Origin of the sequence: Psychrobacter sp. UBA3068 (assembly GCF_002366815.1) — a bacterium.
Taxonomy (GTDB): Bacteria; Pseudomonadota; Gammaproteobacteria; order Pseudomonadales; family Moraxellaceae; genus Psychrobacter; species Psychrobacter namhaensis.
Map to the genome: position 1 here is coordinate 1 of NZ_DFBY01000012.1, position 57,671 is coordinate 57,671.

Here is a 57,671-nt window from a genome sequence, read left to right on the forward strand (position 1 = left end):
TGACAACTACCTTGAAAAACTCCGCTACGTTGGAAATTATATTTGGATGGAGTTAGCTGGACGGTTCATGTAAGAGGGCTTTTCTATATTGATATCTGGACTTAGAAGCTGTAAGTATTACTATATAATCTAATATTATATATTTATAGTACAACGTAATTTTATGTGGTGTGTCTTCTTTTCTTAATACTTTCCATTCTTAATGTTTATTTGTCCGTATCCCTTGATATTTTTTAAGGTTAAGATTTTTTTTCCACGATTTTTCCACAATGTATATATGATTTCTCTATGAGTTTTGGTAGGATTGTCTAATTCCAGCTTACGTTTTTTACATCTAGTAATGCCATAATTTATCAAGGAGGCTGTAGTGTCTACAGAGTTAGCAGGCAAAAAAGAGCCAATCAACCAATTAGAGGTGATTAGTCAAGTAGAACCGATCAATCAATCGTTAATTCCAAAATCTGTACTAGAATATGCTGAAAGTAAGTGGTTGAGAATGTGTATTGATGCATATTTGAAAGGCACAAAAAAACATATAGACAGTTTAGATAATCTTTATAAAGGAATAGCTGAATTAAGTGTTGAAGACGCCAGGTCTTTACTGCTTTTTGAATTGAGGTTAAGCGGTAACTTCGATAAGATTTTGCAGTATGATGATGATGACCTTAAAAACTTACTTGCTTTCCAGATAAAAAGCTATACAGATCCGATTCATAGATTTCACTTATTAATTGATACTAAAATAAAAAATGTTTTGCCTAACGCATATATAGCGTGGTTCAAAAATGACCTAAGATCTTCGCTTTATCTTGCAGGTTTAATGCAGAGAACACTTGAAGAAAATAGGATAGTAAAAAAAGGTAGTGAAGAGTTTCTAACATATATCAATGACTATATACGTTTTAATGCATATGGTTATATATCTGAAATTCAATACAATATTCCTTCGATGGAGCATAGCTTTACTGAAAACCCAATGAGCTACCAAAGTGGTAATGGGGCCATTGACGTAATGCTTGGTTTAAAAGATTTATACTTAAACAATATAACGCCTACTAAAGAGATTAAATGGATAGACCTTACTAATGATGAACAAATTCAATATCTTTACGAAAGGTTGATTAAGCAGGGGAGTCTCATTCTTAATAAGAGCTTTTTCCCTAATAGTACAGAGGAAATGTATTATTTGATTCTGGCAAGTTTTGATAGTTTATCAAACTCTACTGGTAGTTCAGGTATAAGAGAAGGAAAACATAAAGACAGTTCAGCAAGACAGCTTGTATTGTCTCTCGTAGAAAAATCTTGGAAGGCAGCGGATAAACGTGCTAATAAATCTGAATCAGGTAAGCATAATAATATTAAAGTATATAAAAAGAATGAAAGTAAGTTGGAAAGCCTAGTGTCAAAAGGCTCTACAACTACAAGTAAGTTAATAAATGAGCTGATTATAGAGGAATACAATAAAACATTTAAGTAGACAACAGAGGCTATCTTGATTCACAACTAAAGTAGTAACTCCCTCTAGTTAGTGAATATAGTCTTGCAAATCATCTACTGTGAGCCCTTGGTTTAGCAATGCTTTGATCAAGGCTTGCTTATCAGCGTTTCGCAATGAATCAGGACGTTTGCTTTCTAATGAGTGCTCAATTTGCTGCCGTGCTGTCTGAAAGTCAACGACCTCGCCTGTGTCTCTGAGCAGGTCTAAAAAGTCTGCCCAGACTTGCATGATCTTACGGCGTTCTTCTAAGTGTTGCGCGTGGTTATAAACTGCGCGAATGCTGCTTTTTTTATCATGTGCCATTTGCTTTTCGATGGCGTCGCCCATATAGCCAAGCTCGTTTAAGTTAGTGGATGCGATGTGACGGAATCCGTGCCCAGTTTGCTTGCCAGCGTAGCCAAGGATGTCTAACGCATTATTAATGAATTCTTCACTATAAGGCTGGTGCATACCAGTGTGATAGAAAACGTATTCGTATTGACCTGTGATGGGTCTCATCTCTTCTAACACTGCTAGCATTTGGTCTGACAAAGGAACAACATGCTTACGTGCAATCTTAAGGTTATCAATATCGACACGCCATAGACGGTTAGGGAAGTCGATATGCTCCCACTTCATCATACGTAGCTCGATAGTACGACAGAATGAGTAGGCTAAAAATTTCATGCCTAATCGAGTTTGGTCATGACCATGATAGCTTTCAATATCTTGTAATAGTTTAGGTAGCTCACTAAGCTCAACGTGTTTCATGTGCTTAGTTTTTGCTTTTGGATATAGCTCTTTTAACCCTTCTGTATGATTTACCTTAATGAGGCGTTCTCTCTTAGCTCTTCTAAGAATATTGCCAACGAGATCAATAGTACGTCTGGTGACTTCTCGTGGCGGTGTTCCTTTTTTAGCCCTACTTTCAATGTTATCTGCCATTGATTTACAATCTTCAAATGTCATATCTTTCAAGGCTATGCCTTTAAAGCTTGGTAGCACGTCTTTGTGCATGCGATTATAGTCTTGCTGATAGGTGCGAGGTTTCACGTTGCGCTCACGCTCCTCTAGCCATTCAAGCGCATAATCATTGAACATCTTAGCTTGCTCGTTCACAAGCCTGTCTTGACGCTTTTTATTTTTTGGATTGATTCCATTGGCTACCAAAGCCTTGATATCAGAGTTAGCTACTCTCGCTTCTGCTAAACCCATCTGTGGGTATGTACCTAAAGTAGTTTTCTGCTGCTTACCATCGAAGCGATAAGCACTTACCCACGTTCGCGTGCCTGAGCTACGCACCAGTAATTGTAAACCTTGTTGGTCACTATATTTGTCAGGACGAGAAGGGGTGCATTTATCAGTGGGTTTGAGCTTACGAATCTTACTATCACTTAACATGTTGGTCTATTTCCTATACCTACGAGCTATATGTTTAAAGCGTTAAGACGATTATGTTGGTCTAAGGCATATAATTCTAGATAGAATGTTGGTCTAATTTAGGTGTATATGAATAATAGACCAACGAATAGACCAACACAAGCCACGGGATAGGTGGGTTATGTTGGGTTGAATTGGGAAAATAGCAGGCATAAAAAAAACGCTAGACGCGTTATTTATAAAGGGTTTAATTGGTATATGGGTGGAATTGGGGCAAGGTGGGAAAACTAGGAATTTATAAGATTGGCGGTGAAGGAGGGATTCGAACCCTCGATACGCTATGAACGTATACACACTTTCCAGGCGTGCGGTTTCAGCCACTCACCCACTTCACCGTTTTTTGAACGCCTAAGTATAGCGGATACCATTTAAAATGTCACGACCTAAGCCTTATCTTTCTTTATTTGTAGGCGCCTGCTAGGATAGCGTATACGTAATAACAAGCATAGATGGTTGAAAGTTGCATGATAAGTCTTGGCAGGCTCAAACACAATTTGAAAAAAAGCACAATAATGGCTGTAATGACGGTTGTAGTAAGCATAAACTCAGCGCATGCTGATGACTTTACCCAGTGTAGCCAATCTTTTTATGGTGGTATTTATCCTGAATTCATCAATACCAAGTTAAGTAATAAAACACAGTCGCTATGCATGGATGGTTTTGCGGTGATGTATTCAGGCGTGTCCCGTACACCGCTGTGGTCGGCTGAGTATCTGGATCGTACACGTCTACAACAAGCCAAGCAAATAGACCGTGAAGACAGCTTTCATGAAGAAAGTCGTCTGCCAAAATCAGTGCGCGCCTCGTTGTCTGACTATTCAGGATCTGGTTATGATCGCGGGCATTTAGCGCCCAACGCTGATATGGCAACACGCAGCCAGCAATACGATAGCTTTAGTCTGGCCAATATAGCCCCGCAATCACCACGTAATAATCGTTATATTTGGCGCAATATTGAATCGGCGACCCGTTACTTGACGCAGCAATATGGTGAGGTTTACACGGTAACAGGCGTGGCCTTTACGGACAAAAAAACCAAGCAGCTTGCTGACCGGGTGCTCGTGCCCAGTCATTTTTTCAAAGCAGTCTATATTCCAGCGATCAATCAAGCAGGGGTTTATTATGCGCCCAATGATGAATCAGAACGCATAGAGATCCTCAGTGTGGATGAATTAGCGACCAAGATTGGCATCGATGTCTTACCCGTCTTGGACAGTAAAACCAAAGCGCATGCATTTGATCTGCCGTTAAAAGCAGGTGAGGCCTCAGATATTCCCGAGACGTCAACAGAAGCGCCTGATTGGCTGCTGTTTGTTTGGGCGATTTTTGAGTGGCTATTGGCACAATTACAGGCATAAAGCCTTTTATGTGAGTAAAATCGCCCAATTTAGGAAAGCGAACAAGTTGCTGTTAATAAAAAGGATAATCAGATGATTGAGCCATTTGCTAATAACCACCAAAGCATGCAGATTGGTGAGCTCGTAATCGAAAATCAAGTAGATAAAATCATCATATATGGTGATATCGAACTGACTTTAGACGCCGCTGGCTATCAGCAAGCCCAGCAGTTACATGAGCTGACCGCTAAAATTGTGCAGGCTTTTGAGACCCCTGACATTTATAGTAATAGTGCGGAAAAGTCAAAAGAAAATGATGACCAGTCGGGTAGAAATATCGACAACCCTTTCCTGTAACTCTTTGATATGGTTTTGTTTTTATGGCAAGAATAAAGCATAAAAAAATTACTAGGCAAACCATAAAAATTGCTTATAATGAGTCAAGACATCGCTTATGTCGCGCAAGTCTTTGAAAAAACGTATAAGTAAGGGCGGTTAATGAGCTGTTAAACAGGGTAAAGCCGCGATACTTGTAGTAAAGATTCTAGCAAAGGATAAGCATAGAACACCAGAAACATAACGTTTCGCATAATCATTGTACGAAGGGAGTCAATCTATGAAGTTATTTACAAAAACCACGTTAGCAGTTGCAGGTATCAGTTTAGCCAGCATGGCATTCGCCGCTGACCCATTAGCCAATACCACTTGGCAGACATATGATGAAGGCAAGCCAAAAGGTACCGTAAAGATTACTGAGTCAAACGGTGTACTAACAGGTACTCTTATTGCTACTAACTCAGCCAAAGGTAAAAAGCACATTGGCACAACTATTATTAGAGGTCTAAAAGCTGATGGTGGTGGGAAGTACAGTGGTGGTACGATCACTGATCCTGAGAAGGGCAAAGACTATCGTATGACAGCAAATTTAAGCGGAAATACCTTAAAGCTAAGAGGTTACATTGGTCCATTCTCACGCAGTCAAGAGTGGAAAAAGAAATAAGCTAATTTTTCATTTTTAAAGTCTAGTATAAATCTGATCAAAAAATCCCGCATTACCGAAAGGTATTGCGGGATTTTTAGTGCGTGTCGGTTAATCGACCTTCAACACCTTTATCTTACAAACTCTGGATAAGCTTCCATACCACATTCAGCTATATCTGCCCCTTCATACTCATCTTCTTCAGAGATACGTAGACCGATGACAGCCTTGATGATGGCCCAAACGATTAAGCTGGCAACGAATACCCAAACAAAAATAGTAGCGGCCCCAGCAATCTGACCCAAGAGCGTCGCTGCTGGATTGGTAATCGGTACGATAAGTAGACCAAATAGGCCAACCACACCATGAACGGAGATCGCCCCCACAGGGTCGTCTATCTTTATTTTATCTAGTGCTAGAATAGAGAGCACAACAATCACACCAGCGATGAGACCAAAAAGGGTCGCTTGCAACGCAGATGGGGTGGAAGGCTCTGCAGTGATTGCGACCAACCCTGCAAGTGCACCATTTAAGAGCATCGTCAAATCAGCTTTACCAAAGATGAGGCGTGCTACTAATAAAGCACCAACGGCACCACCAGCAGCTGCTGCATTGGTATTCAAAAAGACCATCGCAACTGAGTTGGCGCTAGCAATGTCGCCAAGCTTTAGCACAGAACCACCGTTAAAGCCAAACCAGCCCATCCACAATATAAGAGTACCAAGCGCTGCTAATGGTAGGTTAGCACCTTGAATTGCGCGTATCTCACCATTAGGCCCATACTTACCTTTACGTGCACCTAATAGTAAGACGCCTGCCAAGGCCGCGGCTGCCCCTGCCATATGGACGATACCCGAACCTGCAAAATCAGAAAAACCCATGTCGCCGAGGTTAAATAGACCAAAGACGTCTTTGCCACCCCACGTCCAGCTGCCTTCTAATGGATAAATCACGCCAGTCATCACCACGGCGAATAATAAAAACGACCACAGCTTCATGCGTTCAGCCACAGCCCCTGATACGATAGACATACAGGTCGCGACAAACACCACTTGGAAGAAAAAATCAGACGCAGCAGAGTAAACAGAATCACCGCCAAAACCATTTTCAGCTGATGCGGTTAGCGCATCTTCTACTAATGTCGCATTGCCTGCAATGCCACTCAAAAATAGCTCACCACCATACATAATGGCGTAGCCGCATATCATGTACATGATAGAAGCGGTCGCAAAGAGCGCGATGTTTTTGGTTAGAATCTCAACCGTATTTTTTGAACGAACAAGACCGGCTTCTAACATGGTAAAGCCCGCTGCCATCCACATGACTAGCGCCCCACATATCAAAAAGTAAAAGGTGTCAAGTGCGTACTGGAGCTCAAAGATTTGATTTTGCATATTAATTCCCCCTTGAATTGATGCAATACAGCTATCGGTGTGTGCTATAAGTCTGTGTCTATAGGTTGGCCTTAGGCTTTAGATCGCGTCAGGGCCTGTCTCGCCGGTACGTATACGAATGACTTGCTCAAGCGCAGTAACGAAAATTTTACCGTCACCAATTTTGCCTGTGCTAGCGATACGAGTAATGGCTTCAATAGCAGGTTCAACCATCTCGTCGATGACCGCCACTTCGACTTTTACTTTAGGCAAGAAGTCCACCACGTACTCTGCGCCGCGATAGAGTTCTGTGTGACCTTTTTGGCGACCGAAACCTTTGACTTCAGTAACTGTGACACCTTTAACACCGATGTCAGAAAGCGCTTCACGTACATCATCGAGCTTAAACGGTTTTAAGATCGCAGTGATTAGCTTCATAAAAAATTCCTTATTTGTGTGATGCCGCAGGTTGATAGAGGCACTGTATGCATCGTATCGCTGCCATGCTTACCATAAGTCATTCAAGAACTGTGCCAATTTACTCAAGGGGGAGAGGTAGGATTGGATTTATTTGCTCAAAAATAACCACAGCAGTGGCAAGTGATACCGTCTATGTGGTCATGACATCAGTTGCCATAATAAGCACAGACAATGTCAATCAACCGTTGGCGTTGAATCAACGAAAACTTTATTATAACCAACTTTTTAGGTACTTGGGGAGGCGATCCATCTATTTCATGTGACGATTTGCTAACTTGGTTTGAGGAGTTGATAGGATGGATAGAGGTAAACGTACTGCTGAGAGGGAAAGGGTGAAACAAAGACAAGCCGCAGAGCACGATATTGACGTTCATGCTCTGCGTGCAAATAAGCAAATAAAAAGGCGTGAAGGTATAAGTAGCTTAACGCTAAGCTTTAGGGAACAGGAGGTAGGGGATTTTGGTGCTGCCTAGCAGTTTTTTAGTGTCACTGCCTTTTACAAGTTCGCGCAGACGAGAGTGACCAAAGGCGCCCGTCATCAATAAGCCTATATTATTCTCGTTTTGATAGTAAGTTAAGGCAGCTGTGACGTCACGGCTGTCTAGTAGTGCTTTTTTAGACTTAATGCCCGCTTGCTTGAGCCGCGCATAGGCTTCACGCAGCGCATCGCAGTTTTCAGAGTTCTCTTTACCCACCATGACCACGTGCACGGTCAACGCTCGCACGAGTGACGTTTTGCACAGCCAGTTGAGTAGCTTATGGCAGGTTGGGCTGTTATCAAAAGCAAATAAGGCAGTGGTAGGGGGCAAAAATGGTGCATGCGTCACCAAAATGGGGCAGTGGCTCACTCTGATGAGTTGGCTTAAGGGAGACTTGCAGGTGACATTGTGGCCTATGACGATCAATTGTGCTTTGTCATCGACATAATCAATACTTTCGTTAAGTTTCTCGTGCCGATGCAACGTATAAGTCTTAAGTTTGTGATGTTGCTGTTCACAGTAGGAAGTGGCTTGATGTAGCAACAACTTACCTTGGGCTTTTAGCTCGCAGTTACTTAAATGCTCTTTGGTCGTGAACTGCTCGAGCAGCGTGTGCTCATCATCGATATTAAGACAGCCTGAATAGTTCACTGCTGCTTTTTGCTGCAAGCTTGGCACAGAGTGCAACAGGCCAACAGGGGATTGCAGGCGCGTAGAGGCCCACATGCTCGCCTCTAACACAGCTTGCACATGATCAGGGCAGTCTAAGCACGCAATCACACTATCTGGTTTCAAGTTACTCATAAGACGACCACAACGTTAATAATAATAAAAATCAGCCAATCAGTAGAGGACTAGGACGTAATGAACCAACCCAGCCTTTTTAATCAACGTGATCCTCTATTAAACTTTAGTTTTATAAAACACTGACGAATGTCAGCATGATAAAGCGGACGCAGACTGGCTTAATCCAATAAGCCAATATCGCGGCGATCGTGGATAGAGAAGCGATCAATCAATGTTCGGCTTGCATTGTTGAGTCCCACCACTTTGACATCAATGCCTTCACGTTGCAAGCGCATGACCAGCTTGTCCAAAGTGTCAACGGCGCTGACGTCCCAAAAATGCGCTTGGCTGACATCAATTTGAATGCTGTCTAAGGCTTCTTTGGTATCAAAGCTACTTAAGAACTGCGTGGTAGACGCAAAGAAAACCTGTCCCTGAACGTAGTAATAGCGTGTGTTACTGCTGTCATCATACTCGCTAAACACGGTTAAAAACTGACCAATCTTATTGGCAAATGCCAGCGCAGAGAGCAACACGCCGACACCGACGCCATAGGCTAAGTTGTGTGTAAAGACCGTGGTCAAAACAGTGGCTAGCATAACAATGTTAAATGACACGGGGTGCGTTTTAAACTCGCGAATAGATTGCCAATTAAAGGTGCCGATCGATACCATAATCATCACAGCGACCAACGCGGCCATTGGAATTTGGCTGACCCACTCACTTAAAAACACCACCATAATGAGGAGTACCACCCCTGCTATCAAAGTAGACAGACGCGTACGTCCGCCAGACTTGACGTTGATCATTGATTGACCAATCATTGCACAACCCGCCATACCGCCAAAAAATCCTGATACCACGTTCGCCATACCCTGACCACGACACTCGCGGTTTTTATCACTTGGCGTATCGGTCAATTCATCAACGATCGTGGCTGTCATCATAGATTCTAACAAGCCAACGATGGCAAGCGCGATAGAATAAGGCGCGATGATCAGCAATGTAGTTACATTCAATGGAATGTCAGGCAACAAAAACATGGGTAAAGAATCGGGCAAATCCCCCATACTGCCAACGTTACGAATATCAAGATTCATATACATCGCGACCGCCGTCAATCCAACAATACAGATAAGCGGTGACGGAATCACGCGACCGATTTTAGGAATAAGCGGGAACAAGTAGATAATAGCCAAACCCGCTGCCGTCATGATATAAACGGTCATACCAACGCGTTCGGTCATTGGGTTCAGCTCGGGTAGCTGGGCTGCAAATATCAATATTGCCAGCGCATTGACGAAGCCAATGACCACTGAGCGGGAAACAAAGCGCATCAAGTTACCGAGCTTTAGAATTCCCATGACGATCTGGATTGCACCGCATAATAAAGTAGCGGCTAGCAGATACTGTAAGCCATGCTCGGCGACCAAATCCACCATCACCAGCGCCATCGCCCCAGTCGCAGCCGAAATCATCGCTGGACGGCCACCGACAAAACTAATCACCACGGCGATACAAAATGAGGCATACAAGCCGACCTTTGGGTCAACGCCTGCGATGATAGAAAAAGCAATGGCTTCTGGAATCAGGGCCAATGCGACGACCAAACCTGATAAAACATCACCGCGAACATTGGAAAACCACTCGTCACGCAAGGTATCAATAAAAGATGTCATAAGTAAACTGTATAGGGTTAGAGGCAAAAAAAGTAATCATTGCGCAGTAATAAAATGATCGCGTCGCTATAAAAATAGCTATTCATCTTGGTTTGCGGCAACACGCACGGCGTCATGTTGGGGCATTGAATTATTAACGGTCAGTCATAAATATATCTACTGATTTATTTACTGGTATCACTAATACGTTCACCCATAATAAATCTAGGAGATTATCTAAAAAAATAGTGTTTACAACAGGTTGCTTAAAGTAAGGTATTCGAAAATAGCACCGACAACAACGGATAGCGTCAGCAATAATTTGCTGCGGTAGAGGGTGATAAGTAATCTGTGAAATAAAAGCGGCAGTCTGACACAGCACGATCACAACATCTATCGTCGCTAAAGAGATGTGACAATAGCGCGTTAAATGTGGCAACATGCTAAACTGAAACGCTTGGGGTGATACTCACTCATATACAGATTAGGGCAGCTATTATAACACTAGCCGCCTCATATAAAAACAGGCGCATAATAGCACAAAGTCATAAAAAACCAGTACCGAAATTTGAGTGATACCGTTATGATACTTTTTATCTTAACGGTATCACTCAGCTTCTTAATAGTAGGTTTGTTTGACGCCATTTTGCTCGACCAATAGAAGGAATAGATATGACCACCAATACTGCAACTGACGGCTTACTTCATAAAGGCAGTGGTCTACAAGTCGTGGTCGGTTTGGGACAATCTGGGCTATCAGTAGCGCGCTATTTGGCTCATCAAGGCTATCAGGTAGCAGTCACTGATGCTCAGGCGACTCCCAGATTAGCTGATCAATTGCCAGCCGAGATTGATATTCGCCAATTTGGCGCAATCGACGCCGCGCTGTTGCAGCAAGCGGCACGTATTATTATCAGCCCTGGCATCTCCCTTGATACCGAAGCTGTAGCTGCCGCCCGTCAAGCGAATATTCCCGTCGTCAGCGATATTCAGCTGTTTTGTGACGCCTGTACAGTACCGATAGTGGCGATTACGGGGTCTAATGCCAAAAGCACCGTTACCACGTTAGTGGGACAAATGGCGGCGGATGCTGGTGTCAATGTCGGCGTTGGCGGCAATATTGGCGTACCAGCACTCACTTTATTTGATAATACCGATATGGAATTGGCCGTGCTTGAGCTGTCTAGCTTTCAGTTAGAAACAGTGACTAACTTGAGCGCACAGGTTGCAACGGTTCTGAATATGTCGCCCGATCATTTAGATCGCCATGGTGACATGCTCGGTTATCACCAAGCCAAACACCGTATCTTTCAAGGGGCCAAGTCGGTGGTCATTAATCGTGAAGATGCACTGACAAGGCCGTTGGTTGCCGACAATTTACCCAGAATCAGTACGGGTATTCATGCGCCAGATAAAGGTCAGTATGGTCTTATCACCGATCCTGAAGGCCAGATTTATCTTGCTCACGGTACAGAAAGGCTACTATCGGCAGACAAACTGTTGATTAAAGGTCGTCATAATCTGCTCAATGCGCAAGCAGCACTAGCGCTTGGTGAGCTTGCAGGCTTACCACTTGATAGTATGCTAGATACTTTACAGCAGTTCACAGGTCTTGCGCACCGCTGCCAGTATGTGGCAACTGCTGCTGACATTGATTACTTTAATGACTCAAAAGGCACCAACATCGGCTCGACCATGGCTGCCATCGAAGGGCTGGGCGCGGTCTATGCACCAAAAGATGGGAAGCTGTTGTTGATTTTGGGTGGACAGGGTAAAGGCCAGCAATTTGGCGAGCTGACCCCTTTTATCAACCAATATGTGAGCCAAGTGCTGTTTATCGGTGAGGACGCCCAGCAGATTGAGCAGCATTTACGGGCAGCCAACATAAGCGATGACGTCGCCTTACATCAGTGTCAGACGTTAGAAAACGCTTTTGCGACTATTCAACAAGTGACAGCAAGCAGCCTATCACAAGTGCAGGCTGTGCTCCTGTCACCCGCTTGTGCCAGCTTTGACCAATACAGTGGCTATGCTGATCGCGGTGACCATTTCAGTCAGCTGGTTGATCAATTAAGTCTGCCCAGTCAAGCAGTCTAATGATCGATTAAATGCGTTGGTGTGGCAGGCAGGTCAGTAGTCCTTGGGTGAGAGGAATATAGGCGGGCATTTTATTTATAAATGATTGTTTTGCTTATAAATTACTGCTACTGTCCATAATAACTGGTCAAACAAGCCGGCTGCTATGCTCTTTACTTGATTGTCTGTTCAGTCGTCATATGTATATGGGTAGCTGAGCATTTGATAATACTTACTTTATATTTTTTAAACGGTGGCGTTTAATAGACGCCGTGTTTTTCGTTCGTTAGTGTATATAAAATTATGGCGCTCTCTTCTTTTTTTCGTTCCTCGTCGCAGCCCAAGCAAGCCTCTGGTTCAGACGGTATACTGTCTATGCCGTCAGCTCGCGCAATTTTACTATCGAGTGTCGGCTGTATGCTGGTACTCAGTTTATTGATGGTGGCTTCTGCGTCTATTCCTTTTGCCCTCAGCCGCGGTATGACAGAGCTATACTTTTTCAATAACCAGCTGCTGTACATGATGATTGGTCTTATTATCGCCGCCATCCCTTATTATGGTGTGTCGTTGCGAACGTTATATAAGACCGAAACCCAGTTTATTTTATTGGGTATTACCGGCATATTGCTCGTAGCAACGCTGTTTAGTACGCCTATTAATGGTTCTAAGCGTTGGTTGAACTTAGGACTGTTTAATTTTCAGGTAGCAGAACTGGCCAAATTAGTCATGATTGTCTTCGTGTCTGATTTTGTGGTGCGCCGCTCTTTTGAGGTGCGTAATGGCTTAGATGGTTTCTTACGAATTATGCTGGTGGTGGCGCTAATAACCATCCTACTGTTATCGCAACCAGATTTTGGCTCTTTTGTCGTTATTTTGGGTACCATTTTTGCGATTTTTTACATCGCTGGTGCCCCTTACAAGCATTTCTTAGCCTTAGGTGCAGCCGCTATTGGTGGGGCTGTCTTAATGGTGACGACGGCGCAGTACCGATTGGTGCGTGTGATGTCATTTATGGATCCGTTTGACGATGTGCAAGATACGGATTATCAACTAGCCCGCAGCTTGATCGCCTTTGGTCGCGGACAGTTTACGGGTGTGGGCTACGGTGAGAGCGTGCAAAAACTGTCGCATCTACCAGAAGCTCATACCGACTTTTTATTGGCGATTACGGGTGAAGAGCTGGGTTTTGTTGGCGTGACGATGGTGTTGGTGCTCGAAGCGCTGATTATCGGTAGTGCGATGCGTATCAGTTACAATGCGCTAAAGCGTCGGCAGATGCGTATGAGCTACACCGCCTTTGGTATTGGTGTGGTGTTTATCGCGCAGACGATTATTAACGCCGCGATGAATATGGGCGCGATTCCAACGAAAGGTTTGACCATGCCGTTCTTTAGCTACGGCGGTTCTTCAATGTTGATCAGTCTAGTCATGGTAGCGCTATTGCTAAAAATCTACAAAGAAAGTCCTGAGATCGAAAAAAGCCAGTGCCGATATTATTAATAGATTTTAGGTTCTTAACAGATTTATTGATAACGTCTGCCCTCATTTAAACAAAAAGCGTCGCTACTGGTGGCGCTTTTTGCTTTTTGATGAGATTCAATGAGGCGCGTTCAGTTGTTGCTTACCTTGTAGTGGTGTGTTGTCCCATTGAGCAATCGCTTGCTTGAGCATATTGGTGGGGGTATCTTGATCGACGGCGGGTTGTTGTAAGAGTTGTAAAGCAGTAGCGATGAGCTGGCTTGGATCCCGCGTGTCAATCGGCTGAGCGAGATTCTGTTTAGAAAGCTTTTGTCCATCAGGATGACATATTAGTGGCAAATGATACCAATGATCGATAGTTGGCAGATGAGCCGCCCGCATGATACTGATTTGCGCTGTGGTCATGGGTAGGATATCCAAACCGCGCATGACGTGGGTGACTTGCTGCAGACCATCATCGAGGCTGGCCGCCAAAATATAGTTGATCATACCATCTTGGCGGCGCGCTACCATGTCACCTAACGTTTGCTGAGGGTTATCCCATTGTATTCCTTGGATACCGTCGTTAAAGCCAATCCTATAGTCTGGCAGCTGTATGCGTAGTTTATGCTCTTGTCTACTAAGGTCAGCTTTGATACAGCAGCGCGGATAACGCTTCCTATTAGGTGCGCCTTGGCTGGTATCATTGACAAGCTTGTTTTGTTCTTCTTGCGCCCAATACTGCTCCAAATCTTTGCGTGAGCACTGGCAACCATAAGTCAGTGGGCGTAGGGCTGACGACAAGTAATCATTGTAGATATCAATACGCTCAGATTGATAAATGATATCACCGTCCCAGTGTAAGCCCAGTGTCTCTAAGTCGATCAGAATCTGCTCAGTAAACTGTCGATCACAGCGTTCTGTATCGGTATCTTCGATACGCAGCAGCCACTGTCCATTCAGTGACTTTATATGGCAAAAACTGGCAAGGGCAGTGGTTAGTGAACCAAGGTGCAACTCCCCAGTGGGTGAGGGGGCAAAGCGGCCAATAGGCTGTGGTGCGAGGGCTTGATTGGGCATAAGGATCTGGCTAGTTTTTAAAGTAGCGGATTATCAGTAAAATTGATGGATAGAATAATAAAGATACGTGTAAAAAGATATTGATGAAATAAGCTTATTTTGTGAATCTTCGCAGTCTCAAAAGGTATGATTGGTTGGGTCATCTTTACTTGCTGTACTGTGAGTTTGTGACATGGGATGGGTCATTAGCCAAAAAACGCCTCAACCAAAACGCGACGAGCGACCAATCGTGTGGCCGCTCGTGCTGGTATTTATATTCTGGTACTTACGTCAATGACAGCTCGTTTACGCCCCTTGGTTTTGACGCTCTTTAATCTCAGACAACGTTTTACAGTCAATACATTGAGTGGCTGTGGGACGCGCTTCTAAACGGCGCAGACCAATCTCTACACCGCAGGTTTCACAAAAACCATAGTCATCGTTTTCGATTTCCACCATAGATTTATCGATTTTGCGAATAAGTTTACGTTCACGGTCACGTGTACGCAAAGCCAACGCAAATTCTTCTTCTTGAGTGGCACGATCGTTGATGTCCGGCATAGCGCTTGACTCATCTTGGATGTAGTTCTTAGTGCGATCCGCTTCGCCAATCAACTGGCTTTTCCAGTCTAATAAAATAGCCTTGAAATGCTCTAGCTGTGCATCAGACATGTACTCTTCGTCTGGGGCTGGCACATAAGGCGTAAACTTAACTTCACTTGGATTTGGGGTCAGGGTGCTCATATGGGTATCCTACTTTTTCAAATTAATTCAATAAAACGACGTATCAAAAGATAAGACGTTATTAATGTACAAACGCTATCATTTATTCCTTTATCAAACGTTTTACCACGTGGTGATACAAGTAACACAGCTGATCTAATAGTACGTTATTTTGGTATGCTCACATCGACATGCAATAGTCAGGTATATTGTTATAGATATTTTTAATGAAATGGCATTGTCTAAAGACTACGACCAATCACTGACTATGAAGATTTAGTTTGGGGTCGACGTAGCCATCCTAGCTATTATCATTCGGCCTATATCAAATATTAGACAGTCCTCGTTGCATTTTACAAGTTGTATCATTGTTTCTAATAATAATGAAGTTATTTTTTACGTTGAAGTCAGATTTTCTATTAACAGCCCTTGTATATCCGCTTAAGTAATAGCCCTTAAAAGCACAAGCTATAAGGGCTGGCACTATTATTTATGCCATTAAATCTGGCCATCAAGTATCCAGTCTTTCAACCCAGCTTGCAACCTTTCCATTGTTGGCTAATTGCAACCAGCGATAACCAGGTCGTCCGCCTTTATCATGGGCAAAATCATCCTCATAGGGCATAAACTGATAGCAGGTAGACGGTGTGCTATAAACGGTGACACCTTGACGCTGGCGGACCTGCTCTTGGTGAGTATGTCCACTGATAATCACTTGTAGATGCTCAAACGGGGCCATATGCTGCCAAAAACTTTCGGTGTTTTTTGCCATATGGGTGTCAATCCAATTCGAATTTACGGGAATGAGGTGATGGTGTAAGGCAATTAGCGCAGGTTTATGACAGGTACTAAGCCTACTACATAACCAGTCAATATCAGTGGAGGTGACTTCGCCCGCCACTTCGCCAGTGACAGAGGAGTCCAGTAATAGTAGCTGCCAGTGCTCCGCCTCAATGACATGCCGGCTAAGCAGACGTGAATCCGCAGGTCGGGCAACCAGCTCACGTTGAAAGAAAGGCAGATCTTTCCCGTTCTCATCAGTCACGTCGTGATTGCCAGCAATACAAACAAAAGGAATGTGGGTCGCCTGCAAGACTTGAAAGATATAATCATAAATAGTGGACTCTACCTGATTGACTAAATCACCAGTCACGATGATCAAATCGCAGCGCATATCTTCACTCAGTGCTTGCTGTAGTACTTTCTCAAAGCTACGCTGACAACTGGCCACCTCGTCACAATGGCTGTGACTATCAGTACTGGCCGCGACAGGCGTGGATAAATGTAAATCACTGAGCTGTAAAACATTTATTTGATCATCTGGCGTGCTGATTTTATTGACAGGATAGCTTAGCATTGGGTCAGTCCCTCATCGAAACAAAACAATTGATGTTGCTAGAATGAATAGGCATAAACGGGCTATTAGCAGTTTTTTCATCGCTTATTACTGCTATGAGTGTGAAGATGAACTCACACCATGATGATAATAGCTAATCAGCACCAACCGTATTAGGGCAAGTTTACCTCATTAAGCAAATGAAAGCTCTAGTAATATTAATGAAATAAAGTTGGATAAGACAGTTAAGGAAAACAGTTAAACAGCATGGGCCATGACACGATCAATGGCGAGTGGACCAAAACTTTGCTGCGATAATTTTTGAAAAAATCAGCGCCATAAAAAATAAAATCGCTAATATCAACACGATAGACAGCCCAGTCTGGATATCCAGCCAGATACTGCCCCACACCCCCAAGGTCACGCCAAGTTGGGCGATAAGTAACGACACAATGACCATTTGTTTTGGCGATTTTGACCATAACCGAGCCGTTAGCGCTGGCAACACCAATAAACCACTGATTAATAAACTCCCAACAGCTTGCAGGGCAATCGCACAAAATCCTGCCAACAGTCCCATAAAAAACAGGCGCTGGCGTGTGGGGTTAACACCCTGTATGCGTGCCAACGCTTCATGAGTGGCAAGTTTGATTTGCGCAGGCCATATATAAATGAGTAGACACAAGCCAACCAGTACGCTACTAGCGATTAAGGGCAAGTCGGCCCAGTCAAGCTCCAGCAAGTTACCAAATAAAAATCCCAAGACATTGGCTTGTTGGTCGGTCAGCTGGGTTAAGGTTAATAACCCTAAACACAACAATGAGACGGCAACGACTGCCAATACTGCATCAGCTGGCAGGCGCTCATCATCAATGAATACCAGTCCCAACACGACCACCGCGCTGACTAACGCAATACCAATACCCATCGGCAATTGCCACAGTACAGCCAATGCAACACCCAGTAAGGTGCCATGTGCTAATGCATCGGCAAAAAATGCCATGCGCCGCCACAGAACCAAACATCCTAAGGGAGCAGACAATAGCGCTAAAATGCTGCCAGCGATCCAAGCGGGGGCAATGATGGCTAACCAAGCAGTCATAATAAATATCCGTAAAGTTGCTGATAAAGGCTAAAAGCGATATTTGTATTTAATACATTTAGCGTTAGAGGTTTGAGGTACATTATTACCCTTAAAGCTCGCTTGGGGCGTGATGCTCGCAGGCATGAGGCTGATGCACATATGGCTGCTCATAATGGTGACCAAATAGCTTCTGGAACTCCGTGCTAATCGCAAGCTCACTTGGCCGCCCTTCACAACAAATATGCTTATTAAGGCAGATCACGCGGCGACTGCCGCGCATTACCCAATGTAAGTCATGCGACACCACCAGCATGGCACAGCGCAAAAAGTCTGGCAGCTCATCAATGAATTGATACAACCAAACTTCAGTATCAGGATCAAGACCTTGCATTGGCTCATCTAAAATTAACAAATTGGGTTTGTCTAATAACGCGCGGGCCATCAATACCCGCTGGGTCTCACCACCGGATAGATGTAGCATTTGCCGCGACAGCAAGTGGGTCAAGGACAGATTATCAAATATAAACTGCCGCTGTTTGGCTGTTAAACGTTTCTTATTTGCTTGACCCAATAAATCGCTTACGCGTAACGGCAATATCGGTGGTATGGCAAAGCGCTGCGGTACATAGCCAAGTTGTAACGGCTCATGCGCTTTGATACTACCTTTAGTTGGTTCAATCAGACCTAAAATAAGTTTGACCAATGTCGATTTACCAGCGCCATTGGGCCCAATAAGACTGACAGTCTCATTCACAGCAATATCGATATCAATATGTGAGAGTAAGCGCTGCTGTCCAATGTGATAGCTTATATTATGTAAACTTAACAGTGGCGTTTTACCATCGGTACTGGCGACTGATGGTTGGTTTGAGGGTGATTTAGAAGCATTCATAAGGTCACAGCGGCTTAAAGGAATAATAAGAAATAGGGAGCATCAATCGTCATACCGTTTGGTCTGACTGACATGTCTGACACAAACCGCTCAGTTCAATGACACTACGCGCCACCACAAAACCAACATCTTGCTCTGCAAAGCTCATCATCTCTTGCACGGGCACACTGCTACATTCTTGTACCTGCTGACACTGCTCACAGATTAAAAAAGCTGCCGTATGCTGTGCTCGTGGATGACAGCAGGGCACGTACGCGTTGATAGATGTCAGCTGATGAATCAAACCTTCTGCCAGCAAAAACTCCAAACTGCGATACACCGTTGGCGGTGCGACGTTTTTTGCATCATTTTTTGACGCTTTTATGTCCTCATCTTTAGCGGACAAGCGGGCTTGTTGCAACTGAGTGATCAAATCATACGCACCCACAGGCTTAGTCGCTTGCAGTACAAGCGCATATATTTGTTGGCGTAGTGGGGTAAAACGGACGCCGCGCGCCCGACACTGCTCCTTTGCCGCTGCGACTCGATCCGTCACCTCTTGCGTTGAAAAGTGCTGAACATTATGCAGATGCTCACAGGTAGATGAAGTGATAGACATGGCGCAAGCTCCTAGGATTGACATAATAACGCCAGACAGTATAAGCGAAGGGCAAAAAAATAAGCGATAAAATAACACAGGGCGGCATTAATGTTATAGTATAACATATTAACAATAAAAATAATCTCACTGTTATTCTATCAATCCATGCTCAATCGTCTTTGCGCCAGTGCATCACACTGACTTGTACTGTCATACCTGTTTAATAGGAATATCATCACATGACTGCTCACCATACTCTCAATAGTTTCGCTGTCCCGCCGCATTCATACCCTGAAAAACCCAGCCAACCGACGTTTTTTGATCATGTAAGAACCAGGCTTAAGCGTTCAAAATACTTGATGACAGGTGTAGTGCTAACGCTTAGCGCTTTTGGCTCTCTACAGGTACAGGCCGCAACGGTCAGTGTGAGCAACCATCCGATGTTTTTACTCAGTCAAGCGGTGACTGAGGGCACGCCTTCTGCCAATCAAATTTTACAAGCTGGTAATGTGGGCCATCATGGTAGTATCAGTCCCAGTGATATGAAAGCCATTAAAGACAGCAAATTTGTGGTCTGGTTTGGTCCGTCACTAGAAAGCAGCTTGACTGGCAGCTTAGAGAGTGCGCCCAACGCCATTGCTCTATTTGACTTCAATGCTTTTAATCGCCACCCGCTGCGTGATGTGACAGGCGCGCCAATTAAAGGTACCCTCGATCCGCATATTTGGCTGGATCCTGAAAACGCCAAAGCCATCACTCGGGCATTGGCGGTCATTCATAGCCACGCCAATCCAGAATACAAAGCGACTTATCAGGCCAATGCCAAAAAGTTTGCTCAACGTATGGACCAAGCAGTAGCAAAGGTACAGAAGACCACCCAGAAAAAACGCCCTTACTGGGCCTATCATGATGCGTACCAATATATTGAAAATGCAGCACAAATACAGCTGGCAGGCAGTGTAAGTACAGATCACCACTTGTCTCCCAAAGCCAGCCAGTTACGCTGGCTGAATGAACATCGTCCCACCAAACAGATGTGTTTGGTCAGCCAAAGCCCACCTGCAAAAGGGCTACTGGCTAAACTCCAACCTGTAAAAACCACCATACAAGCTGAAGATATGAGCACTAGCAAAGATTTTGTTAGTGGTTGGCAGACGATGGCGCAGCAAATCTCTCAATGTATATTGTAGATAAGCTGTTTAAAAGTCATGGGCTCAAAGCCCCTGGGCCACCGTGACACCGTTAGACTTTAAACCTTGTGTGATTGCCCAATAGGCAGGCTAATCATACATAGTTTAGCTAGATGACTGATAAAAGGCATATTTTGCTTGCTTAACCGTCTCATGCTCCCTATAATAAAGAGCGTTTTATTTTGGTTAACAGGTAATACCTATAGAAATGAGCCATTCACGGATAAAAGTGTCGTAAGCATGCTAGATTATCCCAAAGTTGTAAGGCTGTAGGAATACCGATGACCAAGCCTGCCAAACGCACGCAAAAAGATAAAATTGGTGTCTATATTAAGCGCCAAGCGTGGATACTGTTCATCCTTATTATCCTTGTTTGGATCATAGATAAGGTTTGGCTACGTAGTGAGCTTGTTGTAGCAAAGAGTGCCGCGATCGGTGCGCTACTCAGTTTTACTACTCAAGCAGTATTTGCTTTTTTTATCTTTTGGTATACCGGATATCGCGCACGCCAACATATTGTTAGCCAGCTTTATCGGGGTCAGATGGCCAAATGGCTGTTGACTGTGTTTGGTTTTGCACTAATTTTTATTACCGTACAACCCCTATCTGCGCTTGCGCTGTTTATCGGTTTTATGGTAATGCAAATTAGTCACAGTTGGATGTTGTGGCATATACGCTAGCGCTAATAAATTATCGCTATATAGATCATTTATTAATAGTACTGGCAAGCCACCCTGCCGTCCAGCTTCTCTATGACTAGTTCGATAAAGTCAAAGCGTAAAAAACTGTCTTGGGACAGTGCCAGTAATGGCAAAGACCGCAGTATGAGTGTCTTAAATAAGTGTGGCACGCAAGCATACGCTGCTAGGGTAGGGCGGGTTTGGCTACCAACACTGTTTATTATGATGAAATTCTCATAATTTAATTGTAGACGCAAAGCCACGTTATTCATTATTACGATTGGCTAACTTATTCATACAGTGGATAAAAGAAACATAATTGACTTTACACGAATACAACGCTGCATTAATATAGGCAGCTAAATATTTTGCTTATAAGCGCTACACCAAGCGCCGGTCGTAAAAACACGACCAGTAGGCAACACACATATAATAATTTTGCGTACATATGCAAGGGCTATTACTGAGTTATCATAAGCCCTTTTTTGATAGCTAAAATTTATCTTAAGCTGTTAGATGTAGCATTAGTAATAGAACTATGGGTTGGATGTTGTTGGTTACATGAGTGCTTTAGTATGATTTATTTTCCTGCTTGTTAGCAAGATAAATAGACGCGGCTAAACCTCATCAGATGACAACCATATTTTTGGTAGTTGATTAAATCGTTGATTAATAAGAAGCTTACATTATGGCATCCGAGCAAACATCATCAGAATATATCTCTCACCACTTAACGAATTGGACGTATGGCTATCTACCTGGCGAAGGTTGGAAAGTTGCCTATACTGCTGAAGAAGCAGGGCTAATGGGCTTTAAAGCTATCCATCTTGATTCTATGCTATGGTCAATCGGACTGGGTATCTTATTTTGTGCCATCTTTTGGATGGTTGCCAAAAAAGTCACCTCAGGCGTGCCAAGCAAAACTCAGGCTGCGGTTGAGATGATCGTTGAGTTTGTTGATAACAACGTTCGTGATTCATACAGTGGTACATCAAAATTGATTGCGCCTTTGGCGTTGACCATTTTTGTTTGGATCTTCTTGATGAACTTGATGGATTTGATACCTGTCGATTTCATTCCAGGTATCGCTGGGCAAGTTGGCGCCGCTATGGGCCATGATCCACATCATGTTTTCTTTAAGATTGTTCCAACGACTGATCCTAACATCACGCTTGGCATGTCGTTCTCTGTCTTTGCACTGATTATCTTTTATAGCATTAAAGAAAAAGGGTTGGGCGGCTTTATCGGTGAGTTAACATTGCATCCATTTAGTGCCAAAAACCCAATCGTACAAGCGATTTTGATCCCCATCAACTTCATCCTAGAAGCAGTTACTTTGATAGCCAAACCTGTATCACTTGGTTTGCGTTTGTTCGGTAACATGTATGCTGGGGAATTGATTTTCATACTGATTGCTCTAATGCCGTTTTGGATTCAATGGGCGTTATCGGTACCGTGGGCTATCTTCCACATCTTAGTTATTACACTTCAAGCGTTCGTATTCATGATGCTGACGATAGTTTATATGTCGCTTGCATCATCAACTGAACATTAATTAGACATTCAATAGGTAAATGAGGATACATCAATGGATCCAGTATTAGGTGGTTACACAGTTATCGCAGTAGCACTACTTATCGGTCTTGGCGCACTTGGCACAGGTATTGGTTTTGCTATTCTAGGTGGCAAGTTCTTAGAAGGTGTTGCACGTCAGCCAGAACTTGGCTCACAATTGCAAACTCGTATGTTCATCGTAGCAGGTCTTCTTGATGCTATTCCGATGATCGGTGTTGGTATTGCTATGCTATTGTTGTTCGCTAACCCTCTAGCAGGTTAATCCGAAAGCTCAGTTGTAAATGTTTGGTATTCGGAGATTTTCTATCAAATATAGTCAGAATTCGACTGCCAAACATGATCAATGAAACTGATTTTTCATTAACAAAGAGGTGATCACGTGAATATCAATTTTACCCTCGTCGGTCAAGCCATTGCTTTTGCAATATTTGTGATTTTTTGCATGAAATTCGTGTGGCCACCACTTATCGGTGCCATCAATGAGCGTCAGCGTAAAATTGCTGAAGGCTTGAATGCCGCAGAAAAAGCAAAAGCAGATCTGGCAACCGCGGAGCAAGATGTCCAGCAGGAGCTTGATCTTGCAAAGACCAAAGCTGCTGCCCTAATCGAGCAAGCGAACAAGAGTGCCAACCAGCTTGTCGAAGATGCAAAATTGCAAGCCCAAGCGGAAAGCGAGCGCATTCGTCAACAAGCTCAAGCTTCTATCGACCAAGAAATCAATCAAGCTCGTGAGTCATTACGTGCTCAAGTTGCTGAACTGGCTGTCCTTGGTGCAGAGAAGATTTTGCAAGACAAAGTCGATGTGCAAAAACATGCCAGTATGTTAGATCAACTGGCGGCGAAGCTGTAATTGTGAGGATATAATGGCTGACTTATCAACCTTAGCACGACCGTACGCTAAAGCCGCGTTTGACTATGCCAACGAAAATGGGGTAGTAAATGAGTGGGAAAACTTCTTATTTATTGCCAGTACCGTTGTCAATGACAAGTCGTTCAGTACTTGGCTAGACAATCCAGCTGTTTCTGCTGAGCATAAGTCAGCTGCTTTGGTCGATCTTTATGATGCGCAAGTAGCTAGCGCTAATGACTCTGCTTTTAAGCAGTTATTAGATGAGGCTCGAGGGGTCCGCCCTGACAGTGACGCCAGCTATCCAAAAGTATCAGTAGCACTTAGTAACTTCGTTAAACAGTTATCAGAACAAGAGCGTCTGGCGCTGCTTCCTGAAGTTTATGAGCATTATCGCCGTCACAAGGCAGTAAGCTTAAAGCAGCTTGACGCATATGTGACCTCTGCTTATCCATTGACCGACGCTCAGCGTGAAACGCTGCAAACGCGTCTTGCCGCATCGCTAAATGCGAGTGTGGTGATTCACGAATCGGTCGATCCAAGTCTATTGGCAGGCGCTACGATCAAAGTCGGTGACAAAGTCATTGATGATTCGATGCGCGGCAAGTTACAACAGTTAAAAACACAGCTAACTGCCTAATGCCATTCATCAACGCAGCCATGTAATGTCTGCGTGATAGTAAGAGCATTTAAGTCAGTGGGCGGGTTATCATAAATTAAAGGAAACAAGGCAATGCAACAATTGAATCCAGCGGAAATCAGTAACCTGATTAAGCAGCGTATTCAAGACCTTGATGCGGGTGCAACTGCAAAGAATGAAGGCACGATTGTCAAAGTATCTGACGGTATCGTGCAGATTCATGGTCTTGAAGATGCCATGTACGGCGAAATGATTGAGTTTGAAGGCGAAATCTACGGAATGGCGCTCAACTTAGAGCGTGATTCTGTCGGCGCGGTAGTACTTGGTGATTACCTAAAGCTGCAAGAAGGTCAAAAAGCCTATTGTACTGGTCGTATTCTTGAAGTACCAGTAGGTCCTGAGCTGCTAGGCCGTGTTGTTGACGCTTTGGGTAATCCTATTGATGGCAAAGGTCCTATCGATGCCAAGATGACTGATAAAGTCGAAAAAATTGCCCCAGGCGTAATCGACCGTCAGTCAGTAGATCAGCCAGTAATGACTGGTTATAAAGCCGTTGATACCATGATCCCAATCGGTCGTGGCCAGCGTGAGCTTATCATTGGTGACCGTCAAACGGGTAAGACTGCGATGGCTATCGATGCGATCATCGCGCAGAAGACATCTGGTATTAAGTGTGTGTACGTCGCAATTGGTCAAAAACGCTCTACTATCGCTAACGTGGTACGTAAGCTTGAACAAACTGGTGCGTTAGAATACACCACTGTTGTGGTTGCTTCAGCATCAGAGCCTGCTGCACTACAGTACATCGCACCGTACTCAGGTTGTACGATGGGCGAATACTTCCGTGATCGCGGTGAAGATGCACTGATTGTATTTGATGATTTATCAAAACAAGCAGTTGCGTATCGCCAAATTTCACTACTATTACGTCGTCCACCAGGTCGTGAAGCTTATCCTGGTGACGTATTCTATTTACACTCACGCTTACTTGAGCGTGCATCACGTGTGAACGCTGACTACGTAGAAAAATTCACCAATGGCGAAGTGAAGGGTAAAACAGGTTCTTTGACCGCTCTACCTATCATTGAAACGCAAGCGGGTGACGTATCTGCATTCGTACCAACCAACGTGATCTCAATTACCGATGGTCAGATTTTCTTAGAATCAAGCCTATTTAACTCAGGTATCCGTCCAGCAGTAAACGCTGGTATCTCGGTATCTCGTGTGGGCGGTGCAGCTCAGACTAAGATCATCAAAAAGCTATCTGGTGGTATCCGTACGGCTTTAGCTCAGTATCGTGAGTTGGCTGCGTTTGCTCAGTTCGCCTCAGATCTTGATGATGCCACTCGTGAACAGCTTGATCATGGTGAGCGTGTTACTGAACTCATGAAGCAAAAACAGTATCAGCCGATGTCAATCTCTGAACAAGCCGCGGTTATCTATGCGTCGAATGAAGGGTTTTTAGCGGACGTGCCTGTTGAAAAAATCGGTTCTTTCGAAGAAGCTTACTTACGTTATATGCATGATGAGCAAAGTGAATTGATGCGTGAGATTGATGACACTGCGAACTACAACGATGATATCGCAGGTCGTTTAAAGTCAGCTTTAGAGACCTTTAAACAAAATCACAGTTATTAATTTAACGGGTTAAGCCGAGTTGGTTATTACTGTCGTGTACAAAGTGGCGCGTTGTCTGTTTAGATACTTGCGCCACTGTTCTAACCATTACCGGTATTAGATCGCGTAATGCACAAGATATAAAATGTTACTCTGTAAGAGTGATGTTGTGTATCAAATGATTGTCGCATGCGCCAATGCTTTTTAACCCTCTTATATTGGAATCATTATGGCAAGCTTAAAAGAGATACGTGCCAAAGTCACCAGTATTAAAAGCACCCAAAAAATTACTCGTGCTATGCAAATGGTAGCGGCAAGTAAAATGCGCCGTGCCCAAGAGCGTATGGAAGTGGGTCGCCCGTATGCTGATAGTATGCGCCGGGTTATTTCACATTTGGTGCATGCTTCATCAGACTACAAACATCCGTATATGGTATCGCGTCCAGTCAATAAGGTTGGCTACATTGTCATTACCTCTGATCGCGGTCTGGCGGGTGGTTTGAATATTAACCTATTCAAAGCTTTATCTAAGAGTATCCAAGATTATCAAGATCAGTCTATCCAAGCTGAGTTTGCGGTCATTGGCGCTAAAGGTGTGAGTTTCTTTAAAAACTTTGGTGGCAAAGTCACCTCAGCGGTGACGGATTATGGCGACAAGCCAACGTTTGAGCAATTAAACGCACCTGTCCAAGCCATGCTTGAGGATTATAGTAACGGTAATTTAGACCGTATCTATGTGGTGTATAATCAGTTTGTGAATGCCATGACCCAAAAGCCAATAGTCAATCAGTTAGTGCCTCTGCCAGAGGACTCATTTGATGATGAAGACAGCGGCTTACAGACAGAACTTAGCTGGGATTACATCTACGAGCCTGACATCAAGACATTGATTGATGAATTGCTTGGTCGCTACATTGAGTCGATTGTTTATCAAGCGGTAATGGAAAACATTGCCTCTGAGCAGTCTTCACGTATGGTTGCGATGAAAGCGGCAACAGATAATGCTGGTGACCTTATTAACGATTTACAGTTGGTTTATAACAAGCTGCGTCAAGCGGCGATTACCCGAGAAATCTCGGAAATCGTTGGCGGTGCTGCTGCTGTTTCATAATTGACTACACCTATATATAGAAGTTCAAGGAGAACGCAATGAGTAGCGGTCGTATTGTACAGATTATTGGCGCGGTTCTTGACGTTGAGTTTAACCGTAACGAAGTTCCTCAGATTTTTGATGCCTTGCAAGTAGATGGCACCGAAACTACCCTAGAAGTACAGCAACAGCTAGGTGATGGTATCGTGCGTACTATTGCGATGGGTTCAACCGAAGGCCTAAAGCGTAACTTAGCGGTTACCAATACGGGTGCAGCTATTTCTGTACCTGTCGGTACGGGTACCCTTGGTCGTATTATGGATGTTCTTGGTCGTCCTATTGATGAAGAAGGTCCTGTTGTCGCTGACGAAAAGTGGTCTATCCACCGTGAAGCGCCAACCTACGCAGATCAGTCAAACAGTACTGAGCTACTAGAGACTGGTATTAAAGTTATCGATCTACTTTGCCCGTTTGCTAAAGGTGGTAAAGTTGGTCTGTTCGGTGGTGCGGGTGTTGGTAAGACCGTCAACATGATGGAATTGATCAACAACATCGCGCTAAAGCATGAAGGTTTGTCAGTGTTTGCTGGTGTTGGTGAGCGTACGCGTGAAGGTAATGATTTCTATCACGAAATGCAAGAAGCTGGCGTTGTAAACACCGAAGACTTTAGTAAATCTAAAGTAGCAATGGTATATGGCCAGATGAATGAGCCACCAGGTAACCGTCTACGTGTTGCCCTGTCTGGTTTGACCATGGCTGAATACTTCCGTGATACCAAAGATCCTGCTACTGGCAAAGGTCGTGACGTATTGTTGTTCGTTGATAATATTTATCGTTATACGCTAGCAGGTACTGAAGTATCAGCACTGCTTGGCCGTATGCCATCAGCGGTTGGTTATCAGCCAACACTAGCTGAAGAGATGGGTATGCTACAAGAGCGTATTACGTCAACTCAGTCAGGCTCTATTACCTCAGTACAAGCGGTATATGTACCTGCCGATGATTTGACCGATCCATCACCAGCGACCACGTTTGCCCACTTGGATGCGACAGTGGTACTAAACCGTGATATCGCCTCACAAGGTATTTATCCTGCGGTTGATCCCCTAGACTCGACCTCTCGTCAGCTAGATCCACAAGTGATTGGCGAAGAGCACTATAATGTGGCTCGTGGGGTACAGGAAGTTCTACAGCGTTATAAAGAGCTTAAAGACATCATCGCCATCCTAGGTATGGATGAGTTATCAGAAGAAGATAAACTAGTTGTTTATCGTGCGCGTAAGATTCAGCGCTTCTTGTCTCAGCCATTCCACGTCGCTGAAGTCTTTACTGGTGCACCTGGTAAATATGTGCCGCTACGCGATACTATTGCTAGCTTTAAAGCAATCATTGCGGGTGAATACGATGACCTACCAGAGCAAGCTTTCTACATGGCTGGTAGCATCGATGAAGTAGTCGCCAAAGCAGAGAAAATGAAATCTACTGCAGCCTAAGTTGTGTTAGCATTTGCTAAAAGGCAAATAGGTCATAATAAATCTATTTGCCACTAAGTAACGCATCGCAGTTTTGATTGTGTTTTGATCGTAAGGAGTTAAGTATGGCAACGTTACAATGTCGCGTCGTAAGTGCTCGTGAAGAGTTGTATTCAGGCGAAATTAGCATGTTAATAGCTACTGGTACCGAAGGCGAGATTGGTGTATTGCCAGGTCATACACCGCTTATTACTTTGTTAAAGCCGGGTGCAATGCGAGTGCAGACACCAAATGGTGAAGAAGAAGTGATTTATGTATCAGGTGGTGTGTTAGAAGTACAACCGAAGATGGTAACAGTATTGGCTGATACAGCCGTGCGTGCCCATAACCTTGACGAAAGCAAAATCGTTGAAGCACGCAAAAAAGCAGAGCAAATGCTGGTTAACCAATCTGATACGTTACAAACCAATGCGGCTCTGGCATCGCTTGCAGAATCAGTAGGACAGTTACAGACGATTCGTAAGTACAAAAACCGCGCTTAATCTTATGGTTTAAAAGGCTAATGGTTTAATCTAGTCTGATAACCAATCATAAAAAAACAGTCCATGATGGGCTGTTTTTTTTGTGCCTATGATTAATCCCATGGATTTTACGACTTATTCAATCAAGCATTTTGCTGCCGTTTACCTAAAGAAGATAAATGTTCCCAAAATATCTGTGTGATGGCATAGGAGCCAACTATTATTAAGAAATTTCTAAAAATGATACTGGCGACAACGACAATATATGGTTATATTAGAGACGATAGATAATAAGTACTAAGTGAGAGTTAACAACACTGTGGTTGTGTGACTCGCTACGCGTGGCTGCCTGCATGGGCTAAATACTAAAGCGTGAATAAAAACCACCTTACTCAAGGGTACGTCCTTAGAATGGATGATTTTTGGACGTAAACTAAAGTTTTAATCGGTGTAGTTTATAGGTTTTGTTAACGACTATAAGCTATAGTACAGGAAGCCGTAGGTTTAATAGTATACTGTGCTACCAAGTTTGTAACAGCTATACGAACATCAATTGTGCCACTGTATGGTGCTATTAATTTTACCGCTCTTACTTTTACTGCTTTTAAATTAGATGTATTAGAGGATATAACAATGACAACGACTGAAGAAGACAACACCCCCCGAATTTTGATTGTTGAGGATGATGAGCGTCTGGCCATGTTGACTCAAGATTACTTGGTCAAAAACGGCTTAGAAGTAGCCATTGAAACTGATGGCAACCGTGCGATTCGCCGTATCGTGAATGAACAGCCAGATATGGTCGTGCTTGATGTCATGCTTCCTGGTAGCGATGGTCTGACGGTGTGCCGTGAAGTTCGCCCCCATTATCAAAACCCTATTTTGATGTTGACGGCTCGTACTGAAGACATGGATCAAGTACTAGGTCTTGAGATGGGTGCTGATGACTATGTTGCAAAGCCAGCTCAGCCACGCGTATTGCTTGCTCGTATTCGTGCTTTACTCCGTCGCTCAGAAAATGCGCCGTCAGAAGATGTCCCACAGCGCTTAGAGTTTGGTGAATTGGTCATCGATAATGGTGGTCGTTCAGTCAACCTAGGTGATGAGTTGGTTGATTTCACGAGTGCAGAGTATGACCTACTGTGGTTGCTCGCTTCTAATGCTGGCCGAATTTTGTCACGTGAAGATATTTTTGAGCGCCTACGTGGTATCGAGTATGATGGGCAGGATCGCTCAATTGATGTACGTATCTCACGCATTCGTCCAAAAATTGGTGATGATCCAGAAAACCCAAAGCGCATTAAAACCGTTCGTAGTAAGGGTTATTTGTTTGTGAAGGAAGGCAATTAAGTCTGTTTTTCTCAGACAGTAACTTATTGATTATGACCGTAAAATAAAAAAACCAGCTTACCTGCTGGTTTTTTTGTGGCTAAATTTTAATTTTTAAACTTAAATACAGCATTATGTGTTTTAATTAAGCAATTATTGTGGGTGCTGTACAAAAACAGATGTATCAATGCCGTTTTAGGCGATGATCATACGTCCGTTAAAGTACAGCAGTCAGAATGGCTCTTTATTCAATAGTGCGCGATATCATTTATAATGCAGCGTTTAGTGGCTGAATGATATCAGCAGTTTTTATTTATTAAGTTGGTCACGGCACGTATGTCATTAGTTTCTTCTTTAAAACACAGTATCTTCGTTCGTATTTATGCTGGACTACTTATAGTCTGTTTATGTGTGGCATTATTTGCTCAGCTGTTGATGGATACAATCAATAAAGAACGCGTGCAGTCCTACCGTGAAAACATGGCCATGGGTGCTTTTCATCTGGTCAGTGAAGGTATTTCACATCAGGATAATGAAGAGCAGCGTGAGTATTGGCTGTCCGATGCCAGTAGCTTATTTGGCTCACAATTTCGTGTTGTACCTATTAGTGAGATAGATTTTAACGCCAGTGAACTGCGACGTTTTGAAAATGACAAAACGGTCGTTCGTTACGTCACTCAACCTATTTATGCTGATGTCTATTATCGTCTCCCAGACGATCAAAGCGTTTTAACCGCAAGGATATCACAAGTAACTGAGCAGCAAGTGCGGGCAATCGCTGTGTTCTTGTTGGATGATTTGTCTTATTACATGACGTTGTCTGACAAACGGGCACGCTTGGCTCAGCTCGAAAAAAAGTTCTCCTTTCCATTAGAATTTAAAGCCGTCAACGCGCTTGATTTGGATACCGATCAGCTGGCGCGCTTACGCCGTGATGAAGTCGTCATCTCGTTACAGGACACCAATAGCAGCAAAAGTAATTCAGCTATCAAGGTAATAGTGCCGTCTGAGATTAACGACATGGCAATTTTGATCGGTCCTGTGCCACTGTTTAATTGGTATCCCCTTAATTTGATTATTAGTATGATTCTTATCAGCATGTTTTTAATCAGCTTGGGTGTGTATGCGCTTATTTTCCCTCTCGAACGCAAACTACAATTGATACAAGTCGGGGTTAATGAGGTCAGTAAAGGCAACCTTGATATTCAAGTTCAGGTACTGGGACAGGATGAGATTGCTCGTCTGTCAGCGACCTTTAACGCCATGACCTCGCATATCAAGCGTTTGATTGAATCACAGCGAGAGTTGACGCGTGCCGTGTCCCATGAGCTGCGTACCCCTGTTGCGCGTATTCGCTTTGCCGTAGATATGCTGGCTGATACGGATGATGAGGACTCACGCTTTATGCAGCGTGACTATATCGATGAAGACATTGAATCGCTGAATGGTTTGATTGATGAGATTTTGACCTATGCCAAGCTTGAAGAGGGGTCACCAAAACTGGATTTAGAACCAGTGAATCTAAGAGAGCTACTTGAGCAGATTGAACGTGAAACCAATGCTCTAGGCAAACCTATCAAAATTGTGACTAAATTACCCAGTGCTAAAGTCACGGCAGTCGCAGATCGACGTTATTTACACCGTGTGATTCAGAACCTCGCAGGTAATGCGTTACGTTATGCAGAAACGACGATTATCATTAGTGCGGGCGTCAAAAAAGGCAATGCCTTTGTGAGTGTAGAAGATGATGGTCATGGTATTCCTGAAGCAGATCGCGAAAAGGTGTTTATTCCGTTTTCACGGTTAGATGACAGTCGTACACGCGCATCAGGTGGCTATGGTCTGGGCTTGTCTATTGTGTCGCGCATTGCCTTTTGGTTTAATGGCAGTATGAAGGTAAACGAAAGCCAAGAGCTTGGTGGTGCCCGATTTGTCATGACTTGGCCCATCAAACCACTGACACAAATTCTGGCGGCTGATGAATTGACGCAAGAAAAAAGCGAGCGTGACTTTGAAGTGAAATAGTGAAGTGAAACAGTATCGTCGTATCGTCGTATCGTCGTATTGGCTCATTGATCTTCTTTAGTTAAAATAGGGTTAACGTAATCAATGGGTTATGGGGTAGGCTGACTACATAGGTCGACTGATTATCGGTAAACTGATGGTTTTGAAAAGTAGCTTGCAAGTATAGGAGAGCAAAGCGTGCCATATTTATTTGGTGGTTTGATAGTTCTGAATGCGCTAACGTTGGGTTATTACCTATTCTTGCAGCAGCCATCGACTACACAAACGTTAAAAGCGGCAAAAGACGACATAACGCAGCCCTTAGCGTTTACCAATAGTGCCAAATATATTCCGCCTGTCATTGGAACGAAAGACTAGGCTGTACGGCTTCAAACCACCGTGAAAAATATGTAAGGACTTCTTTAGATGTCCACTCCTGCGTTTTTAGGCATCTTTACCCGATGTCAGGTCATGAGAGATAGGGGTTTTCTCGGTATCAGCGGCCACCGTCTTATCCCCAGCAACCTTGGAGAGTAGGGGAATACGCACGCACACTTGTAGGCCACCATCAGGATGGTTGATGGCTTCCACGGTCCCATGATGCAGACGCGCGATACGCCCTACAATGGCAAGACCTAGCCCGCTACCTTGGGTGGTACGCGCTGTCTCTCCACGCTCAAAGGGCTGCATAATCCTCTCTAGTTGATCTTCTGCCACGCCATCACCGCAGTCACGCACACATATCACTAACTGCTCTTGCGCTTCTTTATTGACAGCACTCTCGCTGACCACATCGCTGTCTGTTTCTGGTGTAGTTTCTGTGAAAGTTGGCACGACCGTCGCTGACAGATAAATTGGTGGTTTACCGTAGCGCTTCGCATTGTTTACCAAATTGATAATGAGACGTTTGATAGACATGGGACGGACGGGGACCACTTTGTGACACTCTGATTGGTAAACAAATTCCATCGGCGAAAACTGCACCATAATTTCATTAAATATGGTATCCAAATTGGTTAGGCTGACCGGTTCATCGGAGCCATCTTTCATAAATGAGATAAATTGCTCCAAAATAGCGTCCATATCTTCAATATCGTAAATCAACCCTTCTCGAAAAAAGTCATCTGGCAGCATCTCGGCGGTCAAGCGCATGCGCGTCAATGGGGTACGCAGGTCATGTGAGATACCAGCCAGCATGATCGTTCGTTCTTTTTGCGCCTGATTTAAAGTGGTAAATAAACGGTTGAACGCCATGTTTACTTGACGTATCTCGGTAGGACCTTTTTGCGTGGGTAATGTGGTGGCGTGTCCAAGGCGAATGTAGTTGGTTGCGGCGCGCTGTAAATATCGTAGCGGACGATTTAGTTGCCGTGCGAGTAAAATAATGGTTAACAGGGACAAAATCGGCAGACCAATAAGGAACAGTACCAGCAGCCCTGGGCTGTATTGAGAGTAATAAACCACCGGTTCGCGAATCCAAAAACTGTTATCACGGCTGTCTTGTACCCAAAGTTGCGGCGTTGGTTTAAATTTAAAATACACCTCAACAGGTCGACCCAACTGCGCGCCGATTTCGCGTTGGAGCACATCGGTAAAGACGCCAACAAAGGCCTTATCAGAAACCTCTGGAAAGTCGTTAGGATTGTTCACCACCACCACATGGGAATGCTGGTAAATCCATTGACGCACCTTAGGCTGATTTTGCCAGTCTTCATTGACGCTGTTCATTAACTGCAGCTCGCTTGTCAAATAGCGTGCATGGTTTTTTAGCTCAGGCAAATACAGGCTGCGCCAAAAAAACAGAATCGACAAACTGACACTGATAAGAACGATAAAAGCGACCATCAAGGTTGTCAACCAAGTGTTGGAGTAAGAGCGTGGCAGCCAACCTTTACGACGGGGTTTTGGGTTTGGGGTGGTCATATAAATCCAACATGTTGGGAGATATTTTATTAAACTCAAAGTAGAGACAACGACTTGTCTGCCTACTTTTAAAGCACGGTTTCATTTTTCTAAGGATGAGAGCGATCATTTTAATGATTGACCGTGCTATGATGCTATAGAGTAGCACAATAAACCAACAACACGACTGGTTGAAATCCACGCCTATTATCAATAATGTTTTACATGGATGGGCATTTAAGCTATTGTTAATAAATAATTAAATAAGCGCAGTTTATGTTTTCAATGAATCAAGACTGTGATATAATTATGCCCTTTTTGGTATACCTGCGAAAGAGAGAATTCACATGGTTGTTATTCGTTTAGCACGGGGCGGTGCCAAGAAACGCCCATTTTATCAAGTAGTTGTTGCTGATCAACGCCGCGCGCGTGACGGTCGCTATATTGAAAACATCGGCTTTTTTAACCCACTCGCTAAAGAGTCTGAAGAAGCAGTACGCCTAAATATGGAAGCGTACAATGCGTGGATCGCAAAAGGTGCACAACCTTCAGATCGCGTTGCTTCATTGGTAAAATCTTACAACAAGTCTGCCGCTCAAACTGAAGCAACTGCTTAAGTTTTTTGCTGTCACTGAGATGCTGGTAACACGTTTATAAGCATGACTCAGAAGACTTTAGAATACATAGCGTAACTGGTCTGACCAGGGTGCGCCATTAACTGTTTATCGCTTTTGACTCAATTGTCTTTTACAGTTGGTGTTTTAATCATTTTAGGTTCGCCGTTATGTCATCTACTCCAAACGCTAGTTCCCTTATGAAGATCGGTCAGCTCAAGAAGCCTTATGGCATCAAAGGCTGGCTTTGGGTGTTTAGCGATACTGATGATCGTACGGCCATATTTGACATGCAGCCTTGGTGGATGAAAACCGCCACTGGCATGAAACCTTTGACTGTGAAAGCTTGGCGTGAGCAAGGAGTAGGAATTGTCGCTCAATTTGAGCAAATTCCTGATCGTAATGTTGCTGAGACCATGAACGGGGTGACCGTTTGGGTTGAACAAGACGTTTTGCCTGAGACAGCAGAAGGCGAATATTATTGGTCGGATTTGGTCAGTCTGCGCGTGATAAACGAGCAGGGTGAGTATCTAGGCGATATTACTGAAATGTTTGAAACCGGCGCCCATGACATCATGCGGGTAACGGCAAATTCAGACAGTTTGGATAGTGAAGAGCGCCTGATTCCATGGCACAAGCAAACTGTGATAGAGGTCGATATGACTGAAAAAACAGTGCGGGTGGCGTGGCCAAGTGACTATTAATATCGTACTTAGTGATATCGTTTCTGGTGATATCGCTTCTGGCTTTTTAGTCAGACGGCATTAGTTTTCACACCGATCGTTTTAGCCTTAAGGTAAGTAGATATCAGATGTATTTTGCCGTCATTAGTATTTTTCCTGAGATGTTTGCCACGATTCGTGAGTTTGGAATCACGGGACGGGCGGTGACTCAAGAGCAAATTACGATTGACTGCATCAATCCACGTGATTATACCACTGATAACTATCGCCGTATTGATGAGCGCCCGTATGGTGGCGGTCCTGGGATGGTGATGATGGCTGAGCCATTATCAAAAGCCATTGAGGATGCGCGTCTGCGAGCGAGTCAACATGGTTGCCGTGTCGACAGTGAGCACTGTCCGGTGATTTATATGTCACCACAAGGGCAGACGCTCAGCGAGAGTAGCGTGGTCAGTATGGCTAAGTATGATGGCATGATTTTATTATGCGGTCGTTACGAAGGTATTGATGAGCGCTTACTCACGCAGTATGTCGACATGGAAGTATCACTTGGTGATTATGTGTTGACTGGTGGCGAGCTGCCAGCAATGGTGCTAATGGATAGTGTGATACGTCGTTTGCCCGATATCATGGGTGATGACAAGTCAGCTGAGCAAGACTCCTTCGTGGATGGATTGCTTGATTGTCCACACTATACTAAGCCGCATGAGTTTGCTGGTATAGCAGTACCTGAGGTCTTACTTTCAGGTCATCATGCCAATATCGCTAAGTGGCGCTTTAGTCAGCAAGTCAGTCGTACGCAAGCGCGTCGTCCAGACTTATGGCAAGCGTTTACCCCAACGCTTACGCAAGCGAAGTGGCTAAAAGCATTGGCAAAAGCAGATAAAAACGAGTTTTGATAAACAGTTAAGCAATAGAATTTTGAGCAATAATAAAACGAGTCATAGCATAATGGCCGTTGGTTATAACCCATTTACGTTTCATCTCACTATAAAGAGATGCGATTAATTATTACAAACAGGTGATATGCGTTAAGCCTCTATTATCTAATGTGAGGAGATAACTCTCATGAGCAACAAGCATCCATTGGTTCAGGTCATCGAAAACGCTCAATTGCTTGAGCGCCCAAGCTTTGCACCCGGCGATACCGTTGTGGTTCAAGTAAAAGTACGTGAAGGTGAGCGTGAGCGTCTACAGGCTTTTGAAGGCGTTGTAATCGCTAAGCGTAACCGCGGTGTAAACTCAGCGTTTACCGTACGTAAAATCTCAAGCGGCGTTGGTGTTGAGCGTGCATTCCAATTGCATTCACCAATCATTGATAGCATTGAAGTGAAACGCCGCGGTGCTGTTCGCCGTGCGAAACTGTACTACTTACGTGAGCGCTCTGGTAAATCAGCCCGTATCCGCGAAAAGCTTGGTGCTCGTCCAGTGGCTCAGAAAAAAACTGACGCTGGTGTACCGGATGCAGTTGAAACTGCCCCTGGTATCTAAGCACACGCTGGCTGTTCTTAGTTGATCGTATGATTGACTAAGCTCAGGCAATAGTAGATACAAGCCCTTATTCATAGGTTTATTTATAAATAAGCGGGCCATACCAAAAAAGACAAAACCCCAGTCTATGCGAAAGCTAGATTGGGGTTTTTGTATGTGGGGTTTTAAGTTTGAGCGTTGGCGTTAAACAGCCAACTTAGTGATCAAATTAGACATCAAAGTTATCGACGCGGCTACTTTGATGTTTGGACTTACTGTACTTGCGTAATCGAATGTATATTGTTTTAGTGACGGTAGCGACAGTTTTCTGCTGCTCATCGACGAGATCAACTGTATACGTGCGAAACACCGCATCACCGTTTTTTGCCAGTTCTTGAATAGTGGTAATCTCGGTGCTGGGAATCTTCATTCGAGCGGTGACTTTGCTGTTGCCAGGGGCGACAAACTCGATATGTGAGCTTTTATCCCAAACCACGTAACTGCTACCCAGTTGGTGCATCAGCATTATCATATAAAATGGATCAACCATGGCGTACAAGCTGCCCCCAAACTGGGTACCCACGATGTTTTTGTTCAGGCTGTTTAACCCCATACTCACCACGCACAGTCCTTGATCAAGGTCGATGTGATCAATTTTAATGCCAGCACCAACGTATGGGGCATAAGTGTTGATACGCAACTTAAGTAAATGCGGTGTCAGCAGCGGCATGATATTTTTTTTAGCTTTACGTTTTAATGTCTCAAAGTTGATGGGTAATAAACTCATAAATCAATCCTATTATCTTACTTTTTAATGTTACATGCTTGCTGATTGAGATACATTTACATGCTAAGTACTAAAGAGTGACTGACCAAAAAACCTTTATCATAATGAAAAACCACGAAGCTCGCTAGTCTTAGAGCGGGCTAAAGCATTGATCGAGTCATGCTAGTTTTATACTTACTTGATCTACTATAGCGTAACTTATTAGAGCGTTATTAGCGGTAAAAATAGGTATCCACCATAGCTATTGCTACTTTTTCTGAGCTCATATTAACCGATCAACCTCACTTCTCCTACTATTACTTTTTCGAAATAAAAGCCAATTAAGGTTCATAAAATGATAAATGCAAACTTTTAGTTATCATTAATAATGAGACGCATAGTATCTTTAAATAATTATAGGCTCGCAATTCAAGGTCTCATGACATACAATAGCGTGCAATTTGTGATGGACGCTTTACTGGATATAGAGCTAAGTCAACTATTGTAATTAACCGAAGTCTCAGTCGACATAAGGAAATGTGATGAGTAATACTCAGATACCTTCTCCAGGGTCTAATCAGAAGCCTTCCAATCCATCCGACTACGACAGCGAGCTTGCAGGCAGTTATCGTGATTTGCATCAATCAAGCGCAAGCTTTGACAGTCGTGACGCGTATCTAAATCATGAACTACAGATCATGCAGCCAAAGCGCTGGCGTGCAAACTTACCGTTTCGTGATTATCGTTTTGAATATGAAGATACCATTCCAGCAATGGCCGCAACCATTGGTAAGGTGGTCATGGTGGGTGCCATTGCCGCAACTTTTGCAGGGCCACTTGGTTTGGGCGACGCGTTTGTTTTAGAAAACGTGCGTTATGAGCTATTAATTGTCTCGTTTTTTGTCATTTTATTTTCAGGGTTTTTGCTACCGACAGCCAACCTTGCGGGTACTCACGGTCCATTAATTCCGCTGATTCCTATTGTGGTTGCCGCTGGCGGTCACCCGATGGCCTTTGGCCTGCTCATTGGTGCCTTCGGTTTGCTCCTAGCCATCAGTAAAGGGGGCAGTTTGCTGGCAAACTTGACCAGTAAAGGCGTGTGTGGTGGTTTGCTGCTTTATTTAGGTTTCATTGGTACGATTTCACAAGTTAAAAATCTGTTTGCTTGGGCGGAAGGCATTGGCATGGCGCACATTGCCTTTGTGGTGATTCTACTGACGATTGTACTGTATGCGGTGCTTGAGAATTTCCAAAAGCGGTGGTTAGCTGTGCCCTTAAGCTGCTTATTGGGCGGGGGTGTCGCTTTTGCCATGGGCGCACCGTTTGCGTTTGAAACGGCACCAGGTCTACCAAACATGAACCCGATGTACTGGTGGGGCGAAAACACCGGTTGGATGCTAGGACTACCCACTGTTGAGAGCTTTATTGTGGTGCTGCCATTTGCCGTACTGGCTGTCGCCATGTGGTCACCAGACTTCTTGGGTCATCAAGTCTTTCAGAAAATCAGCTATCCAAAACGTACTGAGCGTGTGCTCATGGATATCGATGATACGATGACAAGCGCTTCTATTCGTCAGGTGGCAGGCTCGATACTGGGCGGCGCGAATTTTGCGTCGTCATGGGGTACTTATATTGTACCAGCGGCGATTGCTAAGCGTCCTATTCCGGCAGGGGCTGTGTTAACGGGTGTGTTTTGTCTGATTGCGGGTGTGTGGGGTTATCCCATGGATTTGGCCATTTGGGAGCCAGTGATGTGTGTGGCGCTGATTGTGGGGGTTTTTATTCCCTTGCTTGAAGCGGGTATGGAGATGACACGTGAAGGTAAAACGACGCAGTCCGCAGCGATTGTCGTATTTGCTTCCGCGCTAGTCAATCCGGCATTTGGGTGGTCGATCACCTTGGTGCTTGATAATCTAGGACTTATTGGCTCTAAAGAGCGTAGTGCCAATCTCTCGAAAATGAGCCGCTGGATTATTCCTGTGATTACCTTTGTGGTCTTAACTGGGGTGATGGCTATCGTTGGTATGTTGCCTGGTATTCCAGCGCTGTTACCAAACTTCCGTCATTAGTAGCTTGTAAGTAGTACGCTTAAAAAACCAGCCTTGTGCTGGTTTTTTTTATGGCAGTTGCTAAACATGTCATCAGCTTGCAAAATCGGTGTGGTCGCCCCATAAATATTGATATTCATCACGTTTTAAGAGCAAAATATTCTATGGTCAATGTTTCAGCATCGAGCCCCGCCGACGATAAAACAGTCCGCCTTAAGCATTTAATTCAGCGCCTGCCAAACTTGCCAGGGGTCTATAAAATGCTGGGTAAAAACGGTGATATTCTGTACGTTGGTAAAGCCAAATCGCTAAAGAGTCGTGTAAATAGTTATTTTGCGAAAACGATCGACCACCCCAAGACACGGGCGCTGGTGGCTCGCATTCACAATATCGAGACCATTATTACTCGTAGTGAAACTGAAGCGTTATTGCTCGAGCAAAACCTGATTAAAGAACATCGTCCGCCTTATAACGTTTTGTTGCGTGATGATAAATCCTACCTTTACGTGTTCATTTCAGCGGATGATCCTTATCCCAGACTGGCGTATGGGCGCGGCAAAGGCAATCATCAAAAAGGACGGTTTTTTGGGCCTTTTCCCTCAGCCCATGCCGCTAAAGAAACACTGGTGCTGATGCAAAAAATGTTTCAAATGCGCCAATGTACCAATACTTTTTTTAAACAACGCAAGCGCCCTTGTCTTGAGTACCAGATTAAGCGTTGCCGTGCGCCTTGCGTGGGTTTGGTGTCGCCAGAAGAATATAGCGAAGATGTTAACAACACGATTCGCTTTTTAAAGGGCGATTCTAGCGACATTCATAGTGCCCTGATTGAAAAAATGGAGAGTGCTGCTGAAGCGTTGGATTTTGAAAAGGCCGTATTTTATCGCGATCAGCTGTCGATGCTGCGCGAAGTACAAGCGCGGCAAGCCGTTTATACGGTAGAAGGTGAGGCCGATGTGATTTCTATTGCCAGTCAGGCAGGTATGACTTGTGTCAACGTACTTACCGTGCGCGGTGGCCGTGTGTTGGGTGGTAAGAACTATTTTCCTGATGTCGATAGTAGTGAGCCGCTTGCAGATAACTTGTCGGCCTTTATTACGTCGTTCTATTTTCAGGTGACCGATGATTTACCAGCAGAGATTATTTTAAGCCATGAGTTGCCGGATCAAAATGCCGTTAGTGAGGCACTGGCAACGCATTTTGGTAGCAAAGTCGTTATTAAGAATAAAGTACGCGAGCACCGTTCAGAATGGCTAGACTTAGCAAAACTGAATACAAATAATGCGCTAAAAATCAAGCTGGGTGATTATTTAGAGCTGCATGCACGCTTTGGCGCCTTAAAAGACGTGCTAGCTGATGTCACAGATCGAACCATTGATCGGATTGAATGCTTTGATATTTCCCATACCATGGGCGAGGCGACCATTGGCAGCTGCGTGGTCTTTGATCAAGGTGGCTCGCGTCGTCGTGATTACCGTCAGTATGCGATTCATGATATTCAAGGCGGTGATGATTATGCGGCAATGAAGCAAGTGTTGACGCGTCGCTATAAGAAACAGCCACTGCCAGATTTGTTGCTCATCGATGGTGGTAAAGGTCAGCTTGGGATAGCCAAAGACGTGCTGACAGAATTGGGTATTCTTGGTGATACTTTGCTCATTAGTGTGGCAAAAGGCGAGGGGCGCAAGGCTGGACTTGAGGTACTACACTTTATTGACCATGAGCCGCTTGATTTGCCAATGGATAGCAAAGCGCTGCATTTATTGATGCACATTCGTGATGAGGCGCACCGTTTTGCGATCACAGCGCATCGTAAGAAGCGTGATAAGCGCCGTTCATCGTCCGTGCTTGAGGTGATACCAGGACTCGGTGAAAAGCGCCGCCGTGACTTACTCAATCACTTTGGCGGTATGCAGCAGCTGCTTGGGGCCTCTCAGCAAGAATTGGCAGGTGTGCAAGGCATTGGTCCGGTGCTGGCGAAGACGGTTTATAAAGTACTGCATGAGTAGCCTGACCAAATATTATACTAGATAGCTATGGCCTGAACTTGGTTTTGCCCGTGTCTTAATATGATGCGTTGGCCACACTATAATGGGGACATCATAGACAGTTTTACCCAACCATGAGATCCCCATTATTTTATTTTTAACAAGCGAGTCGCTATTATTGATTGGCTTTTCTTTGGTAAGTCACAAATCTAAACGCTAACTCGCTTTTTTCATCACGCATTTGCTCAGATTCTGCTGCGACTATAAAGTCATCGGGCAATTCTGGATAAAAAGCCTCCCCATCAGAAATGTCAGTGTCTACGTGGGTCAATTCGATACGATCCGTGTACATCATGGCGTCATTAAATACGCGCTCACCACCAATCACCCAAATCGTGTCAAGATGCGCGCCGTGGGCGAGACTAGCGGCTTGCGTTAACGCATCGTCTAAATTGTGTACGACATAAGCGTTATCGTTGCCGACTAGGCCTGCTTTTTCAGCGTAATCCAACTGGCTACTGATAATAAAGCTCACGCGCTTTGGTAACGGTTTGCTGCCCATCGACTCAAATGTCTTGCGGCCCATAATGACGATACCTTGCGTCGCGCCCTCATTTTCTTTGGTGGTCAGCTTTTTGAAATGCTGCAAGTCTGTTGAGATATGCCACGGCAGCTTATTATCCTTGCCGATACAGCGATTACTACTAATAGCAGCGATTTGGGCGACTTCAGTGCGGGCATAACTCATAATATATCCTTGTTATTCTCATTAAAAATGAAGTAAAAACAGCTGCTTATACCGCCACTTTTGCTTTAATAGCAGGATGTGACTCATAGCCATCCACGCTAATATCTTCATAGGTAAAAGCAAAAATATTATCAACATCCGCGTTGAGCGTCAATGTTGGCAGCTGATAAAGCGAGCGTGTCAGCTGTCGTTCGACTTGCTCGCGGTGGTTTTGATAAATATGACAGTCGCCGCCCGTCCAGATAAACTCGCCAACGTCGAGTCCACAAACCTGCGCAACCATGTGGGTCAATAGCGCGTAGCTTGCGATATTGAACGGCACACCTAAAAACAAATCTGCTGAACGCTGATAGAGCTGGCACGACAGTTTATTGTCCGCGACAAAGAATTGAAACAGCGTATGACAAGGCGGCAAGGCGACTTGTTCTGCCTCACCCGGATTCCAACCTGACACAATTAAGCGTCGTGAATTAGGGTTGTGCTTTATTTGCTCAATAACTTGCGCTATTTGATCGACGCCATCGCTGTCGTAGCTGCCATCTTCACGCTTACTTGCGCCATAATTACGCCATTGATGACCATACACTGGGCCTAAATCGCCAGCAGGACGGTTGAAGCGGGCGGTTTGTTCTGCCGTTGCCCACTCATTCCAAATACGCACGCCGTTTTCTTGTAAGTAGTTGACGTGGGTGCTCCCGCTTAAGAACCATAGTAGCTCATAGACGATGGATTTAAAGTGTACTTTTTTGGTCGTTAACAGAGGAAAGCCTGTCGTTAAGTCAAAACGTAACTGCGCGCCAAAGTGGCTTAACGTACCCGTACCAGTACGATCGCCTTTTTCCGTACCATTAGCGAGGACGTGGCGCAGCAAATCAAGATACGCTTGCTCGTTATTACTTTGGTTGCCATTGATCATAAAAAATGCTCTTTAATTACTGCCGACAGCGCCTACTACTGGGCGAATTATCGTTATAAACACTGTCGTTGTTAAAAGTATTGCTAGGGTAGGTGTTTGTCACCATTTGCCCTATTATTCATATTCAAGTTATCACTGTCGGTATTGAAGCAACCGTCTTAATAAGCAGCTTGCTTGCCCCAATCATAGATACCGCGTTTGTAAGCGTAACCGACCAAGAACAGACCAATAATAATCATCGGGGCGCTCAAAATTTGTCCTTTGGTCATCCAACCTAACAAAATGAATCCTTGGTCGACATCCGGCTGACGGAAGAACTCGATGATAAAGCGGCTAAAACCGTAACCCAACATGAAAACACCGGTGACTGCCATACGAGGACGGGGTTTTGAGGAATACCACCACAAAAACAGAAACAGTAGCAGCCCTTCGGCAAAGGCTTCATACAACTGTGACGGGTGGCGAGGCAGTAGATACTGTCCATTGACCTCAATCATAATATCTTGCAGCTCAGGATTGGCCTGTAGTAGCTGCATATCAAAGCCCGCCGCCTGAGGAAAGTAAGTGAGCCAATTATAACCGCCATCAGAGACGCGGCCCCACAGCTCACCATTGATATAGTTACCAATACGGCCAAACAACAGACCAGTCGGTACGCAAGGGACGATAAAATCAAGCACCTGAAAGGGTGTCTTTTTATACTTGCGGGCAAAATACAGCATACCAAGCATGACACCGATGAGGCCACCATGAAATGACATACCGCCTTCCCAGACCTTGAATAGATAAGCGGGATTTTCTAGCAGCTCGCTGAATTGATAAAACAACACATAGCCGACCCGGCCCCCTAAAATGACACCCAGTGCCCCAAAAAACACCAAGTCCGAGACCATGTCTGTAGACCAGTTGTCGCGTTTGGTGCTGCGATACCATGCCAAACCATAAGCGGCAGCAAATGCCAGTAAATACATCAGTCCATACCAATGGACTTCGACGGGTCCAAGTGCTAAGGCGACAGGATCGTACTGAGGATGAATCATCATAAGGGCATCATAATATTGATAATAAAGTGCTGACTATAATAGCAAATTTCATCCGCTGGGCATACACAATTGCGAGGCGGCAGTCACTGGAGGTTGGTAAGATGAGACGTTGTTCCTAACCGTACTTTATTGGCTTTATGGGGGATTGACGCTAGATGACAGCCTAGGACAAATATGCCATCTTTAACGCTATCGGGCTGTCACTATCACGTGAGCGTGACCGAGTGGGGTTAAATGGCGACCAACTCTTGCACGTTGTTTGCTAGCATGCTGTCGCCTGCCCCCTGTGACACTACTTGCCCGCGCGACAGTACGGTGTAGTTGTCAGCAAGCTCCTCGGCAAACTCGTAGAACTGCTCGACCAGTACAATAGCCATGTCGCCTTGATGGGCCAAATCGCGCAGGACGCGGCCAATATCTTTGATAATAGATGGTTGAATGCCTTCAGTAGGCTCATCTAAAATCAGTACGGCCGGCTCAGAGGCTAGCGCACGAGCGATAGCCAGTTGCTGCTGCTGACCCCCTGATAAATCTCCACCGCGACGGTGTTTCATTTCATCGAGTACGGGAAAAATGTCATACAAATGCTTGGGCACTTGCCGCGCTTTGCTACGTGAAAACTTGGCCATACCAATCAAAATGTTTTCCTCGACCGTCAAAGTCGAAAAGATATCGCGCCCTTGCGGCACGTACGCTAGGCCTTCCCGTACGCGCTGCTCAGATGATAGTTTGCTGATGTCTTTGTCATTGAGTAAAATTTGTCCTGACTTGATTGGCAGTATGCCCATCAGACATTTAAGCAGCGTGGTTTTGCCTACGCCATTGCGGCCGAGCACCACACTACATTCGCCCACAGGCGCGGTAAACGAGACATCCCGTAAGATGTGACTGCCGCCGTAATATTGGTTGATGGCATTAACTTGTAACATAATTGTCTCCTAACCTCGAATTGTTTTGTGGTTTATCGACCCAAGTAGGACTCAATCACCGCTTCGTTGGCTTGTACCTCAGCTAATGTGCCTTCGGCCAAAATAGCCCCTTGCGCCAATACCGTGACTTTTTCGCTAATGGCATCGATAAAGGTCATGTCATGCTCAACCACGATCAGCGTATGGTTTTGTTTGAGGCGCAGGCACAGCTCAGCGGTGTGCTCGGTTTCGGCATCGGTCATACCCGCCACAGGCTCATCAAGCAAAATAAGTTTAGGGCTTTGCATAAGGAGCATGCCAATCTCAAGCCACTGCTTTTGCCCGTGTGAGAGCAAGCCAGCAGGTTTGTTTATGCTGTCCGTTAAGCGGATTTGCTGTAGGGTAGTGTCTAAGGTAACGCGAGTATCCGCGTCGAGTTTATTAAACAAGCTTTTGACGACGCGCTTGTCTTTGGGTGCGGCAAGCAACAAATTGTCCATCACCGTAAAATTTTCGAACACGGTGGGTTTTTGAAACTTACGGCCAATGCCAGCCTCAGCGATTTCTTCGGTCGATAAGCTGGCAAGGTTGTGGGTTTGACCAAAAAATACGCTGCCCTCAGTGGGACGGGTTTTACCAGTAATGACGTCCATCAGCGTGGTTTTGCCCGCGCCATTGGGGCCAATGATGCAGCGCAGCTCACCCTCTTCAATGTAGAGTGACAAATTATTAAGAGCCCGAAACGAATCAAACCAAACACTCACCTCTTCTAAGTACAGAGCAATGCCGTGGCTAAAATCCACCTCTGCTGATTTTGGGTGACTGAGGCCATCACCGCCATGCGTACTTCCATATTCATTGGTTGGATTAGATGGCTTGCCATTAGCGCTAAGGGTATTATTTAATGACTCACTTTTTGGCGTGACACGAGTAGGCGGCTTGGACGATAGTGATTTGTGATTTAGCATTATTGCTTCTCCTTTTTAAAGCGGTCGAACAAGCCCATAATACCGTTGGGTAAGAACAGGGTGACCACCACGAATAGCCCGCCTAGTATCAGTAGCCAAAACTCAGGATAGGCAACCGTAAAGTAGGTCTTGACCGAATTGACCACGCCAGTGCCTAAAATGGCGCCAATCAGTTTGCCTCTACCGCCCGTTGCTACCCAGACCGCCATTTCAATGGAGTTCACAGGGTTCATCTCGCTTGGGTTGATGATCCCCACTTGCGGCACATAGAGCGCGCCTGCGATACCTGCAATGACGGCAGATAACACCCAAGCAGACAGCTTGTACCATAGCGTACGGTAACCTAAGTACTGTAAGCGGTTTTCGCTATCACGAATGGCGCCAAGCACTCGGCCATAAGGCTGGTTCATCAAATAGCGTAGGCCCATGTAGGACAGCAAAAGCGCGACGGCAGTAACAAAGCACAGCAAGGCGCGGGTTGAAGCGGCAGTAATGTCATAGCCAAGGAGCGTGGTAAAGCCCGTAAAGCCATTGTTGCCGCCAAAGCCCGTTTCGTTACGGAAGAATAGTAAGGCTGCGGCGTACACCATCGCTTGGGTAATGATCGAAAAATACACGCCTTTGATTTTGGAGCGAAAGGCAAAGAAGCCAAAAATAAAAGCGATCACTCCAGGCACCAGTATCACCAGCGCCATGGCCCACCAAAAGTTTTGAGTGCCCGCCCAGTACCACGGCATTTCAGTCCAGCTCAAAAAGCGCATAAAATCGGGCAAGGCGTCGCCCGCTGTTTCGCGTGTTAAATACATGCCAAACGCATAACCACCCAAGGCAAAGTACAAACCGTGGCCCAAACTCAAAATACCGGCGTAGCCCCATACGAGATCTAACGCTAAGGCCACCATGGCCAATGCCATGATTTTGCCAATGAGCGTGATCCAGTAGGCGGATAGGTAAAAAGGGGAGGTCTCTGGCATCAAGTGTAGCCAAGGCAGTATCAATAGTATGGCAAAGCACACACCAATCAAAATGGCGCTACGCGGTGTATCAGACAGTAATTTGGTTAATATCATAGCGGTCTCCTTATTCGACAAAGCGGCCTTTGAGTGCAAATAAACCTTGTGGCCGCTTCTGAATAAACAGAATCACAAGAACCAACAACACAATTTTAGCCAATACAGCGCCAATACCAATCTCGAGTACTGTGCCGCTGATACCAAGCCCTAAGGCGGCCAATACCGCGCCCCATACTTGTCCGACACCGCCCACGACCACGACCAAAAACGTGTCGATAATATAAGTTTGGCCCAAATCAGGACCCACGTTACCTACTTGCGCCAAAGCGCAGCCAGCCATGCCAGCCAGACCAGAACCCAAACCAAATGCCATCATATCGATACGGGCGGAGCGGATACCGACAGCACGCGCCATTTGACGATTTTGAGTGACTGCTCGTATAAACAAACCAAAGCGAGTCTTATTGAGTAAATACACCAAGAGCGCCACGATAATGATAGTAAACACGATGATGGCAATACGGTTATAAGGGAGCACAAGGCTTGACGACACTTGATACGCACCGCTGAGCCACGCCACGTTACTGACTTCCACGTTTTGAGCGCCAAAAATCATCCGTACCAATTGCATCAAAATCAGACTCACCCCAAAGGTCGCCAATAAAGTCTCTAGCTCACGGCCATATAATGGACGAATCACGATACGCTCAATAACCATGCCGATGATAGCGCTGACCATAAAAGCCGCTGGAATAGCGGCAAGCAAATACCAACCAGCCATATCTGGCAAGTAAGTTTGAAATAAGTTTTGCACCATATAAGTGGTATAAGCACCAATCATAATCAGCTCACCGTGCGCCATATTAATCACGCCCAGCAAACCAAAGGTAATGGCAAGACCAAGCGCCGCCAGCAGTAAAATACTGGCGGTACTCATACCCGTGAAGATATGACCGGTCCATGTGCTTATTTGGATACGGCGCGCCACGCTATCTCTGGCATCGATAAGGGCCGCTTTGAGCGTGGGGTTTACATTATCATTGGCAAGGGCAGACTCTATATCAACCAATACCTGCGGGCTGTCGCTGTCAGCAAGCACAGACAGCGCCGCAATTTGCGTTGGTAGATCACCGTTTTTGAAGTCAATACGCGCTTGTAGTGCGGCCAGTGCTTTTTTGACTTTAGCATTGTCCTCGGTAGCCGCTGCTGCTGTAATAATGGCGGGATCTACTTGGTCAATATTGTCAGCCAAAATCGCCACGGCTTGTAGACGCTGTGCGGGTTTGTCAGACTCTAGCTTGACCTTGGCGCGCCCAAAGATAAGCGCCGAGCGGAGCGCATTGGTCAGGGTGATTGGTGCTAAGTCACTTGGCCAATCTGCCGTCTCTTTTTTATCAGGATAAGTCAACAGCTGATCATCGGCATTGAGCAAATAAGTTTGATCACCGTTGCCTTGATATAGCTCGTCATTTTCAATGAACGCCACCAAATTATCCAGGCTCTCAACCGAACCTGGCCAGTGACTTAGCATGGCTTGCCGCTGACCAAAATCACCCGCCACAAACTGCTCGATAGTATCCCCTGAGGCCGCAGTCGAGGGCAGGCTGGTTGGTGCTGATTCTGGCGTAATGAGCGACTGCTCATGCTGAGTTTGCAGGGTGTCACTGGGCGTATTTAGCGCAGCAGCTGTCACTGCTACCGTATTTGCTTGGTTGGCCATTTCGCTGCTGTGCGTATGCTCGGTTTGGCTCTCATGAGCGTGAGCCACTGTGACCGTACTGAGTATTAATAACCACAATAGCTGTCGTGGCAGCCACTGCGTAAAAACAGATGACAGGCTTATTTTTTCATTGATGCTGGTGTTATTAATGGAGGCGCGCCGATAGGGTGTGGCGACGGGCGCGGGGTATCCTGTGGTAGCACGTAAAGTATGGCGCTGCATGTGTGGCTCCCTGTTTTTCACAGACAACAAACCCTCAGCCTTTACTACGTGGCGTATCAAATAGTAAAGATATGGTTAAGGTTTGAAGGTCTGTAAATGGTTGAAAATAAATGTGGAGAGTCGGCAAGAGGACGGTTACTAATGTGATGTCTACCTGTGCGTTTCTCGCCCATGTGCTTGTCAGCACAATTTATTTGGGGATATACTCACTCCATGGCTGCGCTCGGATGACCTCTGGCGTTTTAAAAATGGTGTCAAACTGACCATCCGCCCGTATTTGACCAATCATGACAGGCTTCCACAAATGATGGTTTTCCTCATCCATTTTCAATGTGTATCCTGACGGGGCGTCAAATGTTTGCCCAGCCATGCTGATGCGCACTTTATCAACATCGGTAGTACCAGCGTCTTCAACCGCTTGTTTCCACATGTTGATACCGACATAGGTGGCTTCCATCGGGTCATTGGTCACCACTTTGTCAGCATTCGGTAGGTTATGGTCTATGGCATATTGTTTATAGCGTTTGGTGAAGTCGCTATTGGTTGGGTTTTTGATCGACATAAAGTAGTTCCACGCCGCCAAATGCCCTTGTAGTAAGCTGGTATCAATGCCGCGCAGCTCTTCTTCGCCCACAGAGAACGCCATGACTGGGATATCGGAGGCTTTGATCCCTTGGTTGGCAAGTTCACGATAAAACGGCACGTTTGAGTCGCCATTGATGGTAGAGATTACCGCTGTCTTCTTGCCCGTTGAGAATTTTTTAATGTTGGATACGATGGTTTGATAGTTACTGAAGCCAAATGGTGTGTACTCTTCCATGATGTCGGCCTCAGCCACGCCTTTTGACTTTAAAAACGCCTTTAAAATCTGGTTGGTGGTACGCGGGTAAACATAATCAGTACCCAGCAATACAAAACGCTCGGCACCGCCGCCTTCCTCACTCATTAAGTACTCTACCGCTGGGATGGCTTGCTGGTTTGGCGCAGCCCCAGTATAAAAAATGTTTTCTGATTGCTCTTGACCCTCATACTGTACGGGATAAAACATCAAGCCATTCAACTCCTCAACCACTGGCAGTACGGACTTGCGTGATACTGATGTCCAACCGCCAAAAATCACATCGACTTTGTCTTGTGTTAATAGCTGACGGGCTTTTTCAGCAAATAAGGGCCAATCAGAGGCAGGGTCAACGACCACAGGTTCTAGTTGTTTACCAAGTACGCCGCCATTGGCATTGATCTCATCAATGGTCATTAGCGCAGTGTCTTTTAAAGAGGTTTCAGAGATGGCCATGGTGCCAGACAGCGAGTGTAAGATGCCTACTTTGATTGTGTCGCCGTCAGCCACAGGGACGGTTGTGGTTTCTGTCGTTGTCTCTGTTGTCGCAGTCTCAGCAGGCTTTTGACAGCCAGCGAGACTCAAGCTACCAACGACGGCAATGGCTAATAGCGAAAAGTGTGATTTCATTTTGCCGTGGAAATGAGCGTTAATAAATTGAGGATTGGCTAGCATGGGTAACGAAAACATGGACATCTCCTAAATAAACACAAAGATAAATACTGCTCCTGAACACTAATTAAGAGTTCAAGTTCCATGCCAAGTCAAAAAGTCCCCTAATCGAGTAATAGTTGAGCAATAATCAAATATTATCGGCTATTTTCCTTAATTTAGTGCATGGCTGTGCATAAGTTGCACCATAAAGGGGAGAATAAAAAAGGTTGGTGCAGCAAGATAGAAGGGCTGAATTACAGATATAAAGACATTTATTGCTAAAAATCGCCAAAACGGCTACGGTGATATCGTTAAGGCATGCGTGATTCTGTGCGGTTATAGGTTTTTAATTTTACGTCACAGTCCGTTTACGTTAATCCATCGTGGTTTTTGTTTTTTAGAGATGAGTGATAAAGAAAGGCTTTTTTAAGTCAATAATTCTACTCACAAGTTATTGAGTGGCGCTTAATCAGTCGGGATTTATGAGTAAATAAAATCTAAAACGAGGTTTATTACTCGTGTCAGAGTGTCTACGTGTCTACACGTTGAATGATTCTACAAAAGGAGTGTTATGTGTATTGTCGCCATTGCTTGGCAGTTGTTTGATGAGCTGCCATTGGTACTACTGTCAAACCGCGATGAGTTTTTACAGCGTCCAACTGAAAGGTTGCATCAGTGGCCCGACCAGCCAATCTATGCTGGGCGTGACAGCCAAAGCGGTGGCACTTGGTTGGGGATTCACCAAGAGCAAGGTGCAGATTTTCATCAACAGAACGGACGCTGGGCTGCTGTATTGAATTTTCGTGATGGCGTACAGGCAGGTTCGAACGAACGTTCGCGCGGTGAGCTGGTAACGCGTTTTTTGACCAGCAATATAAGTCCAATGGCGTTTGCGCGGCAGTTGAGCTTACAAGACTATGCGGGCTTCAATCTTATCGTTGGTGACGCCGCCCAAGCGGTCATCGTCAATAATCGCGGCCATGCACCCACGCCACTATATAGCGGACTGCACGTTCTCTCCAACGGCCAACCAGAAGAAAGCTGGTTTAAAACCGAGCGTTTACGAGCACGGTTACGGCAAGAAGTGTTGCCGTTGATTGCAGAGAACAGCTCACCTGGGCACTGGCAACAGGCGGCCTTCAATGTGTTATCAGACAACACACAAGCGCCAGCGGACAAACTGCCTAATACTGGCGTAGCTGTTGAGATTGAGCAGATACTGTCTTCTGTTTATATCGAGCCTGTTACTTTTGGCAGTAAGGATCAGAAGACCCCAACTTATGGGACGCGTACCCAAAGTATTTTAACGTTGCACAAAGACAGGAAAAAAGACGCCACCGTTACTGCGGGGATTACCAGTAGAGAGTGTCATCATGATGCAAAACGATGATAAAACTTGCCCATAAAAAATACCCACGATAATGGCTAAAATCTCTAGCGATTATCGTGGGTATCTACTATTGTGTTATTAACCGAGTATTGCTGTGTTATCAACCGAGCGATCTTTACACCAACAAATGATTGTCTTGTTCAGGAATGATCAGCTCTTGTTTTAGGGGAAGCTCGCGTACCAGCTCTTGCAAAGCACGGCGATAGACTCCTCGTTTAAAGTGAATCACTTGTCCAAGTGGATACCAGTAGCTGACCCATTGCCAATGATCAAATTCTGGCTTTCCTTCATCAAAGCGAATATGTTGAGTATTTGGCTCATCTAAGCGGAGCAAAAACCATTTTTGTTTTTGCCCAATACATAAAGGGTACTGTCCATGCCGCACATAGCGTTTTGGCAGTCGATAACGCAACCAATCTTGCGTCACTGCCAATAATTCTACATGACGTGGATGCAGGCCGACCTCTTCCCAGAGCTCGCGATACATCGCATCCATCGGCGTCTCCCCGCGGTCGATACCACCTTGCGGGAATTGCCAAGCGTTGTGACCAATACGTTTTGCCCACAGAACTTGCCCTTGTGTATTTGCCAAGATGATGCCGACGTTGGCGCGAAAGCCGTCTGCATCTATCATGACTAAACCTTTTTAATTTGTTTAAAATACCGCTTATTTCGACCTGATACCATGACAGCAAGCATAATTATTATAGGGTGATTGTTATCGCTATCAGGCAAAAATAAGATTCATTACCGTTATTAAACCAAGAAACAAGCAAAATGTGTAACAGTATTTTGCTATAAAATGTTTCACGAGTTTAACCGTTTAAAATCAATGGTTTATAATTGGGCTTTTTTTGGTCTACGTCATAGACATTTTTATGGTTGACGGCTGATTCATTGCCAGCCGCTCAGTAAAGGGATAAATGAAGAGGCTTTTAGTTAAGTGATGTCTTTCTAAAATCTGGTTTGGGCTTATGCTACACTAACCCAATAAACGATGGGGTAAAATCATAATAGCCTACCTCGATAATCAGTTTTTTAAGTAAAAAAACCAATTAAAAAGAAGCCAATTAAAAAGCAACTAAGGGAAATCTAAGATGTCAGAATCAAAAGCAAGCGTTACGTGGCAAGAAAATAAAGCATTTATGGGCGTCTCACCGTCAGGGCATGAGGTACAAATCGATGCCGATAAGGAGAAAGGGGCAAGCCCGATGGAGCTTATTTTGTTAGGGCTTGGCGGTTGTGCGAGTTATGATGTGGTATCGATTCTGCAGAAATCTCGCCAAGAGGTACAAGATGTACGTTGTGAGTTGACCGCCAAGCGTGCTGAAACAGTACCAGCGGTATACACTGACATTCATATGCATTTTGTTGTGACGGGTCAAAACATTAAAGACAAACAAGTTGAAAAGGCTGTGAATCTATCAGCAGAAAAATACTGCTCGGCCAGCCGGATGTTGGCACAAGGCGGCGTGAATATCACTCATGATTTTGAAATTAGCGCAGGGTAGGGGCAAAGAAAATAATGAATGCACTCTTTGGATTGGTCCCTGATACCGCTGCGTCTGCAATATGGGCCATGGTGGTAGCAAGCCTGCTGCCGCTTTTAATGGCATTAACAGCAAAAATCATTGGTGGCTTTAGTCTGACTGATAATGCGCATCCGCGTGATTTTCTGCAGCGTACGACGGGTGCAGCAGCACGTGCTAATGCAGCACAGCAAAACAGCTATGAAACCTTGCCGGTATTTTTGGCAGCAGTACTGGTGGCCATATTGTTCTTTGTGCCGCAGCTGATTATCAATACATTGGCGTGGCTGTATGTGTTGATTCGTATTGGCTATTGCGCGGCGTACATCACCAATTTGGCGACATTTCGCTCCATCCTGTGGGTGTTATCGATTGCTTGTTGTTTGATGTTATTTTACTTAGCGATTCGAGTCAGTGTTTAACGACAGATAGTGATAAACACCCTCTTTTTAATATAAAAGCAGTGAATTATTCGCCTACACTGGTGTACAGTGCGCTAATAATTGCTGCTTTGTTTTTTTCTCGTTTGATACCTTCCCACAGGGTTTGCGCCTCACGATAACCTTTGGTCAGCATACCCAGCCACTGCTTATAGCGACCCACTAAAACCACATCATTTTTAGCCGCGCCCTCTAAGAATTTAATCTGATGAGCGATCAGATCTTGCCACAATAGTATCGTCGTATTTTCTGAATTTTTATGACGGTCACTATCGACTTGTGCAATCAAATCGGGACGAGTGACTGCGCCGCGACCTAACATTAGGTGGGGGGTTGCTGCTTGAGTCATACAATCCTTTGCTTGCTCTGCTGTCCATATCTCGCCATTGGCAATTACTGGAATGCTAAGCGCATTAAAATTTTGGATTTTGTCCCAATAGGCAGGCGGCTTATAGCCTTGGGTTTTTGTGCGGGCATGAATGGTCAGCCAATCAGCGCCGCTAGAAGCAATGGCTGCGCGAATATCATCCATGCGAGTGGTGTCGGTATAGCCCAAGCGAATCTTCGCAGACACAGGAACATCGGTAGGGACGGCGTGACGCACGGCGCTAATAATGTCGTACATCACTTCTGGTTCATCAAGCAGCACTGAGCCGCCACGATGACTATTGACGGTTTTAGCAGGACAACCAAAGTTGATATCAATGGCTGGTGCGCCAAGCTCACAAGCATAAGCCGCATTTTCTGCCATGAGCTGTGCTTCGCTACCGAGTAGCTGTACGTGAATGGGCGTGCCTGATGCTGTCTTGGCGCCATGGTGCAGCTCAGGGACGTATTTATAAAATACGTGAGCAGGCAAGAGATGCTGAGTGACTCGAATAAACTCACTGACTGACCAATCATAAGGACGACCCAAGTCGGCGGCAATTTGCGTTAAGATTTGCCGCATCAAAGGATCGGTCAAACCCTCCATGGGTGCAAGGAGGCGCACAGGGTCAGCAAATAACTGGTGTATGGTGTTTTGTCGTGCTTGAAGCTGCTGATTATGGTTCATGCTGGTTATTCACTGCTAAGAAGTCGTTATAAATAGATCAAGGTTTTAGGTTGATCGATAATACTAAGAAGGGTTAAGTGTTGCCGAAAATCACTTTTTTGCCCGTCTGCAATCCTGATATCAAGTCTTTGATACTATGAATGTCTAGATTACTCTGCGCGCGCGTACAGGCGACATAAAGCAAGCGCAATTCTTCTGGGCTTATTTTGACAGCATTGGTGGTGACATCATAATAAAAGTCATCATCCAATTGTACTTTTCCCCATTCAAGCCCTTTGGCTTTATGGGCCGTGGAGATGACATAGTCAGCATTTTCGATACTGGTTAGGCTGTTGACCGCTTGGCTGAGCACATTGGTGCCATGATCGTCGACCAATTTGACTAGGGTTTTTAGATCGCTGCCCTCAGAGGTTTCGGCGTACTCTTGTACATCACCCCAATTATAAAAATACGCCAGCTCGGGTACGCCGTAAGCGGATTTGCCGTTTTTTAAATTTTCTGCCGCCTGACAGAATTTGAGCATGCGATCGGTATCGGCTTGTAGCGCCACCCGATGGCCAAGTTTAAGACCCGTCAATAGCTGCGCCATGGCTGCGGCATTGGTACGGCACAAAATGGCATCTTTTTTACTATGTACCATTCCTTTGTCGGTAGAGGATTGTTTATTGGGGTTGCCTTTTAGCGGTACGTCTTCTTGCAAGGCTTTTAATAGAGTATTGGCCACTTCTGCAATCGGCTCACCAAAGCGAAACGACTGGGTCAATAAGGTTTGCGGCAGGGGCAGTTTTTTCATGGCATTGACCGCACCGCGCCATTCGTAAATCTGCTGATGTGCGTCACCCACATAAATCACTTGCCGTGGCTGCTGAGTCAAAATCCCCATCATCAAGGGATCAGCATCTTGCGCTTCATCAAATAAGATAAAGTCCGCTGGAATGCTGGGCTTAGACAACGCCCAAAGCTTGAGATAAATGTCATGTCCGATACCGGCAGGATGACGGGCATCGATCGACTGTAGCCAGCGCTGCTCAACGGCAGGGTAGAGCATCTCACGTAGCTGCTCTGCATCTGACGCATCGAGCCAGCTTGGAAACAGTATGTGTCTGGGTGCAGGATAGCTGGCATGCGTACTACAAAAATTGCTCACAGCATCGCTGACGAATCGCGATAGACGAGCTGGCGTCAGGGTAATGTATTTATTCACCCCATCCATTTGCCGACGTACTTGCACAGGTTGCAATCCCAAATCATCACCGAGACGTTTGGGAGAAAAGCGTGGCAACGACAGCTTGGCGGTAATATCGCGAGCGACATGTCGATAGGCCAGCGAGTGAAAAGTGCGACACTCTACATGGGGCGGAAACTTGGAGCGAGCATCATTGGCAATGGCTTTGTTAAAAGCCAAGTACAAACCGCGTCCACGTAGACGCTCACCGATCAGTTTTAGTGTCGTCGTCTTACCGGCGCCCGCATAAGCGACCACTTTAAATGACTTGTGATCCATTGCCATATTCAGCGCACTCAGCTGCTCGTCAGTGGGATCGCTCATATAAGCTGGCATAGATGCGGACATAATAAAGCTACCTAAAATACGAAAAGGGATTAAAAACAACGACGGCAAAAAAAGCCACTGCATAAACAATGGCTGATAGACGATAGTGATGCTCAATCGTGATAATAAGCACTGAGCTCATTCATGGGATAAGAGAAAAACAAAATAATGGTAAATTAAAACATTATTCTTTTCTATTGAATAGATTTATATCAAACCACGTAAGGACATTAAGTCTTTTATTCTTTATCTATTGAGGCAAGAGCAGGGCTAGGCTCATCTTTGATTAAAATTTTAGCCAAAAACAATCCAAGCTCAAACAATAACCACATTGGAATCGCTAGCATCAACATTGATACGCCATCAGGCGGCGTGACGACGGCCGCCACGGCAAAACAACCAACAATAATATAACGACGTTTATCTTCTAGGCTCTGAATGGAGACAATGCCAGCCAATATCAATAGCAAGGTCACCACTGGAATCTCAAACGTTAACCCAAACACCATAAATAATTTTAAGGCAAAGTTTAGATAACTATCGATATCCGTCATCGGTAGGACGTTTTGCGGGGCAAACATGATAAAGAATTTCAACACGCCTTTTAGCACGATAAAATAAGAGAAAGCCACGCCAGCATAGAATAAAAAGATAGAAGACAGAAGCACTGGTATAGCGATTTTCTTTTCTTTTTTATACAAGCCAGGCGCGACAAATGACCAGATTTGGTAGAGAATATAGGGCATCGCCAAAAACGCGGCAACAAAAACGGTCAGTCGTATCGGTGCCATAAAGTTGGAGGTGATGTCTGTCGCAATCATCGTCGAGTTGGCAGGCAACTGGGCGACTAACGGATCTGACAAAAAATTATACAGCTCGCGTGAAAACCCTGCTAAACCCAAAAATATCACCAGTACCGCCACACATATTTTGATGAGGTGTCTACGCAGTTCAATCAGATGCTCAGTAATAGGCATATCAGCCAACGAATTTAAAACCTCGTCAGACTCCTTGTCATGGTCA

The 57,671-nt window shown here is 44.9% G+C and carries 53 protein-coding genes, 1 tRNA gene and 1 pseudogene; 29 read left to right on the top strand and 26 right to left on the bottom strand.

The window, feature by feature from the left end; all coding sequences use genetic code 11:
• Window positions 1-367 precede the first annotated feature (367 nt).
• Window positions 368-1,477, top strand: a complete 1,110-nt coding sequence (locus tag B2P60_RS02925; protein WP_286739355.1) for a hypothetical protein — start codon at window positions 368-370, stop codon at window positions 1,475-1,477.
• Window positions 1,478-1,525: 48 nt separating this feature from the next.
• Here B2P60_RS02925 and B2P60_RS02930 read toward each other — a convergent pair whose 3' ends face one another.
• Window positions 1,526-2,878, bottom strand: coding sequence for a tyrosine-type recombinase/integrase (locus B2P60_RS02930; RefSeq protein WP_286739357.1), 1,353 nt, complete (start codon window positions 2,876-2,878; stop codon window positions 1,526-1,528).
• Between the two features lie 283 nt (window positions 2,879-3,161).
• A tRNA-Ser gene (locus B2P60_RS02935) sits at window positions 3,162-3,252 on the bottom strand.
• A gap of 177 nt (window positions 3,253-3,429) precedes the next feature.
• On the opposite strand from B2P60_RS02935, the gene B2P60_RS02940 reads away from it, so the two are divergent.
• The 3 genes from B2P60_RS02940 (at window position 3,430) to B2P60_RS02950 (ending at window position 5,254) form a co-directional block, all read left to right on the top strand.
• Window positions 3,430-4,275: a DNA/RNA non-specific endonuclease gene (locus tag B2P60_RS02940; RefSeq protein ID WP_286739359.1), complete on the top strand. Its 846-nt coding sequence runs from the start codon at window positions 3,430-3,432 to the stop codon at window positions 4,273-4,275.
• A 72-nt stretch (window positions 4,276-4,347) separates the two neighbouring features.
• Window positions 4,348-4,611 (top strand): hypothetical protein, encoded by a 264-nt coding sequence (locus B2P60_RS02945; protein ID WP_286739361.1) that lies wholly within the window; start codon window positions 4,348-4,350, stop codon window positions 4,609-4,611.
• A 259-nt stretch (window positions 4,612-4,870) separates the two neighbouring features.
• Window positions 4,871-5,254, top strand: a complete 384-nt coding sequence (locus B2P60_RS02950) for a DUF2147 domain-containing protein (protein ID WP_198334417.1) — start codon at window positions 4,871-4,873, stop codon at window positions 5,252-5,254.
• Between the two features lie 110 nt (window positions 5,255-5,364).
• Here B2P60_RS02950 and B2P60_RS02955 read toward each other — a convergent pair whose 3' ends face one another.
• The 4 genes from B2P60_RS02955 to B2P60_RS02970 form a co-directional block, all read right to left on the bottom strand.
• Window positions 5,365-6,627, bottom strand: coding sequence for an ammonium transporter (locus B2P60_RS02955; RefSeq protein WP_193005581.1), 1,263 nt, complete (start codon window positions 6,625-6,627; stop codon window positions 5,365-5,367).
• 78 nt (window positions 6,628-6,705) lie between these two features.
• Window positions 6,706-7,044 (bottom strand): P-II family nitrogen regulator, encoded by a 339-nt coding sequence (locus tag B2P60_RS02960; RefSeq protein WP_010197981.1) that lies wholly within the window; start codon window positions 7,042-7,044, stop codon window positions 6,706-6,708.
• Between the two features lie 470 nt (window positions 7,045-7,514).
• On the bottom strand, window positions 7,515-8,369 hold the full coding sequence (locus tag B2P60_RS02965) for a universal stress protein (protein ID WP_286739364.1): 855 nt from the start codon (window positions 8,367-8,369) through the stop codon (window positions 7,515-7,517).
• A gap of 161 nt (window positions 8,370-8,530) precedes the next feature.
• A complete protein-coding gene (locus B2P60_RS02970) occupies window positions 8,531-10,030 on the bottom strand; it encodes a SulP family inorganic anion transporter (protein ID WP_230710661.1) in 1,500 nt (499 codons plus the stop codon).
• 651 nt (window positions 10,031-10,681) lie between these two features.
• Between B2P60_RS02970 and murD the strand changes: the two genes are divergently transcribed.
• Window positions 10,682-12,106, top strand: a complete 1,425-nt coding sequence (murD, locus tag B2P60_RS02975; protein WP_286739368.1) for a UDP-N-acetylmuramoyl-L-alanine--D-glutamate ligase — start codon at window positions 10,682-10,684, stop codon at window positions 12,104-12,106.
• A gap of 282 nt (window positions 12,107-12,388) precedes the next feature.
• Window positions 12,389-13,585: an FtsW/RodA/SpoVE family cell cycle protein gene (locus B2P60_RS02980; RefSeq protein ID WP_230710665.1), complete on the top strand. Its 1,197-nt coding sequence runs from the start codon at window positions 12,389-12,391 to the stop codon at window positions 13,583-13,585.
• A 96-nt stretch (window positions 13,586-13,681) separates the two neighbouring features.
• On the opposite strand, the gene gluQRS is transcribed toward B2P60_RS02980, so the two are convergent.
• The 6 genes from gluQRS to B2P60_RS03010 form a co-directional block, all read right to left on the bottom strand.
• Window positions 13,682-14,623 (bottom strand): tRNA glutamyl-Q(34) synthetase GluQRS, encoded by a 942-nt coding sequence (gene gluQRS / locus B2P60_RS02985; protein WP_286739370.1) that lies wholly within the window; start codon window positions 14,621-14,623, stop codon window positions 13,682-13,684.
• Between the two features lie 285 nt (window positions 14,624-14,908).
• On the bottom strand, window positions 14,909-15,346 hold the full coding sequence (gene dksA / locus B2P60_RS02990) for an RNA polymerase-binding protein DksA (protein WP_193005575.1): 438 nt from the start codon (window positions 15,344-15,346) through the stop codon (window positions 14,909-14,911).
• Window positions 15,347-15,836: 490 nt separating this feature from the next.
• Window positions 15,837-16,682, bottom strand: a complete 846-nt coding sequence (locus B2P60_RS02995; RefSeq protein ID WP_286739371.1) for a metallophosphoesterase — start codon at window positions 16,680-16,682, stop codon at window positions 15,837-15,839.
• Between the two features lie 262 nt (window positions 16,683-16,944).
• Entirely contained in the window at window positions 16,945-17,763 is an 819-nt protein-coding gene (locus B2P60_RS03000; RefSeq protein ID WP_286739373.1) for a metal ABC transporter permease, read from the bottom strand.
• Window positions 17,764-17,854: 91 nt separating this feature from the next.
• Complete coding sequence (locus B2P60_RS03005) at window positions 17,855-18,637, bottom strand: metal ABC transporter ATP-binding protein (RefSeq protein ID WP_286739376.1); 783 nt, start codon at window positions 18,635-18,637, stop codon at window positions 17,855-17,857.
• Window positions 18,638-18,686: 49 nt separating this feature from the next.
• Window positions 18,687-19,235 (bottom strand): transcriptional repressor, encoded by a 549-nt coding sequence (locus B2P60_RS03010; protein ID WP_286739378.1) that lies wholly within the window; start codon window positions 19,233-19,235, stop codon window positions 18,687-18,689.
• A 221-nt stretch (window positions 19,236-19,456) separates the two neighbouring features.
• Between B2P60_RS03010 and B2P60_RS03015 the strand changes: the two genes are divergently transcribed.
• The 14 genes from B2P60_RS03015 to B2P60_RS03080 all read left to right on the top strand — a co-directional run bounded on the left by B2P60_RS03015 (window position 19,457) and on the right by B2P60_RS03080 (window position 32,560).
• Window positions 19,457-20,407 (top strand): metal ABC transporter solute-binding protein, Zn/Mn family, encoded by a 951-nt coding sequence (locus tag B2P60_RS03015; protein WP_286739380.1) that lies wholly within the window; start codon window positions 19,457-19,459, stop codon window positions 20,405-20,407.
• Between the two features lie 281 nt (window positions 20,408-20,688).
• Entirely contained in the window at window positions 20,689-21,087 is a 399-nt protein-coding gene (locus tag B2P60_RS03020) for an ATP synthase subunit I (RefSeq protein ID WP_286739382.1), read from the top strand.
• A 72-nt stretch (window positions 21,088-21,159) separates the two neighbouring features.
• A complete protein-coding gene (locus tag B2P60_RS03025; RefSeq protein WP_286739384.1) occupies window positions 21,160-21,327 on the top strand; it encodes a hypothetical protein in 168 nt (55 codons plus the stop codon).
• A gap of 448 nt (window positions 21,328-21,775) precedes the next feature.
• A complete protein-coding gene (gene atpB, locus B2P60_RS03030) occupies window positions 21,776-22,642 on the top strand; it encodes a F0F1 ATP synthase subunit A (RefSeq protein WP_198334426.1) in 867 nt (288 codons plus the stop codon).
• Window positions 22,643-22,675: 33 nt separating this feature from the next.
• On the top strand, window positions 22,676-22,924 hold the full coding sequence (gene atpE / locus B2P60_RS03035) for a F0F1 ATP synthase subunit C (RefSeq protein WP_010197960.1): 249 nt from the start codon (window positions 22,676-22,678) through the stop codon (window positions 22,922-22,924).
• A gap of 117 nt (window positions 22,925-23,041) precedes the next feature.
• Window positions 23,042-23,512, top strand: a complete 471-nt coding sequence (locus B2P60_RS03040) for a F0F1 ATP synthase subunit B (RefSeq protein ID WP_193005568.1) — start codon at window positions 23,042-23,044, stop codon at window positions 23,510-23,512.
• 13 nt (window positions 23,513-23,525) lie between these two features.
• Window positions 23,526-24,149, top strand: coding sequence for a F0F1 ATP synthase subunit delta (locus tag B2P60_RS03045; protein WP_193005567.1), 624 nt, complete (start codon window positions 23,526-23,528; stop codon window positions 24,147-24,149).
• Between the two features lie 93 nt (window positions 24,150-24,242).
• Window positions 24,243-25,787, top strand: a complete 1,545-nt coding sequence (gene atpA / locus B2P60_RS03050) for a F0F1 ATP synthase subunit alpha (protein ID WP_193005566.1) — start codon at window positions 24,243-24,245, stop codon at window positions 25,785-25,787.
• Between the two features lie 208 nt (window positions 25,788-25,995).
• Window positions 25,996-26,877, top strand: coding sequence for a F0F1 ATP synthase subunit gamma (atpG, locus tag B2P60_RS03055; RefSeq protein WP_286739390.1), 882 nt, complete (start codon window positions 25,996-25,998; stop codon window positions 26,875-26,877).
• A 38-nt stretch (window positions 26,878-26,915) separates the two neighbouring features.
• On the top strand, window positions 26,916-28,349 hold the full coding sequence (gene atpD, locus B2P60_RS03060) for a F0F1 ATP synthase subunit beta (protein WP_286739392.1): 1,434 nt from the start codon (window positions 26,916-26,918) through the stop codon (window positions 28,347-28,349).
• Window positions 28,350-28,453: 104 nt separating this feature from the next.
• A complete protein-coding gene (locus B2P60_RS03065; protein ID WP_193005563.1) occupies window positions 28,454-28,870 on the top strand; it encodes a F0F1 ATP synthase subunit epsilon in 417 nt (138 codons plus the stop codon).
• A 612-nt stretch (window positions 28,871-29,482) separates the two neighbouring features.
• Window positions 29,483-30,199: a response regulator gene (locus tag B2P60_RS03070; protein WP_058023509.1), complete on the top strand. Its 717-nt coding sequence runs from the start codon at window positions 29,483-29,485 to the stop codon at window positions 30,197-30,199.
• Between the two features lie 315 nt (window positions 30,200-30,514).
• Window positions 30,515-32,203 (top strand): ATP-binding protein, encoded by a 1,689-nt coding sequence (locus B2P60_RS03075; RefSeq protein ID WP_286739395.1) that lies wholly within the window; start codon window positions 30,515-30,517, stop codon window positions 32,201-32,203.
• A gap of 177 nt (window positions 32,204-32,380) precedes the next feature.
• Window positions 32,381-32,560 carry a hypothetical protein gene (locus B2P60_RS03080; protein ID WP_198334427.1) on the top strand — a complete coding sequence of 60 codons (180 nt, stop codon included), beginning with the start codon at window positions 32,381-32,383 and terminating at the stop codon, window positions 32,558-32,560.
• A 66-nt stretch (window positions 32,561-32,626) separates the two neighbouring features.
• On the opposite strand, the gene B2P60_RS03085 is transcribed toward B2P60_RS03080, so the two are convergent.
• Window positions 32,627-34,105 (bottom strand): ATP-binding protein, encoded by a 1,479-nt coding sequence (locus B2P60_RS03085; protein ID WP_286739397.1) that lies wholly within the window; start codon window positions 34,103-34,105, stop codon window positions 32,627-32,629.
• A gap of 326 nt (window positions 34,106-34,431) precedes the next feature.
• On the opposite strand from B2P60_RS03085, the gene rpsP reads away from it, so the two are divergent.
• From rpsP to rplS, 4 genes are all read left to right on the top strand, one after another.
• On the top strand, window positions 34,432-34,701 hold the full coding sequence (rpsP, locus tag B2P60_RS03090; protein ID WP_193005559.1) for a 30S ribosomal protein S16: 270 nt from the start codon (window positions 34,432-34,434) through the stop codon (window positions 34,699-34,701).
• 167 nt (window positions 34,702-34,868) lie between these two features.
• Window positions 34,869-35,402: a ribosome maturation factor RimM gene (gene rimM, locus B2P60_RS03095; RefSeq protein WP_286739398.1), complete on the top strand. Its 534-nt coding sequence runs from the start codon at window positions 34,869-34,871 to the stop codon at window positions 35,400-35,402.
• Between the two features lie 107 nt (window positions 35,403-35,509).
• The gene (gene trmD, locus B2P60_RS03100) at window positions 35,510-36,280 is read left to right on the top strand and encodes a tRNA (guanosine(37)-N1)-methyltransferase TrmD (protein ID WP_286739400.1); all 771 of its coding nucleotides are present in this window, start codon (window positions 35,510-35,512) and stop codon (window positions 36,278-36,280) included.
• A 169-nt stretch (window positions 36,281-36,449) separates the two neighbouring features.
• A complete protein-coding gene (gene rplS, locus B2P60_RS03105) occupies window positions 36,450-36,872 on the top strand; it encodes a 50S ribosomal protein L19 (RefSeq protein WP_193005556.1) in 423 nt (140 codons plus the stop codon).
• 208 nt (window positions 36,873-37,080) lie between these two features.
• Here the strand turns inward: rplS and B2P60_RS03110 are convergent, their stop codons facing one another.
• Window positions 37,081-37,638: a DUF4442 domain-containing protein gene (locus tag B2P60_RS03110; protein ID WP_193005555.1), complete on the bottom strand. Its 558-nt coding sequence runs from the start codon at window positions 37,636-37,638 to the stop codon at window positions 37,081-37,083.
• Between the two features lie 521 nt (window positions 37,639-38,159).
• Here B2P60_RS03110 and B2P60_RS03115 point away from each other — a divergent pair.
• Window positions 38,160-39,686, top strand: a complete 1,527-nt coding sequence (locus B2P60_RS03115; protein WP_193005554.1) for a DUF3360 family protein — start codon at window positions 38,160-38,162, stop codon at window positions 39,684-39,686.
• Between the two features lie 143 nt (window positions 39,687-39,829).
• On the top strand, window positions 39,830-41,674 hold the full coding sequence (gene uvrC, locus B2P60_RS03120; RefSeq protein WP_286739453.1) for an excinuclease ABC subunit UvrC: 1,845 nt from the start codon (window positions 39,830-39,832) through the stop codon (window positions 41,672-41,674).
• Between the two features lie 154 nt (window positions 41,675-41,828).
• On the opposite strand, the gene B2P60_RS03125 is transcribed toward uvrC, so the two are convergent.
• The 8 genes and pseudogenes from B2P60_RS03125 to urtA all read right to left on the bottom strand — a co-directional run bounded on the left by B2P60_RS03125 (window position 41,829) and on the right by urtA (window position 50,659).
• On the bottom strand, window positions 41,829-42,401 hold the full coding sequence (locus B2P60_RS03125) for a dihydrofolate reductase (protein ID WP_230710683.1): 573 nt from the start codon (window positions 42,399-42,401) through the stop codon (window positions 41,829-41,831).
• Between the two features lie 46 nt (window positions 42,402-42,447).
• Window positions 42,448-43,317, bottom strand: coding sequence for a thymidylate synthase (locus B2P60_RS03130; RefSeq protein WP_198334432.1), 870 nt, complete (start codon window positions 43,315-43,317; stop codon window positions 42,448-42,450).
• Between the two features lie 158 nt (window positions 43,318-43,475).
• Entirely contained in the window at window positions 43,476-44,360 is an 885-nt protein-coding gene (gene lgt / locus B2P60_RS03135; RefSeq protein ID WP_198334433.1) for a prolipoprotein diacylglyceryl transferase, read from the bottom strand.
• A gap of 230 nt (window positions 44,361-44,590) precedes the next feature.
• A complete protein-coding gene (gene urtE, locus B2P60_RS03140) occupies window positions 44,591-45,289 on the bottom strand; it encodes an urea ABC transporter ATP-binding subunit UrtE (RefSeq protein WP_286739406.1) in 699 nt (232 codons plus the stop codon).
• A 32-nt stretch (window positions 45,290-45,321) separates the two neighbouring features.
• Window positions 45,322-46,074 (bottom strand): annotated as a pseudogene (gene urtD / locus B2P60_RS03145) (urea ABC transporter ATP-binding protein UrtD); the annotation flags it as partial.
• A gap of 161 nt (window positions 46,075-46,235) precedes the next feature.
• A complete protein-coding gene (gene urtC / locus B2P60_RS03150) occupies window positions 46,236-47,306 on the bottom strand; it encodes an urea ABC transporter permease subunit UrtC (protein ID WP_286739408.1) in 1,071 nt (356 codons plus the stop codon).
• 10 nt (window positions 47,307-47,316) lie between these two features.
• Window positions 47,317-48,969: an urea ABC transporter permease subunit UrtB gene (gene urtB, locus B2P60_RS03155; protein ID WP_414706619.1), complete on the bottom strand. Its 1,653-nt coding sequence runs from the start codon at window positions 48,967-48,969 to the stop codon at window positions 47,317-47,319.
• Window positions 48,970-49,381: 412 nt separating this feature from the next.
• Window positions 49,382-50,659 (bottom strand): urea ABC transporter substrate-binding protein, encoded by a 1,278-nt coding sequence (gene urtA, locus B2P60_RS03160; RefSeq protein ID WP_286739456.1) that lies wholly within the window; start codon window positions 50,657-50,659, stop codon window positions 49,382-49,384.
• A gap of 595 nt (window positions 50,660-51,254) precedes the next feature.
• On the opposite strand from urtA, the gene B2P60_RS03165 reads away from it, so the two are divergent.
• A complete protein-coding gene (locus B2P60_RS03165; RefSeq protein ID WP_286739412.1) occupies window positions 51,255-52,073 on the top strand; it encodes an NRDE family protein in 819 nt (272 codons plus the stop codon).
• 115 nt (window positions 52,074-52,188) lie between these two features.
• Here the strand turns inward: B2P60_RS03165 and B2P60_RS03170 are convergent, their stop codons facing one another.
• Window positions 52,189-52,707 carry an RNA pyrophosphohydrolase gene (locus B2P60_RS03170; RefSeq protein ID WP_193005547.1) on the bottom strand — a complete coding sequence of 173 codons (519 nt, stop codon included), beginning with the start codon at window positions 52,705-52,707 and terminating at the stop codon, window positions 52,189-52,191.
• A gap of 463 nt (window positions 52,708-53,170) precedes the next feature.
• Between B2P60_RS03170 and B2P60_RS03175 the strand changes: the two genes are divergently transcribed.
• Together B2P60_RS03175 and B2P60_RS03180 are read left to right on the top strand one after the other, a co-directional pair.
• Window positions 53,171-53,584: an OsmC family protein gene (locus tag B2P60_RS03175; protein ID WP_286739416.1), complete on the top strand. Its 414-nt coding sequence runs from the start codon at window positions 53,171-53,173 to the stop codon at window positions 53,582-53,584.
• A gap of 14 nt (window positions 53,585-53,598) precedes the next feature.
• Window positions 53,599-54,024 carry an MAPEG family protein gene (locus B2P60_RS03180; protein ID WP_286739419.1) on the top strand — a complete coding sequence of 142 codons (426 nt, stop codon included), beginning with the start codon at window positions 53,599-53,601 and terminating at the stop codon, window positions 54,022-54,024.
• Window positions 54,025-54,070: 46 nt separating this feature from the next.
• Here B2P60_RS03180 and B2P60_RS03185 read toward each other — a convergent pair whose 3' ends face one another.
• From B2P60_RS03185 to tatC, 3 genes are all read right to left on the bottom strand, one after another.
• Complete coding sequence (locus tag B2P60_RS03185; RefSeq protein WP_286739423.1) at window positions 54,071-55,096, bottom strand: tRNA dihydrouridine synthase; 1,026 nt, start codon at window positions 55,094-55,096, stop codon at window positions 54,071-54,073.
• 73 nt (window positions 55,097-55,169) lie between these two features.
• Window positions 55,170-56,669, bottom strand: coding sequence for a UvrD-helicase domain-containing protein (locus B2P60_RS03190; protein ID WP_193005543.1), 1,500 nt, complete (start codon window positions 56,667-56,669; stop codon window positions 55,170-55,172).
• Between the two features lie 218 nt (window positions 56,670-56,887).
• The gene (gene tatC, locus B2P60_RS03195) at window positions 56,888-57,625 is read right to left on the bottom strand and encodes a twin-arginine translocase subunit TatC (RefSeq protein ID WP_404815019.1); all 738 of its coding nucleotides are present in this window, start codon (window positions 57,623-57,625) and stop codon (window positions 56,888-56,890) included.
• Window positions 57,626-57,671 lie beyond the last annotated feature (46 nt).

Bases quoted from the DNA above. Each gene is read 5' to 3' on its own strand.
- B2P60_RS02930 (WP_286739357.1), bottom strand. From the start codon at position 2,878: ATGTTAAGTGATAGTAAGATTCGTAAGCTCAAACCCACTGATAAATGC.
- B2P60_RS02940 (WP_286739359.1), top strand. From the start codon at position 3,430: ATGGCTGTAATGACGGTTGTAGTAAGCATAAACTCAGCGCATGCTGAT.
- B2P60_RS02945 (WP_286739361.1), top strand. From the start codon at position 4,348: ATGATTGAGCCATTTGCTAATAACCACCAAAGCATGCAGATTGGTGAG.
- B2P60_RS02950 (WP_198334417.1), top strand. From the start codon at position 4,871: ATGAAGTTATTTACAAAAACCACGTTAGCAGTTGCAGGTATCAGTTTA.
- B2P60_RS02955 (WP_193005581.1), bottom strand. From the start codon at position 6,627: ATGCAAAATCAAATCTTTGAGCTCCAGTACGCACTTGACACCTTTTAC.
- B2P60_RS02960 (WP_010197981.1), bottom strand. From the start codon at position 7,044: ATGAAGCTAATCACTGCGATCTTAAAACCGTTTAAGCTCGATGATGTA.
- B2P60_RS02965 (WP_286739364.1), bottom strand. From the start codon at position 8,369: ATGAGTAACTTGAAACCAGATAGTGTGATTGCGTGCTTAGACTGCCCT.
- B2P60_RS02970 (WP_230710661.1), bottom strand. From the start codon at position 10,030: ATGACATCTTTTATTGATACCTTGCGTGACGAGTGGTTTTCCAATGTT.
- murD (WP_286739368.1), top strand. From the start codon at position 10,682: ATGACCACCAATACTGCAACTGACGGCTTACTTCATAAAGGCAGTGGT.
- B2P60_RS02980 (WP_230710665.1), top strand. From the start codon at position 12,389: ATGGCGCTCTCTTCTTTTTTTCGTTCCTCGTCGCAGCCCAAGCAAGCC.
- gluQRS (WP_286739370.1), bottom strand. From the start codon at position 14,623: ATGCCCAATCAAGCCCTCGCACCACAGCCTATTGGCCGCTTTGCCCCC.
- dksA (WP_193005575.1), bottom strand. From the start codon at position 15,346: ATGAGCACCCTGACCCCAAATCCAAGTGAAGTTAAGTTTACGCCTTAT.
- B2P60_RS02995 (WP_286739371.1), bottom strand. From the start codon at position 16,682: ATGCTAAGCTATCCTGTCAATAAAATCAGCACGCCAGATGATCAAATA.
- B2P60_RS03000 (WP_286739373.1), bottom strand. From the start codon at position 17,763: ATGACTGCTTGGTTAGCCATCATTGCCCCCGCTTGGATCGCTGGCAGC.
- B2P60_RS03005 (WP_286739376.1), bottom strand. From the start codon at position 18,637: ATGAATGCTTCTAAATCACCCTCAAACCAACCATCAGTCGCCAGTACC.
- B2P60_RS03010 (WP_286739378.1), bottom strand. From the start codon at position 19,235: ATGTCTATCACTTCATCTACCTGTGAGCATCTGCATAATGTTCAGCAC.
- B2P60_RS03015 (WP_286739380.1), top strand. From the start codon at position 19,457: ATGACTGCTCACCATACTCTCAATAGTTTCGCTGTCCCGCCGCATTCA.
- B2P60_RS03020 (WP_286739382.1), top strand. From the start codon at position 20,689: ATGACCAAGCCTGCCAAACGCACGCAAAAAGATAAAATTGGTGTCTAT.
- B2P60_RS03025 (WP_286739384.1), top strand. From the start codon at position 21,160: ATGACTAGTTCGATAAAGTCAAAGCGTAAAAAACTGTCTTGGGACAGT.
- atpB (WP_198334426.1), top strand. From the start codon at position 21,776: ATGGCATCCGAGCAAACATCATCAGAATATATCTCTCACCACTTAACG.
- atpE (WP_010197960.1), top strand. From the start codon at position 22,676: ATGGATCCAGTATTAGGTGGTTACACAGTTATCGCAGTAGCACTACTT.
- B2P60_RS03045 (WP_193005567.1), top strand. From the start codon at position 23,526: ATGGCTGACTTATCAACCTTAGCACGACCGTACGCTAAAGCCGCGTTT.
- atpA (WP_193005566.1), top strand. From the start codon at position 24,243: ATGCAACAATTGAATCCAGCGGAAATCAGTAACCTGATTAAGCAGCGT.
- atpG (WP_286739390.1), top strand. From the start codon at position 25,996: ATGGCAAGCTTAAAAGAGATACGTGCCAAAGTCACCAGTATTAAAAGC.
- atpD (WP_286739392.1), top strand. From the start codon at position 26,916: ATGAGTAGCGGTCGTATTGTACAGATTATTGGCGCGGTTCTTGACGTT.
- B2P60_RS03065 (WP_193005563.1), top strand. From the start codon at position 28,454: ATGGCAACGTTACAATGTCGCGTCGTAAGTGCTCGTGAAGAGTTGTAT.
- B2P60_RS03070 (WP_058023509.1), top strand. From the start codon at position 29,483: ATGACAACGACTGAAGAAGACAACACCCCCCGAATTTTGATTGTTGAG.
- B2P60_RS03075 (WP_286739395.1), top strand. From the start codon at position 30,515: ATGTCATTAGTTTCTTCTTTAAAACACAGTATCTTCGTTCGTATTTAT.
- B2P60_RS03085 (WP_286739397.1), bottom strand. From the start codon at position 34,105: ATGACCACCCCAAACCCAAAACCCCGTCGTAAAGGTTGGCTGCCACGC.
- rpsP (WP_193005559.1), top strand. From the start codon at position 34,432: ATGGTTGTTATTCGTTTAGCACGGGGCGGTGCCAAGAAACGCCCATTT.
- rimM (WP_286739398.1), top strand. From the start codon at position 34,869: ATGTCATCTACTCCAAACGCTAGTTCCCTTATGAAGATCGGTCAGCTC.
- trmD (WP_286739400.1), top strand. From the start codon at position 35,510: ATGTATTTTGCCGTCATTAGTATTTTTCCTGAGATGTTTGCCACGATT.
- rplS (WP_193005556.1), top strand. From the start codon at position 36,450: ATGAGCAACAAGCATCCATTGGTTCAGGTCATCGAAAACGCTCAATTG.
- B2P60_RS03110 (WP_193005555.1), bottom strand. From the start codon at position 37,638: ATGAGTTTATTACCCATCAACTTTGAGACATTAAAACGTAAAGCTAAA.
- B2P60_RS03115 (WP_193005554.1), top strand. From the start codon at position 38,160: ATGAGTAATACTCAGATACCTTCTCCAGGGTCTAATCAGAAGCCTTCC.
- uvrC (WP_286739453.1), top strand. From the start codon at position 39,830: ATGGTCAATGTTTCAGCATCGAGCCCCGCCGACGATAAAACAGTCCGC.
- B2P60_RS03125 (WP_230710683.1), bottom strand. From the start codon at position 42,401: ATGAGTTATGCCCGCACTGAAGTCGCCCAAATCGCTGCTATTAGTAGT.
- B2P60_RS03130 (WP_198334432.1), bottom strand. From the start codon at position 43,317: ATGATCAATGGCAACCAAAGTAATAACGAGCAAGCGTATCTTGATTTG.
- lgt (WP_198334433.1), bottom strand. From the start codon at position 44,360: ATGATGATTCATCCTCAGTACGATCCTGTCGCCTTAGCACTTGGACCC.
- urtE (WP_286739406.1), bottom strand. From the start codon at position 45,289: ATGTTACAAGTTAATGCCATCAACCAATATTACGGCGGCAGTCACATC.
- urtC (WP_286739408.1), bottom strand. From the start codon at position 47,306: ATGATATTAACCAAATTACTGTCTGATACACCGCGTAGCGCCATTTTG.
- urtB (WP_414706619.1), bottom strand. From the start codon at position 48,969: ATGGCCAACCAAGCAAATACGGTAGCAGTGACAGCTGCTGCGCTAAAT.
- urtA (WP_286739456.1), bottom strand. From the start codon at position 50,659: ATGAAATCACACTTTTCGCTATTAGCCATTGCCGTCGTTGGTAGCTTG.
- B2P60_RS03165 (WP_286739412.1), top strand. From the start codon at position 51,255: ATGTGTATTGTCGCCATTGCTTGGCAGTTGTTTGATGAGCTGCCATTG.
- B2P60_RS03170 (WP_193005547.1), bottom strand. From the start codon at position 52,707: ATGATAGATGCAGACGGCTTTCGCGCCAACGTCGGCATCATCTTGGCA.
- B2P60_RS03175 (WP_286739416.1), top strand. From the start codon at position 53,171: ATGTCAGAATCAAAAGCAAGCGTTACGTGGCAAGAAAATAAAGCATTT.
- B2P60_RS03180 (WP_286739419.1), top strand. From the start codon at position 53,599: ATGAATGCACTCTTTGGATTGGTCCCTGATACCGCTGCGTCTGCAATA.
- B2P60_RS03185 (WP_286739423.1), bottom strand. From the start codon at position 55,096: ATGAACCATAATCAGCAGCTTCAAGCACGACAAAACACCATACACCAG.
- B2P60_RS03190 (WP_193005543.1), bottom strand. From the start codon at position 56,669: ATGTCCGCATCTATGCCAGCTTATATGAGCGATCCCACTGACGAGCAG.
- tatC (WP_404815019.1), bottom strand. From the start codon at position 57,625: ATGCCTATTACTGAGCATCTGATTGAACTGCGTAGACACCTCATCAAA.